Below are 57,671 nucleotides of genomic sequence, written 5' to 3' on the forward strand. Positions count from 1 at the left end.
GTGCTCACGACGACCGACGAGACATCGGCGATCACACCGAAGTCACCCATGCGAAACCCCCCTTGGCCCGACGCGTGCTGACCACTGACCGCGTATTCCGCAACGATGCAGACTCCCTGTGATCCGTCCGCGACTCGCCCGTCACATCGGCGTCACCCCTGCGTCCTCGCCGCGTGCCGTGACGCCGCTGGACACGGATCGACGACGTCGGGGTGACACCCGTGCGGGACACTCCGTCTCCCATGGAGACCCCTTCAACGCGGTCCGGCGTCCTCATACTCCGGGTGTGGGTGGAAGGCGGCAGGTCGGACGGCTTCCGCGCGCGCATCATCCAGATCGTCGACGGAGAACAGCAGCCCCCCGCGGCGACGGACCAGACCGTCGACGTCTTCCTGGCACTGCGGACCTGGCTCGATGAGCTGCTGGAACGGGACCGGTGACGTTTTCGCGACGTTCCGTTGTTTCTTCGTTGACGCCGTCCCGCTAATGCTCGACCCTGCGGACATGACTTGCCCGTAACATGGCTTCAAGAAGCCGACGAGCCGAACGAAGATCATCCGCCGACATCGGTACGGGGGCGTCGATGAACGGACAAGCACATCTTATTACTTTGAGGCTGCTCAAGGGCTTCACACTCGCGGTTGACCATACGCGCATTCCGGTTTGCTCCAGCACTCAACGGCTGCTTTCATTCCTGGCTTTGCAGGGGATGCCGCGGTCCCGAACCTACGTGGCAGGAATCCTCTGGCCGGACGTCACGGCGTCGCGCGCCAACGCGAACCTGAGATCATCTCTTTGGCGAGCGGCGCGTACCGGTCACCCCCTCGTCGACGCGACCGCGCGCGAGTTGGCCCTTTCCAAGCACATCACCGTTGACCTGCACGAAGCGGTGGCACGCGCGCACCGCCTGCTCGACAGCTCACGTCCGTGCGACGACATCCTCACCATGCAGACGCTGGCGGACCTGTCGGTGGACCTCCTGCCGGAATGGCCGGAAAATGACTGGATGCTGATCGAGCAGGAGCAATACCGTCAGCTCCGGCTTTACGCCTTGGAAGCGATGACCGAACGACTGACGTCAGCTCGACGCTATGGCGAAGCCGTCGCCGCGGGACTCGCCGCCGTACGTACCGAGCCCTTGCGGGAAAGTGCCCATCGTGTACTCGTGAAGGCACATTTGGCTGCCGGCAACAGGGGTGCGGCACTGCACCAATTCGAACAATGCCGCCGCATCCTGCGGGAAGAATTAGGGCTGGAACCCTCCACTTCGCTGCGAGACCTCGTGCCACTACGCGCCGAGCACAGCGAGCATTCACGGCTTCAGCCCTTCAGCACCTAGTCCCCACGGCTTCGCCGGCACCATCCCGTACTGGCGGACCGGGGCAACGGCCTCCTCCAGCACCTGTTCTCCCGCCTCGTACCGCACGAGCAGCTCGACGCCATCCACAACCCCACGCCTCATGAGGAGCGCCATGACCGCCTTCCACGCTGCCGTCATCCACCCTGACCAGTCCGTCACCTACTGCGGCGAGGTGAGCCAGGCACACGTGGATGAGGCGCTCGGCATCGCTGCCATCGAGACCACACCGTGCTCCGTCGTCCAGCACCCGCGCCGCCCCGGCTCGGTCTTCGTGCTGCGCGAGGACGGCGACCTCGACTGGTATGAGCCGGTGGACGCCGAGCCGTTCATCATCCGCGACCCGGACCCGGAGCCCCGTACCGGCGACGGCCACCCCCTCACCGATGACCTGCCCGTCGCCGGCGAGCCGGTGCACGGCCTCATCGGCACCAGATGGGTCCCCGGCGCGATCACGCTCGGCGACGGCGTCATCGGCGGGGCGATGGACACCCCCGGCAATCCGCCCCGGGTCGTGCACCACACCACCGAGTCCCCGGCCGGGGGCAGGTATCTGGAGGCCGTCGGGTCGTACCTGATCCGCGTGGCCTCCGAGCCGCAACTCATCTACTGCCCGGTGACCGACCGCATCGGCCAGTTCGGACCGCTGGACCAGAGCGCCCGGGCCCTGCGCAACGACGGCGCCCGGCGGACCAATCGCGAGGGCAGGGTCTGCATCCAGATCGAGGTCCTCGCCCACGCCGACAACCCCTGGACCACCGGCTGGGATCCGGCGAAGAAGCCGGGCTGGCAGAAGATCCTGGCCGCGGTCCGTTCCTGGGGCGTGCCGGACGTCTTCCCGGCCGGACGACCGGCGGTGTACCCGGGACCGGGCAAGACCCGCTCGCGGTCCGTCTGGGAGTTCCGGGGCGGCCACTTCGGGCATGTCGATGTCCCGGGCAACGACCACGGCGATCCGGGTGCGATCGACACCACCAAGGTGCTGTACCAGGCCGGCCCCACCAACCCGAAGCCGACCGAGCCGAAGGTCAGCGTCGCCCACCTGGTCGCTGCCGCGAAGAGGGACGTGCCGGCCCCGGACGGACACACCACCTACCCGACCGAGGTGCGCATCGTCGAGAACGCCCTCGTGGCCGAGGGTCTCCTCCAGCGCAGGTACGCCGATGGTTCTTTCGGCTCCAAGACGGTCTCCGCGTACGCGGCCTGGCAGCGCAGCAGGGCAGGCGGCTCCTACACCGGCGACGCCGCCGACGGCATACCCGGCATCGCCTCGCTGAAGCGCCTGGCCGCCCGGCACGGCTTCATCGCGACGGCCTGAGCAGGATCGGGGACTGGTGCGCCCCGCTGTCCGGAGAATGTGCGGCACGGGTGAACACCCGGCGCGCCGCCCGGTGGTGTGCCCGGCTCACCAGACCTCGCGGAGGCGGCCATGGCCGAAACCCCACACACGCCGACGGTGCCGACCGAATCCTCGGCGCGGCGAGGCAGGCGCGTTCTGTCGGGCCCTACGCGCGGTCCGGCCGTTCGCCGGGGGCCGCCCGGCGGGCGACCGTGACCAGTTCCGCCGCCGGGCCCACGAGGCGCCGCCCGGTCGGCCAGACCGCGCGCAGGTCGCGCGTGAGGTCGACACCCGTGACGTCGACGCCGATCAGCCGTCCCTCGGCGATGTCGCCGTGGACGGCCAGCTCGCTCAGGACGGACGGCCCGGTGCCGGCGATCACCGCGCCGCGCACGGCGGCCGTCGAGCCGAGCTCCACCAAGGGCCGGACGCGTTCACATCCGGCCAGGTGCAGGGCGCGGTCCAGGGTCTGCCGCGTGCCGGAACCGCTCTCCCGCAGCACCAGCGGCGCACGGGACAGCTCCCGCGCCGACAATGGCTCGCGTCGCCGCGCCCACGGGTGCCCGGGGTCGACCACGACGACGAGCCGGTCCTCGGCCACCTGCCGCGTGCACATCACGCGGGACAGGCGCGGCCCCTCGATGAACCCGATGTCGGCCTCGCCCGACTCGACCAGCTCGGGCACGTGCTCGCTGTTGGTCACCTGCAGCCCGATGTACAGCTCCGGCCGGCGAGCGCGCAGCTCGCTGATCCAGGCGGGCAGCAGGTACTCCGCGATGGTCAGACTCGCCGCGACGCGCAGTTCGGCCTCCCGCCGGTCGCGCAGCTTGTCGGCTCCGGTGAGCAGCTCGTCCAGCTCGTCCAGGACCCGCCTGGCATGTTGGACCACGACCTGCCCGGCCAGCGTCAGCCGGGAGCCGCGGCGGGTCCGGTCGACCAGCACCAGTCCCAGCCCGCGTTCCAGCGTGGACAGCCGGCGGCTGGCGGACGGCTGGGAGATCCGCAGCCGCTCGGCCGCCCGGCCCAGACTGCCCAGGTCGGCCACGAGAACCAGGAGCCGCAGCGACTCCAGGTCGGGCGTGCGCAAGGGGAGGGGAACGGTCCGGGGATCAGGAACGGAGGAGTCTGTCACACGCCCAGCGTATGAAAAACTCATACGCCTCGGCTATGACCTACTGCTCGATCAGGGGCTACAGAGCCAGCACGGCGCCGATCAGAGTGGTGATCATGAAGGACGCCAGCCCCTCCCCGTCTGGGACAGCCCGCCCACCGCGCCGTCCCACAGCCCGAAGGCCCGGCGCCTTGCTCGCCGCCCAAGCCCCCGGCTTCGCCGCCCGGCTGCCCGGGCTCGCCCTCGCCGTCGGCGTCGCCCTGGTCGCGACTGCGCTGGGCCGGCTGGTCCCCGTCGTCGGCGGGCCGGTGAGCGGCATCGTGCTCGGGGTGCTGGTGGCGGTCGCGGCGCGGCCTGGGGACCGGATGCGGCCGGGCATCGCCTTCGCAGGGCGCGGAGTTCTTCAGGCCGCGGTGGTGGTACTGGGCGCGCAACTGTCTCTGGGCCAGGTGCTGCGGGTCGGTGTCGGCTCGCTGCCAGTGATGATCGTGACCCTTGCGGTCTGCCTGGCGGCGGCGTACGGGATCGGACGCCGCCTGGGTGTCGTCCGTGACCTGCGCACCCTCATCGGTGTGGGCACCGGCATCTGCGGTGCCTCCGCGATCGCGGCGGTCACGCCGGTCATCGGCGCGGCCGAGGCGGAGGTGGCCTATGCCGTCTCCACGATCTTCGTCTTCAACGTCGCCGCGGTGCTGGCCTTCCCCGCCCTCGGGCATCTGCTGGGCATGGGTCAGCACGCCTTCGGACTGTTCGCCGGCACCGCGGTCAACGACATGTCGTCGGTCGTCGCCGCCGCCACGACCTACGGCGGCCCGGCAGCCGACTACGCGGTGGTGGTCAAGCTGGCCCGCACGCTGCTGATCATCCCGATCTGCCTGGGGCTCGCCGCCCTCGCCCGCCGCCGAGCGCGGACCGCCGACGCGGCGACCGCCGCCGGCGCCGCAGGTTCTGGGCAGGGCCTCCCCTGCGCGGTGCGCGTCGGCCGGCTGGTGCCGTGGTTCCTCGTCGGCTTCCTCCTCCTGGCGGCCTTGAACACCGCCGGCCTCCTCCCCTCCGCCGCCCACGGCCCGCTCAGCACGCTCGCCGTCTTCCTGATCACCGTCGCCCTGTCCGCGATCGGCCTGTCCACCGAACCCTCCAGGCTGCGCAGAACCGGCCCCGCACCCCTGCTCCTCGGAGGCTGCCTGTGGCTGGTGGTGTCCGCCACCAGCCTGGCCGTCCAGTTCCTGGCCCGGTACCTGTGACCGCCGCACGAGCGCGGCAGAGAGGGCCGCCCGGCCACCCGCGCGGGCCTGATCCCCGACGTTCGCGCCGGTCCCTGCCGGTGCTTCGTCGATCAGGTCACGAGCCACCCGCAAAAACTCGTCACCGGGTCGGCCACCTCAGCCCCGTGCGCTCAGCTCTTGCCACGCCACCCCCAGCGCGACGCCTTGCAGACGTCGCTGATGGCGCGCGGGGCGGTGTACCACGCGAACGAGCGTGGCGCCCGGCTGTCTTGAGGCACTCGCGCGCGGCCGGCTCTGAGCCGCTGCCGTCAGTCGGCCGGGCGTACGGCCAGGTTCAGCAGCACCAGCGCGCACAGGCTCGCGCCTGCGGCGACCGCCAACAGCACCGTGCGCACCGCGAGGTGCTCGAACAGCACGCCTGCCACCGCGTAGGCGATCGGGCTCGCCACGAAGACGGCGGCGCCGAACACCGGGAGTACGTGCGGGCGCAGGTGCTCCGGCGGGCGCAGCGTCAGGAGCGCCACGGCGGGCGCGGTCACGCCTGGCAGGAACATGCAGCCGGCCGCCACCGTCAGGGCCGCCGTGCCGGCCGGCTGGTTCCAGGGGAGGAACCAGAGCAGGACCGCCGCTCCAACGCCGCCCGCCGCCGCGAAGCGGGTCGGTGAGATGCGGCGGGCCAGCCGGGCGACGACCACGGTGCCCACCGCGGTGCCGCCGCCCCAGGCGGCCAGCAGCAGGCCCGCCACATGGGGGTCGGAGTCGTAGCGGCTTCTGGCCATGACCGGCAGTGCGAGCAGTACGACGGGCATGAGGGTGCCGTAGCCGAGCGCGGCGAGGGCCATCGTGCGCAGCACCCGGTCCTGGAAGAGGTAGCGGACTCCCTCAGCCATGCGGTTCGCCGACATCGGCTCCGGCGCCGCCTCGCGGCGCGGCAGCCCGGTCAGCAGCGCGGCCGACACCGCGAAGGAGGCGGCGTCGGCCCACAGCACGTTGAGCGCGCCGAACTGGCCGATCAGGAAGCCGGCGATCGCGGGGCCGACCAGCCGCGCCGACGAGGTCGCCGTCTCGAACAGGGCGTTGCCGGCGGTGACGACGCCCTCGTCCGAGCCGATGGCCTCGGTCAGCAGCATGCGCTGCGCGGAAAGGTAGGCCGCCGCGACGCAGCCGACGAGGGCCACGATCACCAGCAGCGCCCAGAACGGCAGCAGGCCCGCGCGGTACAGCACGGGCACGGCCGCCACCAGCACCGCGTCGACGACGTCTCCGACGATCGTGACGCGGCGGGCGCCCCACCGGGCCACCAGCAGCCCGGCGGGCATGGCCAGCAACGGCACCGGCAGGATCTGGATGACGAACACCAGCCCCATCCGTGCCGGTGAGCCGCTGGTCATCAGGACGAACCACGGCAACGCCAGCGTTGTCATCTGGGTGCCGACCGAGGAGACGAACTCCGCGGCGATGACCCTGCGGAACTGCCAGCTCCGCAGGGGCGAGCGTTGCGCTGTCGCCGTTGTCACCGGTGGGTCACCACGCCACCGGCAGCCGGTGCACGCCGTACACGGTCATGTTGGAGCGCATCGGGATCTCCTCCGGCTGCTCGGCCAGGCGCAGCTCCGGGAAGCGCCGGAGCAGCGCGGTGTAGCCGATGCGCAGCTCCAGGCGCGCCAGCTGCTGCCCGAGGCACTGGTGGATGCCGTGGCTGAAGGTGAGGTGGGAGAGCCCGCCCTGGGTGACGTCGAGCCGGTCCGGGTCGGTGAACTGCTTCGGGTCGCGGTTGGCGCTGGGGAGGTGGATCAGCACCGTCTCCCCCTTGGGCAGGGTCACCCCGCCGATCTCGACGTCCTCGGTGGCGGTGCGCTGCACGCCCACGTGCACGACGGTGAGGTAGCGCAGCAGTTCCTCGACCGCGCCCTCGACGAGCGACTCGTCCGCGCGCAGCAGGTCCATCTGGTCCGGGTTGCTCAGCAGCGCGTACGTGCCGAGCGAGAGCATGTTCGCCGTGGTCTCGTGCCCGGCGACGAGCAGCAGGAGAGTGGCGCCGATCGCCTCGGGGAGGCTGATGTCCTCGCCCTCCACCAGCACGCTCAGTACGTCGTCGGCCGGTTCGGCTTGCTTGCGCATGAGCAGCTGGCTGGTGAGGTCGACGAGGTCCATCAGGGCCGCCTGGGCCTCCTGCGGGTCGATGTCCAGGCGCAGCAGCTTCTCGGAGCCGGCCTCGAAGCGGTCCCGGTCGCTGAACGGCACCCCGAGCAGCTCACAGATCACCTGCGAGGACACCGGCACCGAGTAGTCCGCGACCAGGTCCGCGGGCTGTCCCTTGCGGAACATCGCCTCGGCGTACTGCTCGGTGATCTCCTCGATGCGCGGCGTCAGCGCCCGCATCCGGCGCAGCGTGAACTGGCCGGCCAGCCGCTTGCGGAACCGGGTGTGCTCCGGCGGGTCCATGTGCTCGAACAGGCCCGGGATCTCCGCCTCCATGTCCTGCGCACGGTCGGACGGGAACGCCAGGTGCTTGTTGGTCGCGGCCGAGCTGAACCGCTTGTCGGACAGGATGTCCCGGCCCAGCTGGTAGTCGGTGACGAGCCAGCCCTCGTACCCGTCGGGGAAGGTCATCCGGCCGATCGGGCCCTGCGCGCGCAGCACCTCCGGCGGGTCGAACGGCCGCTCCCGCAACGTCGGCAGCCCGTTGGTGATGGGACAGGTCTTCTCGGTCACTTCTTCCTCCATGCCGCCGTCGTTCTGGGCAACGGCTCCGGTGATGGGTCGGACAGGTCAGGTGGGCCGGGTACGGGGTCGCTCTCTACCGTCCGGCCTCCTCTTCGGCCGCCGCGTCGTGCTCGGCCCGCACGCGCTCGCGCAGCTGCGAGACCGTCAGGTCCGGGTGGAGCGCGACCAGTTCGAGCACCCGCGGCCACTGGCGCACCAGCGCGCCCATGACCGGCGGGGCGATGTAGTCCGGCGAGTACACCCACAGGCCGCGCAGCTCGCCCTCGACCTCGCGGGCCACCAGGTAGAGGTCGACATTGTGCGGCTCGATGGCGGTGATCAGCCCCGGCAGCGGGCTCTCGTCGCCGACCTGCACGTCCAGCGGCGCCACCTCCAGCCCGTGCAGGGCCGGCGAGTTGCTGGGCACGCCGAGCAGGTTGAGCATCACGCGCAGGGGCAGCTGGTTGCCGTCCCCGATGACGCCGTCGAGCACGAGCGCGCGCATCGGCACGTTCTGGTGCGAGTAGGCGTCGAGCTCGTTCTGCAGGACCCGCTGGACCAGCTCGCGGAAGGTCGGGTCGTCCGCCAGCCGCGAGCGGTTCAGGATGACGTTGATGAACGGGCCGACCATCGACTTGGTCTCCGGCCGTTCGCGGCCGGCCAGCGGGTGGCTCACCGCGATGTCCGTCGCGCCCGAGTAGCTGTGCAGCAGCACGTGGAACGCCGACATCAGCATCATGAACAGGGTCACGCCCTCGCGGCGGGCGGCCTCCTTCACGGCCGACATGACGTCCGCGCCGACGACGATGCTGTGGCTGTAGCCCTCGACGAAGTCGTCCAGCTGATGCGCCGGTGCCTCGAAGTCGAGCGTGTGCGCCGCGCCGTCCAGCTCCCCGCGCCAGTGCTCGATGTGCTCGTCGAGAGCGCCGCCGGCCAGCAGCGCCTGCTCCCAGGCCGCGTAGTCCAGGTGCTGGACCATCACGTCGGGCAGCTTCGGCCGGCGCGCCGCCTTGTGGGCCGCGTACAGCTCCGACAGCTCGTTGACGATCACGAGGAAGCCCCAGTGGTCCACCAGGATGTGGTGGGCCGTGAGGACCAGCGCGTGCTCCTGGTCGGAGAGCTGCATGAGCACGGCGCGGACCAGGTTGCCCTCCTCGATGCGCCACGGTCGCTCGGTCTGCGCGGTGAGCAGCTCACGCAGCTTCTCGCGCTGGGCCTGCCCCTGGTGTGCGCGCAGGTCGACCGTGTCGATGGGCCAGGTGGGCCTGCCGTCGGCGAACTGCAGGGTGGCGGAGCCCCGTCGGACGTAGCGGGTGCGCAGGATGTCGTGCCGCTGCACCAGGTCGTCCAGGCCGCGGCGCAGCGCGGCGACGTCGAGTTCGCCGCGCAGGCGCCATGCGGTGATGACGCCGTGGTGGGCGTGGTCGGGGCCCACCGGCTGGAGGAGGAACTCCAGCTGTCCGAAGGAGAGCCCGGCGCCGTCGCTGCGGTCGGCCTTGGGGATCGGCGCGTGCAGCAAGTCGGCGGCGCTGACGGCCGCGGTGTGCTCGTCGTCGTCGCGGACCAGCTCGACCGCGCCGTCCTCGACCGCGCGGGCGCACCGGGCGAGGGCGCGCAGCGCGTCGAACCAGGCCTGCGCGAGCTCGCGGACCTCGTCCTCGGCGAGCAGCGAGGGCGCCCAGCTCCAGTTGGCCACCAGCTGCGGGCCGTCCGGGCCGTCCTGGGTGACGGCGTTGACCTCCAGCGGGTACGGCAGCGGCCGGGCACCGGTGGTGCCCGGGGCGGTGTCGTCCCGCAGCGGCAGCCACGGCTTCTCCGCGTCGGTGACGGGCACCCGGCCGAGGTAGTTGAACAGCAGCTGCGGCGCGGGCAGTCCGGCCAGCAGCGGCCCGGTCTCCGGGTCGAGGTAGCGCAGCAGCCCGTAGCCGAGGCCGCGCTCCGGGATCGCCCGCAGCTGCTTGCCCGTGCGCGTGACCGCGGCGGCCAGCTCGCTGCCCGCCTCGGTCACCTCGTCCCAGGACAGCGTGGCGCAGTCGAGGCGGACGGGGTGGACGCTGGTGAACCAGCCCACCGTGCGGGACAGGTCGACGCCGTCGACCAGGTGCTCGTGCCGGCCGTGGCTCTCCACGTCCAGCACCACGCAGGCACCGTCCTCGCCGGACCGGCGGCGCCAGCGTCCGACGGCGAGCCCGAAGGCGGTCAGCAGTACGTCCTGGATGCCACTGCGGAACACCGCGGGCACCTGGCCGACGAGCGGCGTGGTGTCCTCGGCCGGCAGGGTCACCGACAGCCGTCCCTCGGCGCCGGTGACGTCGCGGTCCGCGTCCGGCTCCCCGGCCACCAGCGGTACGGCGTCGCGCAGGACGCCCTGCCACACCGGGAGTTCGGCGCGGTGCCGTTCGATGCCCTCGCCGGAGGCCAGCCGGGCCGCCCAGCCGCGCAGCGACGTCGCCACCGGTGCGAGGACCGGCTCGCGGCCCGCGGCCACCGCGTCCCACGCGGCGGCGAGGTCGGCCAGCAGGATGCGCCACGAGACACCGTCGACGGCGAAGTGGTGCACGGCGAGCAGCAGTCGGCCCGCGCACCCGGCCCCGGCGTCGAACCACACGGGCTGGAGCATCGCGCCCCGGGCCGGGTCGAGCCGGTGCTTGGCGGCGGCCGTCTCCTCGGCGATCAGCGCCCGTGCGTCCGCGTCGGCCTTCCCGCTGATGTCCACGCGGCGCAGGATCTCCGCGACCTGGACGGTGCCGGGCTCGTCCGCGTGCAGCGACCACTGCCCGTCGGGCCCGGTCTCCAGCCGCATGCGCAGTGCGTCGTGCCGGTCGACGACCGCCTGCAGCGCCGCGGTCAGCCGCTCCTCGTCCATGTCGGACGGCAGACCGACGGTCGCGGACAGGTCGAAGCCGACCATCGAGCCGCCCAGCTGCCGCTGCCGTTCCACGACGGGCAGCAGCGGGATCTCGCCGGTGCCGATGTCCTCGACGCGTTCCCCGGTGTGCTCGTCGGCCGGCCTCGCCACCTGGGCGAGGCCCTCCACCGTCTGGTGGGTGAACACGTCCCGGACGGTGAACACCAGCCCGGCCGTGCGGGCCCGGGCGACCAGCTGGGTGGCCTGGATGCTGTCGCCGCCCAGGTCGAAGAAGCCGGCCTCGGCGCCGACCTCGGGCATCCCGAGCACCTCGGCGAACACCTCGGAGAGGGTCTGCTCGGCCGGCGTCGCCGCCGCCCGGGACTCGGTGCCCGCGCCGAGGTCCGGCGCGGGCAGCGCGCGGCGGTCGATCTTGCCGTTGGCGGTCATCGGGAAGGCGTCGAGCACCAGCACCGCGACCGGCACCATGTACTGCGGCAGCCGCTCGGCCATGAACGAGCGCAGCCCGGCCGGGTCGGCGTGCGCGCCGTCGGCGAGCACCGCGTAGCCGACGAGGTCCTTGCCGCCGGAGGGCTTCTCCCGCACCACCACGGCGGCGTCCGCCACGGCCGGGTGCGCACCGAGCGTCTTCTTGATCTCGTCCGGTTCGATGCGGAAGCCGCGGATCTTGACCTGGTCGTCGGTCCGGCCGACGTACACGATCTGCCCGTCCGCATTCCAGCGGACCAGGTCACCGGTGCGGTACATCCGTTCGCCCGGCGCGCCGTAGGGGCAGGCGACGAAGCGCTGCGCGGTCAGGCCGGGCTGCCCGAGATAGCCGCGGGCCAGTCCCGAGCCGGCGAGGTACAGCTCGCCGGGGACGCCGGCCGGTACCGGCCGCAGCGACTCGTCGAGCACGTAGGCGCGGGTGTCGTCCATCGGCGAGCCGATCGGCACGGTGCCCTCGGCCACCTCGCGGGTGTCCTGGAGCACGGCGAACGTCGTCGTCTCCGTCGGCCCGTAGATGTTGTGGAACACGGTCTCGGGACACGCGGCCCGGGCCTTGGCGAAGATGTGGGGCGCGTGGGCCTCGCCGCCGGCCAAGACCTCGCGCAGCCCGGCCAGCGCGGTGGCGTCGCGCTCGACGAGCAGGTTGAACAGCGCGGTCGTGAAGAACGCGGCGGTGACGTCGTGTTCTCGGATGGTGCGCAGCAGCAGGTCCGGGTCGAGTTCGCCGGCCGGCGTGACGACCACCTCGCCGCCGGACAGCAGCGGCACCCACAGCTCGTAGGTGGAGGCGTCGAACGCCGACGGGGAGTGCATCAGTACGCGGGTGTGGTTGCCGCCGCGCCACTGGTGGTCGGCGGCGAGGCTCGCCACGTTCCGCTGGGTGATCGCCACGCCCTTCGGCCGCCCGGTGGAGCCGGAGGTGTACATGACGTAGGCCATCCGGTCCGGCCCGCCCGCGGGCGTGAGGGCGCCGGCCCCGTCCACCACAGCGTCCGCGGCGCACAGTTCGGCGGCCACGTCGAGCACGCGCACCCCGTCGACGTCGGGGTGTTCCAGCCCCTCGCCGTCCACGAGGAGCACGCTCGCCCCCGTGTCGGCCATGATCAGCCGCATGCGGGACTCGGGGTAGCGGGGGTCCAGCGGCACGTACAGGCCGCCGGCCTTGATCACGGCCAGGATCGCCACGGGCAGCCGCACGGAGCGCTCCATCAGCAGGCAGACCGCGTCCTCGCCGCCGTCGGCGCCGATCCCCAGCTCGCGCAGCCGCAGGGCGAACCGGTCCGTGGCGGCGTCGAGTTCGCCGTAGGTCAGCCGCTCGTCGCCGCAGCTGACGGCGACGGCGTCCGGGGTGCGGGCCGCCTGCTCCGTGAACAGCTCGGCCAGCCCGGCCGCGGGCACCTCGCTGTCCCTGCCGTTCCACTCCTCCAGCACGCGGTGCCGCTCGGCCGGGGTGAGCAGGTCGACGTCGCCGACCGGCCGGTCCGGGTCGGTGATCATCGCCAGCAGCACCTGGCGCAGCCTGCGCACCATCGTGCGCACCGTCTCCGGGTCGAAGACGTCGGCGTTGTACTCGATGCCGCCCTCGAGGCCGGCCGGCGTGCCGTCGCCCGCGAGGCGCTCGTGCAGCAGGAAGACCAGGTCCATCCGCGCCGTGCCGGTGCCCATCACCATCGGCGCCGTCTCGACGCCGGGCAGGTCCAGGGTCTCGTCGGTGACGGTCTGCCAGGACAGCATGACCTGGACGAGCGGGTGGTGGGACATCGACCGGGCGGGGCTCAGGCTGTCCACGAGGGCCTCGAACGGGATGTCGCGGTGCGCCAGCGCGTCGAGGGTGCGTTCGCGCACCGCGCCGAGCAGTTCCCGGAACGTCTGGCGGTCCGAGACCTGCGTGCGCAGGACGAGGGTGCCCGCGAAGAAGCCGATCAGGCTCTCGGTGGCCTGGTCGTCGCGTCCCGCGGTCGCCACGCCGATGGGGATGTCCGCACCGGCGCCGAGGCGGCTGAGCAGCACCGCCAGCGCCGCGTCGAGCACCATGAACATGCTGACGTCGCAGCCGCGCGCCAGACGGGCCAGTCCCTCGTGCAGGTCCGTGTCCCACCGGAAGGTGAGGGTGTCCCCCTCGTGCGAGGCTTCGGCCGGGTACGGCCGGTCGACCGGGAGGGCGATCCGCTCCGGCAGGCCGTCCAGCACGCCGCGCCAGTGGTCGAGTTGGCGCGACCACGTGCTTTCGGGGTCGTCCTGCGCGCCGAGGTACTGGCGCTGCCAGAGGGCGTAGTCGGCGTACTGCACGGGCAGCGGCGCCCATTCGGGTGCGTGGCCGGCGAGCCGCGCCCGGTAGGCGGTCGCCAGGTCGTGCCGCAGCGGGGCCAGCGACCAGCCGTCCGCGGCGATGTGGTGGACGACGACGGCCAGTACGTGCGTGTCGGCGCCGACCGTGAACAGCTCCGCGTGCAGCGGGATCTGCGTGGTCAGGTCGAACGAGTACCGGACCGCGGCGGCCACCGCCTCGTCCAGGCCGGCCTCGTCGACCTCGGTCACCGGCAGCGCGGGCCGCGCCTGCCCGGGGTCGAGGACGTGCTGGGAGGCCGTGCCCGTGTCCGGGAAGACGGTCCGCAGCGCCTCGTGGCGGGCGACGACGTCGGCGAGGGCGGCCCGCAGGCAGTCCACGTCCAGCGCGCCGGTCAGGCGCAGCACCACCGGGAGGTTGTAGGTGGGCGAGGGGCCTTCCATCTGGTGCAGGAACCACAGCCGCCGCTGGGCGAACGACAGCGGCAGCGGGTCGGGGCGGCTCATCCGGGTCAGCGCGGGCCGCGCCTCGCCGCCGCCCTGCCGCAGCAGCCCGGCGAGCTGGGCCACGGTCTGCTTCTCGAACAGGGCGCGCACCGGGACCTCGGCGCCGAGCGTGGCGCGGATCCTCGCCACCAGCCGGGTGGCGAGCAGCGAGTGCCCGCCGAGGGCGAAGAAGCTGTCGTCGATGCCCACCTTGGGCAGGTTCAGCACCTGGGCGAACAGGTCGCACAGGGCCGTCTCCTCGGCGTCGCGGGGTGCGACGTACGCCGTTGCCGCGCGGTTGTCCTGCCCCAGCTCGGGCGCGGGCAGCGCGCCTCGGTCGGTCTTGCCGCTCGGGGTGCGCGGCATCGCGTCGAGGAACACGAACGCGGCCGGGACCATGTAGTCGGGGAGCTTCTCGGCGAGCGCGGCCCGCAGCCGGCGGCGCAGCTCGTCGGGTGCACCGGCCGCCGGGTCCGTCACCACGTAGGCGACCAGCCGCCGGTCGCCCGGCTGGTCCTCGCGGACCACGACGACCGAGTCCAGCACCTGCTCCTGCCACATCAGGACGGACTCGATCTCGCCGAGCTCGATCCGGTAGCCGCGCAGCTTGACCTGGTGGTCGATCCTGCCGAGGTAGTCGACGGTGCCGTCCACCCGGCGCCGTACCAGGTCGCCGGTGCGGTAGAGGCGGTCGGCGAGGTCGGACTCGAAGGGGTTGGCGATGAACTGCTTCGCCGTCAGCTCCGGCCGGTTGAGGTAGCCGCGCGCCAGCCCGGCGCCGCCGATGCACAGTTCGCCGGGGACGCCCGGCGGCACCGGACGGCCCTCGGGGTCGAGGATGTGCACCTCGGTGTTGGCGATGGGCCGGCCGATGGTGATCGTGTCGTCCACGATCCGGGTGCCCAGCGAGTAGATCGTGGTCTCGCTCGGGCCGTACATGTTCCACAGGTCCACGCCCTTGGCCAGCAGGCGCCGCGCCAGGTCCGGGGGCAGCGCCTCGCCGCAGATCAGCCCGCGCAGCCCCGGGCTGCCCGGCCAGCCGGCGTCGAGCAGCATGCGCCACGTGGACGGGGTCGCCTGCATCATGGTCGCGCCGGTGGCGGCCATCTCCTCGGCCAGCAGCTTGCCGTCGGTGGCCACTTCGCGGGTGGCGAGCACCACGCGGGCGCCCTCGACCAGCGGCAGCAGCAGCTCCAGCGTCGCGATGTCGAAGGACAGCGTGGTGACCGCGAGCAGGCTGTCGCCGGCGTCGATGCCCGGCCACTGCTTCATGGCCCAGAAGAGGTTGCGCAGCGCGCGGTGCGGCAGCTGGACGCCCTTGGGACGCCCGGTGGAGCCGGACGTGTAGATCACGTAGGCGAGGTCCGGGCCCTCGACCGGCTCGCCGAGGGCCTCGGCGGACTCGGCGGCGAGCTCCTCGCGCAGCTCGTCCACGCACAGCGTCGTCGCCCCGGACTCCGGCAGGTCCGGCACCACCGAGCTCTGGGTGATCAGGACGGGCAGCCCGGAGTCCTCGATCATGAACGCCATGCGGTCCGCGGGCAGCTTGGGGTCGATGGGCACGTAGGCGCCGCCCGCCTTCAGCACGGCCAGTACCGCGACGACCATGTCGAGCGAGCGCTCGAGACAGACGCCGACGAAGACGTCGCGTCCGACGCCGAGGCTTTTCAGCTTGCGGGCCAACTGGTTCGCGCAGGCGTCGAGTTGGGCGTAGGTGAGCGTCTCCCCCTGGCAGTACACGGCCTCGGCGTCCGGCCGCAGCGTCGCCTGCTGCTCGATGCGCTGGTGGGTGAGCAGCTGGTCGGGCCACTCGGCGCGGGTGACCTCCCGCTCCTTGCGCTGTGCGCGCTCCTCGTCCCCGGTCAGCAGCGCGACGTCCAGGACCTGCTGCTCCGGGTCGGCGAGCAGGCTGTCCAGCAGCACCTTCAGGTGGCCGCCCATGCGGTCGATCGTGGCCGCGTCGAACAGCTCGGTGTTGTACTCGAACCAGCCGCTGAGCGCGTCGTCCTGCTCGAACACCTGGAGTTCGAGGTCGAAGCGCGCCGTGGAGCCGGCGACCTCCATCAGCTCGAAGCGCAGCCCGCCGACGTCGACCTGAGGGATCGGGATGTTCTGGAACACGAACGACACCTGGAAGACGGGCGAGCGCGACAGGTCCCGTTCCGGGGCCAGCTCCTCCACCAGCCGCTCGAACGGCACCTCCTGGTGGGCGAAGGCGTCGAGGGCCGCGCCGCGCACCCGGCCGAGCAGCTCGGTGAACGTCGGGTTGCCGGAGACGTCGCCCCGGATCGCGAGGGTGTTGACGAAGTAGCCGATGAGCCTCTCGACCTGGGACTGCCCGCGGTTGGCCACCGGGACGCCGACGACGATGTCCTCCTGCCTGCTGTACCGGTGCAGCAGGACGACGTAGGCGGCGAGCAGGGTCATGAACGGGGTGACGCCGGCGCTCCGGCTCAGCTCGCGCACCCTGTTCATCGCCTCGGCACAGAGGTGGAAGGGGCGCGAGCCGCCTGCCGTGCTCAGTACGGCGGGGCGCGGCCGGTCGGTGGGCAGTTCGAGGATCGGCGCGGCGCCTTCGAGGGTCTTCTTCCAGTGCTCCAGCTGGGTCGCGAAGCCCGAGCCCGCGAGCTTCTTGCGCTGCCAGGCCGCGTAGTCGGCGTACTGGACGGGCAGTTCGGGCAGCTCGGCCTCGGTGCCGGTGACGTAGCCGTGGTACAGGGCGGCCAGCTCACCGAAGAGCACCGAGGTCGACCACAGGTCGGCGACGATGTGGTGCATGGTGAGCAGCAGTACGTGCTCGTCGGCGGCCAGGCGCAGGAACTTCATCCGCATGAGCGGCCCGGTGCCCAGGTCGAAGGGGCGGGCGAACTCCTGGCGGGCCAGCTCCCTGATGCCCTCCTCGCCGTCGGGGCCACGCAGGTGCCGGCACTCCACGACGGTCGGTTCCAGCTCGCCAAAGGCGTGCACGACCTGCACGGGCTCGCCGTCGGTCTCGTCGAAGGTGGTGCGCAGGGACTCGTGCCTGCGGACGATCTCGGCGAGGCTGCGGCGCCAGAGCTCCACGTCGAGCGGGCCGTGCACGCGCACCGCCGCCGGGATGTTGTAGGCGGCGCTGCCCGGGTTGAGCTGGTCCAGGAACCACATGCGCTGCTGAGGGAACGACGCGGTGAACCGCCGCTCGCGCGCCGGTGGCCGGTCGCCGCCCTTGCGCCGCAACCGCTCCGCGAGCAGCGCGCGCTTCTGCTCCGGTGTGAGGCTGGTCAGGTCGATGTCGGTCATGCGCGGGGCTCCTGATCGTTGGTCGCGGCGGCGGACTCCGCCTCTCTTCTGAGCTGCTTTTCCGGGGTGGTTCTCGAGCGGTACGACCCGGGTGCGGGCCGGGTCAGCCGCCCATGCCGCCGTCGATCCGGAAGGTGCTGCCGGTGATGTATCCGGCGCGGTCGGACACCAGGAAGGAGACGAGGTCGGCGACCTCTTCCGGGCGGCCGAAGCGGCCGAGCGCGATGCGCTGGGCGAAGGTGTCCTGCAGGTCCCTGGGAAGGCTCAGCACCGGGTCGGTGGTGATGAACCCTGGTGCCACCACGTTGGCGCGGATCCCGTACCGGCCCACCTCGCGCGCCAGCGAGGTGGTGAAGCCGATGATCCCGGCCTTGGAGGCGACGTAGTTGGTCTGTCCGGCGTTGCCGTGGATGCCGGCGATCGAGGACAGGGTGACGATCGTGCCGCGGCGGCGTTCGACCATGCCGTCGATGACGGAACGGCACACGTGGTACACGCCGTCGAGGTTGGTGCGCAGCACGTCGTGCCAGTCCTCGTCCTCCATCGCGATGAGCGGGTTGTCCCGCAGCACCGCGGCCGAGGCGACCACCGCGTCGAGCGGGCCGAGCACGTCCTCGGCCTCCTCGACCAGCGTGTCCACGGCGCCCGGGTCGCTGACGTCGGCGCGGCGGAAGTACGTGCGGCGGCCGAGCCCGGTGATCTCCTTGTCCAGCTCCCGGGCGGCTTCGTCGGAGGAGGCGTAGCACATCGCGACGTCGAAGCCGTCCTCGGCCAGCCGCAGGACGATCGCCCGGCCGATGCCCCGGGAGCCGCCCGTGACGAGGGCCACCGGGGCCTGCGATCCGTTCATCAGTGCTCTCCCTCGGCGGCCAGCAGAGCGCGCAGCTGGGCTTCGACTTCGTCGTCGGACAGGTCTGACAGGTCTGACAGGTCTGACAGGTCCGACACGTCGTCGGCCGAGTCCGGGTCCGGGCCCAGGTCGTCGCGGGCGAGGAGCTCGATGGCGTCCTCGGGGTCCTGTCCGCCGGGTCCGGCGGTCAGCAGGGTGACGGTGTGCGCGACGGTGGGGTGGTCGAAGAACGCCCGCAGGTCCAGTTCGATGCCGAGCAGGCTCTTGATCCGGGTGCCGATCTGCACCGCGGCCAGCGAGTGGCCGCCGAGGGCGAAGAAGTCGTCGTCGACGCCGACCCGTTCCAGGCCGAGGATGTCGCACCAGATGCCGGCGACGGCCTGTTCCTGCTCGGTGCGCGGTGCGACGTAGGCGGTGGCCAGGTCGGGGCGCGGGTGGACGCCGCCGGGCGGGGCGAACTGCTCCATCTCCCGGGCGAGCAGCTCGGGCGTCAGGGAGCGGGCCAGGTCGCGCAGTTCGGCCACGTCGCGGTGGCAGACCAGGAGGTGACCGGGCAGGTCCGGGGCGGCCAGGATGCGGGCGAAGGCGTCCTGGCCCTGCTGCTCGCTGATGCCCTCGCCGAGGGTGGCCAGGATGCCGCCGACGGCGTCGGGCGTGTCCGCGCCGGCTTCGGCGGGCGCCGCGGCGGAGCGGGCGATCTGCTCGCGCAGACCGTGGAGGTCGTTGATCCGCTTGATCGTGAAGTCCGTGATCTCGACCAGCACCCGGCCCTCAGGGTCGAGGACCTCGAAGTCGCAGGTCATGGTCTCGCCCGTGGCGTCGGTGGACTCCTTGAGCCGCGCGTGGCAGTGGATCGTCGGCGTCAGGCCGTGGTGGACGCGCAGGCTGCGGTAGCTGAACGGCAGGTAGTACGTGTCCGTGGCGTAGACCCGGGCGGTACCGCCGACGGCGTCGAGCAGCGCGGGGTGCAGCAGGAAGTCGTCGAGGTCGGCTTCGTGCTCGGGGCCGAGCCCGAGGGTGGCGAACAGCCGGTTCGGGCCGACCTCGAGGCGCTGCATGCAGTCCCAGCGGGGGCCGAAGGAGAACTCGATCGGTCCGCCGCGCTGGAAACGGTCCAGCCGCAGGCCCTCCTGGATCGTCCCGGGAGTGTCCAGGACGCGGGTGACGCCGCAGTCGGCGGTGAGCGCGGCCAGGTCCCGCACCGTGTCGGGGCCGGGTTCGTGAAAGGCCACGGAACCCAGGGCGTGGTCGGTCCAGGCCGCCGCTCCGGCAGCGCCGCCGCGGCTGCGCACCGCGAACCGCCACTGTCCGTCGCGCTCCTCGACGGTGGTGAACACCTCGCGCCTCTGCCCGTCGGGTACGACGACCGGGGTGAGGTACTGCACGTCGCCGATCTCGATGGTGCGGCCGGCGGCCTGCTCGGCGACGGCGGCCCGCACCAGTTCCAGGTAGGCGGTGCCGGGCACGAGCCCGTGACCCATGATGCGGTGGTCGCCCACGATCCAGTGGTCCGCGGTGCTGAGCGTGGTCGAGTAGGTGCGCGAGTCGGGGCCGCCCTGCACCAGGCGCTGCAGCAGCGGGTGCCCGGTCAGGGAGCCGCCGGCGCCGGCGCCGAACCGGTCCGACAGCCCGGCCGCCATGCCGACCTCACGCCAGGTGTCCCAGCCCACGGCCGTGACCGCGGTGCCGCTCTCCTGCCGCTTCCACTGGGCGTACGCGTCCAGGAAGGCGTTGGCCGCGGCGTAGTCGCTCTGGCCGGGGCCGCCGAGCAGGGCGGTGACGGAGGAGCACAGCAGCAGGAAGTCCAGCCGGTCCTCGCGGCAGACGCGGTCCAGCACCAGGGTGCCGCGCGTCTTGGCGGCGAGTACGTCGTCGGCCTCGGCGCGGGACTTGGTGAGGATCATGCCCTGGGAGGGCCGGCCCGCGGCGTGCACGACGCCGTGCAGGGCGCCCGCCAGGTCGCGGACCCGCTGGGCGGCTTCGGCGGTCTGCGCCTCGTCGGTGACGTCGGCCTGCAGGACGACGACCCGGGCACCCAGCTCGGTCAGTTCGCGCAGCCGGCGGATGCGGACGCTGACCGGGTCCTGCTCGTCGTGCCCGTCGAGCCAGGCGTCCCAGGTGTCCTCGGCGGGGAACGCGGAGCGGCCGAGCAGGCCGAGCACGGGCCGGGCCACGGTGCGGGCGATGTGCTCGGCCATCGCCAGGCCGATGCCGCCCAGGCCGCCGGTGATCAGGTAACCGCCGCCGTCGCGCAGGCCGGTGCTGCCTTCGCCCTCCAGCGTCACCGCGTCGAAGTCGCGGCGCCACCAGTGCCGGCCGCGCAGCGCGAGTTCGGCTTCACCGGGGGGCGAGGTCAGTGCGGTGTGCACGGCCTGGACCAGGGCGTCGTCCGGGTCGTGGAAGTCGGCGCCGGTGAGGTCCAGGGTGCGGCAGGTGATGCCGGGGGTCTCCTGCGGGATCACCGTGCAGGCGCCCAGCACGGTGGCGTTCTCCGGCTGGAGCGGTTCGGTCCCGGTGACGGCGAACACGCCACGGCTCAGGACGTCGAGCGTCACCGGGCCCTCGGGGCGGGCGTCGGCGAGGGCCTGGGCGAGGGCGATCAGACTGTCGAAGCCGAGCCGCCGGGCGTCGTCCAGCCGCTGCTCGGTCGGCGGGCCGTCGACCGGGGCGGTCTGCGTGCCCCACAGGTGCACCAGGCGGAGTTGCCGGACTTCCCCGGCCTCCTGTACGGCCGGGGACCGCAGGACCGCGGCCAGGTGTTCGCGGTCGGCCGGGTCGGCGCTCCACCCGCCGTCGGTGTCGTCGCCCGGCGCGTCGCCTGCGGTGACCCGTACGACGCGCTCGCCGGCGGCCGTCAGCCGTGCGGCCAGGGCGCGCCCGAGCGGGAGTTCGGCCCCGAGCAGCACCCAGACGGCTCCGGTGGCGCCGCTGTCCTGCTGCGGCCTGAACGGCAGGCGCTTCCAGCCGGGGCTGGAGAACCAGTCGGCCGGGGAGGCCGCCGTGGGCGCCTTCGAGCGGTCCGTGGTCCGCCGGTCGGGCTCCACCCAGTAGCGCCGCCGCTGGAAGGCGTAGCCCGGCAGCCGCACCGTGCTGCGGTGCTCACCTTCGTGGAAGGCAGCCCAGTCCACGACGGCGCCCGCGCTCCACACAGCGCCCAGGTTCGCCAGCAGCAGGGTGCCCTCGTCGGTGCGGTCGCGGGGATGCGGCAGCGAGCCGGCGACGGTCCGGCCGGTGGTCCAGGAGCGGTGGGCGCGGACGAAGTTGGCCAGCGTCTGCCCGGGGCCGGCCTCCAGGGGCACCAGGGCCGGGTCGGCCAACAGGACGTCGAGGGCGTCGCGGAACCGGACCGGCTCCCGCAGCTGGATGCCCCAGTACTCGGGGCTGGTGGCCTGTTCGTCGGTGATCCAGGTCCCGGTGACGCTGGACAGGAACGGGATCTCCGGAGCCTTCAGGATGGCCCCCCGGACCTCGTCGGCGAAGGGCTCGACGGCTCCGGTCATGTCGGGCGAGTGGAAGGCGTGCGAGGTGTGCAGCCGGCGGCAGGCGACGGACGCGGCCTTCAGCCGTGCCTCCAGAGCGCCGATCGCCTGCTCGCTGCCGGAAACGACGGTGAGTGCGGTGGAGTTGACGGCCGCGACCGACAGTCCCTCCTCCAGCCACCCGGCTGTCTCGGCCTCGGGCAGGAAGACGCTGAGCATGGCGCCTTCCGGCATGGACTGCACCAGCCGGCCGCGGGCGGCGACCAGGCGCACCGCGTCCGGCAGGGAGAACACCCCGGCCAGCGTGGCGGCGACGAACTCGCCGATGCTGTGTCCCGCCATGGCCTGCGGAATCACGCCCCAGGAGGTCCACAGCCGGGCGAGGGCGTACTCGACGCAGAAGAGGGCCGGCTGGGCGAACTCGGTGCGGGTGAGCCGATCCGCAAACCGAGGAGCCTCGGCGTCGCCGTCGGCGGCGAAGACCAGGTCGCGCAGGTCCTGGCCCAGGTGCTCGGCGAACAGGTCGGCGCACCGGTCGAACTCGGCGGCGAACACCGCTTCATGGGCGTACAGTTCGCGGCCCATGCCCACGTACTGGGCGCCCTGACCGGGGAAGAGGAAGGCGACCGGAGCCCGCTCGGCGCTCGCCGGAGCGGGGGCGGCCTCGGCGAGCTCGCGCAGCGCCGCCACGGCGTCCTCGGGGCCGTCACAGACCACGGTGGCGCGGTGGTCGAAGGCGTGCCTGCGGCAGGCCAGTGTGTAGGCGACGTCGTCGAGGTCGAGGTCCGGGTGGCGTTCGAGGTGGTCGGCCAGGCGCCGCGCGTTGCCGGCCAGCGCCGGGGCCGTCTTCCCGGACAGCGCCAGCAGCCGCTGCGGACGGGCGGTACCCGGGTCGGCCGGGGCGGGGGCCGGTGCCTCCTCCAGGACGACGTGCACGTTGGTGCCGCCGATGCCGAAGGAGCTGACGCCGGCCCGCCGCGGCTCGTCCGTACGGGGCCAGGGGCGCAGCTCGGTGTTGACGTAGAACGGGCTGCCGTCCAAAGCGAGTTCGGGGTTGGGACGCTCGCAGTGCAGGGTCGGCGGGATGGCCTGGTGCTTCAGGGCGAGGGCGGCCTTGATCAGGCCGGTGACGCCGGCCGCGGCGTCCAGGTGGCCGACGTTGCTCTTCACCGAGCCGATCGCGCAGTAGCCCTGGTCGTCCTGGTTCTCGGTGCCGTCCCGGAACGCCCGGGTGAGGGCGGCGAGTTCGATGGGGTCGCCGAGCGGGGTGCCCGTGCCGTGGGTCTCGACGTAGCCGACGGCCGCCGGGTCCACGTCGGCCAGGGCCAGCGCCTCGGCGATGACCTCGGCCTGGCCGTCGACGCTGGGCGCGGTGTAACCGGCCTTCAGGGAACCGTCGTTGTTGACTGCGGTGGCCAGGATAACGGCGTCGACGCTGTCGCCGCCGTCCCGGGCGTCGGCGAGGCGGCGCAGCACCACCACGCCGACGCCGTTGCCGGCGACGGTTCCGGACGCCTCGGCGTCGAAGGCGCGGCAGTGCCCGTCCGGAGACAGGATGCCGCCGGGCTCGTACACGTAGCCGCCCCGCAGCGGCGCGGAGACCGCCACACCGCCGGCCACGGCGATGTCGCACTCGCCGCCCAGCAGGCTCTGGCAGGCCAGGTGGACCGCGGTGAGCGAGGTGGAGCAGGCGGTCTGGACGGTGACGCTGGGGCCCTTGAGGTCGAGCTTGTACGAGGTCCGGGTGGCCAGGAAGTCCTTGTCGCCGCTGAGCAGGACCTGGTACAGGCCGGCCGAGTCCAGGACCGGCTGGTTGTTCATCAGGTTGAACAGCAGGTACGAGTTGAAGCCGGCCCCGGCGAAGACGCCGATGCGGCCGTCGAAGCGGTGGGGATCGACGCCGGCCGACTCCAGGGCCTGCCAGGCCGATTCCAGGAAGACCCGGTGCTGCGGGTCGAGGATCTCCGCCTCGCGGGGGCTGTAGCCGAAGAAGCCCTCGTCGAACCGGTCGGCGTCCTCCAGGAAGCCCTTGGCGCGGACGTAGTCGTCCCGCTCCAGCAGGGCCGCCTCGACGCCGTCGGCGAGCAGTTCGCTGTCGGAGAAGGTGGTGATGCCCTCCCGGCCCTGTTCGAGGTTGGACCAGAACGTCTCGATGTCGGGGGCGCCCGGGAAGCGGCCGGCCATGCCGATGACGGCTATGCGGTCGAGGTCCCTGTCCCCGCCCCGCTCCAGGTTCTGTTCCTGGTCGTGGCCTGGCTCTGACACGGTGATCACCTGTCCTCGCGGGAAAGAGCCCGACGTTCGGCCGCCTGCTGCCGCCGGTTGCGGGACTGTCTGCGGTTCTCGGCGCGCTCGCGGGCGCCGTTCGGGGAGCCGGCCTCTGCCGCCTGTGCTCTGCCGAGGTACTCGGCCAGCGATCCGACCGTGGGGTGCTGGAAGAGTTCGACCATGGTCAGCTCGTGGCCGAGGGAGGCGGCGAGGACGGTGCGGAACTCGGCCATGAGCAGGGAGTGCCCGCCGAGGTCGAAGAAGTTGTCGTGGGTGCCCACGCGTTCCACGCCGAGCAGCTCGCGCCACATCCCGGCGAGGGCGTGCTCCGTCTTGTCGCGCGGCGCGACGAAGCGGGTCTCCAGGTCGGGCCGGGCCGACTCGGGCGCGGGCAGGGCCTTGCGGTCGGTCTTCCCGCTGGGGGTCAGCGGGAGGCGCTCCAGGACGGTGACGGAGGCCGGCACCATGTACTCGGGCAGCCGCTGCCGCAGCTGGGCGGCCAGGTCACCGGGGGCCGGCGCGGTGTCGCCGGTGCAGGTGACGTACGCCGCGAGCCGGACGTCGCCGGGTGCGTGCTCACGGGCGACCACCACGGCCTCGCGGACCGCCTCGTGCGTCGTCAGCACGGCTTCGATCTCGCCGAGTTCGATGCGCAGACCGCGCAGCTTGATCTGGTGGTCCAGGCGGCCGAGGAACTCCAGGGCGCCGTCGGCCCGGTGCCGCACCAGGTCGCCGGTGCGGTAGAGGCGTTCGCCGGGGACGAAGGGGTCGTCGATGAACCGCTCGGCGGTCAGGTCGGGCCGGTTCAGGTAGCCGCGGGCCAAGCCCCGCCCGCCGATGTGGAGTTCGCCGGGCACCCCGACGGGCACCGGGCGCAGCCGCCCGTCGAGCACGTACAGCCGGGTGTTGGCGATGGGGCGGCCGATGGGCACGGGCCGGCGGTCGGCGTCGTCGCGGCGGCAGTGCCAGGCGGTGACGTCGATGGCGGCCTCGGTGGGGCCGTAGAGGTTGTGCAGCTCGGCCTGGGAGCGGGCCAGGAACCGGTCGTGCAGGTCGCGGGTCAGCTCCTCGCCGCTGCAGATGACCCGCCGCAGGCTGGTGCACTTCTCCACCGGTTCGGTCAGGAAGACCTGGAGCATGGAGGGGACGAAGTGCAGGGTCGTGACGGCCTCGTCCTGGATGAGGCCGGCCAGGTAGCCGCTGTCGCGGTGACCGCCCGGGCGGGCGACGACGAGGGTGGCGCCGGTCATCAGCGGCCAGAAGAACTCCCACACCGAGACGTCGAAGGAGAACGGGGTCTTCTGCAGCACCCGGTCGGAGGCGTCCAGGCCGTAGGCGTCCTGCATCCACAGCAGCCGGTTGCGCAGGGCGGCATGGACGTTCATCACGCCCTTGGGCCTGCCGGTCGAGCCCGAGGTGAAGATGACGTAGGCCAGATCCTCGCCGTGCACGACGACTCCTGGGTCGTCGTCGGGTTCCTCGGCCAGTTCGGCGGCGAGGTCGTCGACGTCGAGCACGGAGCAGTTGAGCGGGGGCAGCCGGTCGGGCACCGAGCCGTGGGTGAGCACCACCGGCGGCCGGGCGTCCTCGACGATGTCCGCGAGGCGTGCGGCCGGCAGGTCGAGGTCCAGCGGGGTGTACGCGCCGCCGGCCTTGAGCACCGCCAGCAGGCTCACCACGAGGTCGAGGGAGCGTTCCATGGCCACGCCGACGACGACGCCCGGGCCGACGCCGTGGCGGCGCAGCCGGTGCGCGAGCCGGTTGGCGCGGCGGTTGAGGTCGTCGTAGGCCAGGGACTGGCCGGCGTACCGGACGGCTTCGGCGTCCGGGTGGCGGCGGGCCTGCTCCTCGACGCACTCGTGCACGAGGCCGGCCGTGCCCCAGTCGTGTTCCGTGGCGTTCCAGTCGCCGAGGACCAGCTGCCGCTCGGCGTCGTCGAGCAGCTCGAAGTCGTCCACCGGAGTGTCCGGACGGGCGGCGGCCTGTTCGGCCAGGCGGCAGAAGCGGGCGGCCAGGCGGACGACGGTGGCCTCGTCGAACAGGTCGCGGTCGTACTCGAACCAGCCGGTGAGTCCGCCGTCGGTGTCGAACGCCTGGAGTTCCAGGTCGAAGCGGGCGCCCTGGCTGTTGACCGGCAGCCGGCTCAGTTGTGCACCGCCGAGGGCCCGGGGCGGGACGGGCTCGCGGCCGTAGCTGAAGCTGATCTGGGCGAGCGGCGGCCGGCTGAGGTCGCGGGCCGGCTTCAGGCCGGACACCACGAGTTCGAAGGGCACGTCCTGGTGGGCGTAGGCGCCCATGCAGGCGTCCCGGACCCGGGCCAGGACGGTGGTGAACGACGGGTTGCCGCTCAAGTCGCCCCTGATCGCAAGTGTGTTGACGAAGTAACCGATCACCGGCTCGACTTCGGCGCGGTCCCGCTGGGCGATGGGCACGGCGACGACGATGTCGTCCTGACCGCTGTGGCGTTGCAGCAGGATCTGGAGCACGGCGAGCAGAGCCATGTACGGGGTGGCGCCGTGCCGGCCGGCCAGCGCGCCCAGCTCCCGCATCAGCGACGGGGGCAGCTCGACGGGCACGAAGTGGCCGTTGAAGCCCTGCACGGCCGGGCGGGGCCGGTCGGTGGGCAGGTCGAGCGCCGAGGGGGCGCCATCGAGGTGCGCTCGCCAGTACGCCAGGTCCTCGTCCCAGGCGCCCTCGGCCAGCTGGTGGTGCTGCCAGTCGGAGAAGTCGCCGTACTGGATCTCCAGCTCGGGCAGCGGCGAGGGCCGGCCGGCGGCGAACGCCTCATAGAGCTCGGACAGTTCGGACAGGAACACGGCAGTGGACCAGCGGTCGGAGATCAGGTGATGCATGGCGGTGACGAGCACCGACTCGTCGGGGCCGGTGCGCAGCAGCTGCACCCGCAGCAGCGGTCCGGTGGTGATGTCGAGGGGCTCGGCAAGTGCCTCGTCGATGCGGCGCTGCCGCTCGGCGGCGGTGAAGCCGTCGTCCCGCAGGTCGATCTCGGGGACGTCCACGGTCAGGTCGTGGTGCACGACCTGGACCGGGACGCCGTCCTCGACGCGGAAGGTGGTGCGCAGCGCCTCGTGGCGCCGCACGATCTCGGCGACGGCGGCCCGCAGCACGCCGGCGTCCAGCCGTCCGGTGACCCGGGCGGCGCCGGGCACGATGTAGCCGGGGTTGAGCGGCCGGAGCTGTTCGAGGAACCAGGTTCCGCGTTGCAGGACGGACAGGGGAAAGATGTCCTGCGTCGTTTCCCGCTCGGCCATCAGTGCTTCGAAGCGGGCCCGTTGCTCCGGGGACAGGGCGGCCAGCCGTGCCGCGAGGTCGTCGGTCACGGCTGGTCCCCTCCCTGGGCGGCCGGCGGTTCCTCGCCGGACGCGGGCTCGCCCAGCTGCGCCAGCACATCGGCGGCGACGCTGTCGTCAGTACGCCGTCGGCGCCGGCGGATCGGCGCGGATCGCGCGCCTGCGGCTCCCCGGGCAGGCGCGGTGCCTGGGACCGGGGCTGCCTCGTCCTCGGCGGAGAGCTGGGCGAGGATGGTTTCCGCGACGGTGCTGATGGTGGCGCCGCCGAGGAAGTCGGTGACCTGCAGGGTGACGTTCAGCCGGCTCTGGATGTCGTTGCGCAGTTCCACGGCCATCAGCGAGTCCAGGCCGAGGCCGGTCAGCGGCTCGTCCAGACCGGCGGAGGCGGACACCGAGCCGAGCACGCCCCTGACGCCGAGCACGAACTGGTCGGTGAGCTTGGGCAGCCGCTCCTCCTCGGGCAGGCTCAGCAGCTCCTCGGCCGTGGGGATCGGGCTCTGCCGGCGCCGGCCGCGACGCCGGGCCGGGGCCGCGGTCTCCTGGCTCGGCGCGGCGGGTACGGCCTCGTCGGTGCCGTCGGCGGCGACATCCACGTCAGCGGCGGCGGGCCCGGCGCCGTGCCACGCCCTGGGCGGCTGCCAGCACTCGGTGGGGTCGAAGGCGTAGGTGGGCAGTGCGGTCTTCGTCCGCGTGCAGTCGCGGTCGAAGCCGGCCCAGTCGATGGTGGCGCCGCGGGCGTACAGGGCCGCGACGGTCGGCAGCAGGACCTCCCAGTCGTCGGTCCCCGGGCGCAGGCTGGGCAGCAGCAGGTCGTCGTGGTCGGGCGGCAGGGCGTCGCTGACCAGGCCGAGCAGCGTGGGCGCCGGGCCGACCTCCAGGAAGGCGCGGTAGCCGAGGTCGTGCAGCGTCCGCACGCCGTCGGCGAACCGTACGGTCCCCCGGACGTGCCGGCACCAGTAGTCGGCCTCGGGCGCCCGGTCCCACGGCCACAGGTCGCCGGTCACGTTGGAGACCAGCGGGATCGTGGGGGCGGTGAAGGCGATCTTCCGCGCGGCCTTGCGCAGCGGGTCGAGCACCGGGTCCATGAGCGGTGAGTGGCCCGCGGAGGCGATGTGCAGCGCCTTGGTGGTGACACCGCGGGCGGCGAACGCGGCGCAGACCTCCTCCACCAGTTCCCGCTCCCCGGAGATGGTGGTGTTCTTCGGGCCGTTGACGGCGGCGATGGAGATCCGGTCGAGGTCGTCGGCGAGCCGGGCGGCCACCTCCGCCTCGGGGGCGAACACCGCGGCCATCGTGCCCGGCTTGGAGAACTCCTGGATGATGCGGGCCCGTTCGACGGTGAACGCCAGGGCGTCCTCCGGCGACATCGCGCCCGCGACGCAGGCGGCCACGCACTCGCCGAAGCTGTGGCCGAGGACGGCGGCCGGCTCCAGGCCCCAGGACCGCCACAGCTGCGCCATCGCGTACTCCACGGCGAAGGTGGCCGGCTGGGCGTAGGCGGTGTCGTTGATGCTGCGGTCCCCGGGGTCACTGGGGAACAGCACGGAAAGCAGGGGCCGTTCCAGCAGCGGCTGCAGGATCTCTGCACAGGTGTCCACGGCCCGGCGGAAGGTGGGCTGCGTCTGGTACAGGCGGGCCGTCATGCCCGGGCGCTGGGCGCCCTGGCCGGTGAAGAGGAAGGCGACCTCGGTGTTCTCGGCCTCGTCGTGGGCCAGGCCCGGGCCGGTGTCGCCGCGCAGGAACGCGTCCAGCCGGTCGGCCATCTCCTGGCGGGTGGCGCCCACGGCCGCGAGCCGGTGCCGGAAGTGCGAGCGGCCGGTGCCGGCGGAGTGGCACAGGTCGGCCAGCGAGGCGTCGTCCGCGGCGGTGAGCCGGTCCCGGTAGCGGCGCGCGAGGCCGGCCAGAGCGGTCTCGCTCCTGGCCGACAGGGTGAGGACCGAGGCGGGGCGGCGCGCCTCGGAGGCGGGCTCGGGCGCGGGCCGGGGAGCCGGCGGGGCCTGCTCCAGGATCAGGTGCGCGTTGGTGCCGCTGAGCCCGAAGCTGCTCACGGCCGCGAAGCGCGGTCCGTCCGGCGCGGGCCAGGGGGTGACCTGGGTGGGCACCTCGAAGGTGGTGCCCGTGAAGGAGATGTTCGGGTTCAGCCGGGTGAAGTGCAGGTTGGGCGGGATCTCGCCGTGCGCCAGGCACAGCGCGGCCTTGATCAGTCCGGCGGCGCCGGCCGCGGCCTCCAGGTGGCCGAGGTTGGTCTTGACGGCACCGAGGTACACGGGGTCGCCCTCCGGGCGCCCGTAGACGTCGGCGAGGGACTCGGCCTCGATCGGGTCGCCGAGCCGGGTGCCGGTGCCGTGCGTCTCGACGAGGCCGACCTGGTGCGCCTCGACGCCGCTCGCGGCGAGGGCGGCCCGGTACACCTCGCGCTGGGCCGCTCCGTTGGGGGCGGTGATGCCGGAGCTGCGGCCGTCCTGGTTGACCGCGCCGCCGCGGACCGTGGCGAGGACGCGGTCGCCGTCGCGCAGCGCGTCGGAGAGCCGCTTCAGGACGACGACTCCGCACCCTTCACCGCGCACGTAGCCGTCCGCGCTGTCGGAGAAGGACTTCGCGCGCCCCTGCTTGGACACGGAGCCGAACTGCGACTGGGAGATCAGCAGCACCGGGGACAGCACCACGTTGACGCCGCCGGCGAGCGCCAGGTCGGACTCCCCCGCCCGCAGGCTCTGGCACGCCTGGTGCACCGCCACCAGGGAGGAGGAACAGGCGGTGTCGACGGCGAGGTTGGGGCCGCGCAGGTCGAGGAGGTAGGCGATACGGCCGGGGATGAAGCTGAGGGCCGCGCCCGAACTGGTGTAGGCGCTGACGTCCTCGGCCTGGCGGATCTGCGCGGTGACGTAGTCCGAGGACGCCACGCCCATGAACACGCCGGTGCGGCTCCCGGCCAGGCCCGAGGGGGCCTGACCGGCGTTCTCCAGCGCTTCCCAGGCCACTTCCAGGGTCAGGCGCTGGTGCGGGTCCATGGCCAGCGCCTCGCGCCGGGAGATACCGAAGAACTCGTGGTCGAACTGGTCGATGCGGTCCAGGAATCCGCCGGAGCGGGTGTTGATCGTGCCGGGCTTGCCGGGCTCCTCGTCGTAGAAGGCGTCGTTGTCCCACCGGTCCGCGGGGATGTCCCGGATGGCGTCGACGCCGCTGGTGAGCAGCTGCCAGTAGGTGTCGGTGTCGGTGACACCGCCGGGGAAGCGGCAGCCGACGCCCACGATGGCGATCGGTTCGCTGCGGGCCCGCTCGTACTCCTCGACCTGGCGCTGCAGGCGCTCCATGGTCAGATAGGCGCGCTTGAGCGTGTCGGCCGACACACCCTGCTGTCCCTGTCCCGTCATGACTGACCTCCTTCGTCGAGCTGGTTCGTCTTGGCCAGCAGCAGGGCTTCGAGTTCGGCGGCCGACATCGTGTCGAGGTCCAAAGGCCCGTCGTCTGAGGCGGGTGTCGGCGTGGCGGACCGGGCGGCGGGTACGCGCGTGCGCTCGCGCGGCGGTTCGGGCGCGGCCTGGGCGGCCTCCAGCTGGATCTCCATGCGCTCGGCCAGGAAGGGCACCAGCTGGTCGATGGTGGGGAAGCGCCAGGTGACGGTGGAGGGCAGCGTCACACCGAGGGAGGACTCCAGACCCGTACGCAGTTCCAGCGAGAGCAGGGAGTCGAAGCCCATGGCGGTGAACGGGGCGCTGGTGTCGATCGCGGCCGGTTCGGTGCCGACGACGCGGGCCGCGGCGGCCCGGCAGTGGTCGAGCAGCACCGCCCTGCGGCGGCGACCGGGTTCGACCGCGAGCAGCCTGCGCCGTACGTCGTCCTGTCCCCGCGGGCCCGCCTGGGCTTCGCCGGAGCGGTCGGCCAGGGTGCGCAGCAGGCCGCCGCCGGTGTGGCCGCGCAGTTTGTCGCGGTCCAGCGGCAGGACGCAGACCTGGGCGGCGGAGCCGCGCAGCAGCAGGTCCAGGGTGGCGATGCCCTGTTCGGGGCTGATGCTCTCGACACCGCGGGCGGACAGGGCGCCGCCGCGGTCGGGCCGGGCCGCGAGGCCTATCTCGGACCATGGGCCCCAGTCGATGCTGAGCGCGGGCAGGCCGCGGGACCTGCGGTGGTGGGCGAGGGTGTCGACGAAGGCGCTCGCGGCGGCGTAGTTGCCCTGGCCGGGCGAGCCGAGCACCGCGGCGGCCGAGGAGTACAGGACGAAGAAGTCCAGTTCGCGCTCGGCGGTGGCGCAGTGCAGATGCCAGGCGGCGATCGACTTCGGGGCGGCGACGGCGCGGAACCGTTCCTGGTCGAGTCCGGTCAGCAACCCGTCGTCGAGGACGCCGGCGGCGTGCACGACACCGGCGAGCGGCGGCATCGTGGCGTCGATCCCGGCCAGGACCTCCTCGACGTCCTCGCGCCGGGACAGGTCCGCGCGGACGGTGCTGACCTCCGCCGAGACACGTAGCTGGGCCAGGGCCCGTTCGGCCGCGGGCGACGGGCCGCTGCGGCCGGCCAGCACCAGGTGCCGGGCACCCTGCGCGGCCAGGTAGTGGGCGGTCTCCAGGCCGAGGGCGCCCAGGCCGCCGGTGATCAGGTAGGTCGCGTCCGGCCGGATGGGGGCCTGTTGCGGGCCCCTGGCGATCGGTTCGTTCCGCTCGGGGCGCAGCACGAGCTTGCCGGTGTGCTGGGCCCTGGCCATCGTGGTGAAGGCGGAGGCGGCTTCGGCGTACGGGTGGACGCTCACCGGCAGCGCGGTGAACTCCCCGTGTTCGAAGCCCTGGTCGATGTCGTGGAAGAGTTCGCCGATCAGGTCGTCCTGCTCGCGGATGGTCCGCTCCAGGTCGACGGCGAAGAAGGCCCGGTTGTCCTTGAAGAAGCCGAGGCCGATGTGGCTGTCGTCGTGGATGTCCCGCTTGCCGATCTCCACGAACCGCCCGCCGGGTGCCAGCAGTTGCATGCTGCGGACCAGGGCCTCGCCGGTGGTGGAGTTGAGCACCACGTCGACGCCGCGTCCGTCGGTGGTCCGCATGACCTCGTCGGCGAAGTCGAGGGAGCGTGAGTCCATCACGTGCTCTACGCCGAGCCTGCGCAGCAGGTCGCGCTTCTCCTCGGTGCCGGCGGTGGCGAAGATCTGGGCTCCGCCCCGCCGCGCAACCTGCAGGGCGGCCAGGCCGACGCCGCCGGTCGCGGAGTGGATGAGCACCTTCTCGCCCTTGCGGAGGCGGGCGAGCTGCTCCAGGGCGTGGACGGCGGTGAGAAACGCGATCGGCACCGCGGCGGCCTCTTCGAAGGCCAGACCCTGCGGCAGCGGGGCGACGAGGCCGCTGCCGACGGTGGTGAAGGCTGCCATGCTGTTCGCGCCGACCGCCATCACCGCGTCCCCGACCTGGAACTGTGTCACCCCCTCCCCCACGGCGCTGATCCGGCCCGCGCATTCGGCACCGAGCGGCACGATCCCCTCGGCGCCCGGGTAGGCGTTCATGGCCTTGAGCACGTCGCTGAAGTTGAGGCCCGCCGCGCTCACCTCGATCTCCACCTGGCCGGGGCCGGGCGGGGTGCGGTGCCACACGGTGGACCGAAGGCTCGACAGCATGCCCGGACGCGCCGCCAGGAGGCGGTGGTTGCCGTCGCGGGAGGGGTCGAAGGGCCACCGCCGCGCCTGCCGGACGCCGGTGCCGCCGTCCCTCCAGGGCCGGAGCGCCGGGGTGCGGCGTACGCCGTCGCGCAGGGCGACCTGGTCGTCGCCGCCGGGGAGCAGCAGCTCGTCCACGATCCGGTCGGCCTCGTCGTCCGGGCGGGCCGGGTCGAGGTCGACGATCACCGGGCGCAGTTCACCGTGCTCCAGCCCGATGACCCGGGCCAGGCCCCACAGCGGCGCTTGGGCGACGGCGAACTGCTCGTCGTCGGCGGCCGGTTGGGCACCGCGCGTGAGCAGCACCAGGCGGGGCGCCGACTCCCGCTCGGCCGAGGCCAGTTCCTGGACCAGGCGGAGTACGGGGATACAGGCGGCGTCCTGTGCGGCGAGGAGTTGCTCGGGAGTGGCGTCCTCGGCGAGGCCGAGGTCGAGGGCCCGGGCGTCGACGATGCCGTCGATGCCGTCCTTTGAGCTGCCGTTCCCGTGCAGGGCGGACAGCAGGGCGGCGAGGTCGTCCGGGCTCTCGGGGTCGAGCTCGTAGCGGCCGGGTTCCGTTTCGCGGTACCCGGTGCCGGCGGTGACGGTCACGCAGGTACCGCCGCGGGAGGAGAGCGCGGCCTCCAGCCCGGCGCCGACGCCGCCGCGGTCGGCGAACAGAAGCCACCGGCCGGGCCGGGCCGCGGTGGCGGGCTCGGCCGGGGCCTCCTGCCAGCTGATCCCGTACAGGTCCCGGCTCGCCGGGTCGCCTGAGTCCGTACGGTTCACCCGGCGCAGGGCGACCCCCGTCAGCCGGCCTACGACAGCGTCCGACTCGTCGTACAGCACGACCGTGGCGTCGGTGATCTCGTCGGCGTCCGGCTGGGGTGCGGCGACCGAGGCGTGCGCCCACCGGGGCCTGGCGCGGTCGGTGAAGAGGGTGAAGTCCCCCACCCGCACCGGCAGGTAAGTCCCCTTCAGGGAGGGCTCGTTCGCACCGCCGAGCGCCGCGGCCAAGGCCTGCAGGGCGCTGTCCAGCACGGCCGGGTGGACGAGGTGGGCGCCGCGGTCGTCGGTGAGTTCCGCCTGGTCGCGCAGCCGGGCGAGCGCCTCGCCGGAGCCCCGCCACAGTTCCGCGACTCCCTGGAACGCCGGTCCGTACGACAGCCCCGAGCGGTGCAGCGCGGCGTAGTGGTCGCCGGCCTCGACGGTGTCGGCGCAGCGGGCGCGCAGCGCGGCCGGCGGTTCGGCGGCGGGCCGTGCGGCGGCGCGCCGGTAGGAGCCGCGGGCCGCCTCTGCCCACTCCTCGCCCTCACCGCCGCGGGTGAACACACGCAGCGAGCCGGTTTCGGAGGTCTCGGGCAGGAGGACCAGTTGGACGGTGTCGTCGTCGCAGCGCTCCGGTATCGCGGTCAGCCGGGTCAGGTGGAGGCCGGTCACGGCCGCGTCGGAGCCGAGGCGGGTGCGGGCCGCGGCGAGCGCGGCGTCCAGCACCAGGCTCGCCGGCAGCACCGCGCTGCCCGCTACCTGGTGGTCCTTGAGGTAGCCGAAGCCCTCCAGGTCCACGGGCGCGGACCAGTGGTCGGCGCGCGGTGCGACCGCGGAGCGCACGAAGGAGCGCAGCACGGGGTGGCCGTCCCACACCGTACGGCGGACGGCGGTGTCCGACCCGAACCAGCACCGGGTGCGCTGCCACGGGTAGGTCGGCAGGGCGGCCACGGGGCCGGTCGGGCCGTACACGCGGGTCCAGTCGACCTGGAAGCCGGTGCTGTAGAGGCGGCCGAGCCCGGCCAGCACGGCGGCCCGCCCGGACTCGTCGCGGCGCAGTGAGGAGACCGCGACCGTGTCGTCGTACGAGGACAATCGTTCGGTCATGGCGTCGGTGAGCATCGGGTGCGGCGAGAGCTCGACGAACACGTCGTGCCCGGACTCGGCGAGCGTGGTGATCGCACTGTCGAACAGCACCGGCCGGGTGAGGTTGTCGGCCCAGTACTCCGCGTCGAGCCGGTCGCCGGCGATCAGTTCGCCGGTGACCGTGGAGAGCATCGGGACGGCCGCGGCGCGCGGCGTCACCCCGGACAGCAGCCGCCACAGTTCGCCCGCCACGGGTTCCATCAGCGGGCAGTGGGAGGCGAACTCGACGGACTCCAGGAGCCGGCAGTAGACGCCCTCGGCCTCCAAGGTGCCGGCCAGCCCGGTCAGGGCGGCGGCCTCGCCGGACAGGACGGTGGAACCGGGACTGTTGCCCGCCGCCACCCATACCGGTCCCGGCTGACGCTCGGCGAGGAGCCGCTGCGCCTCGTCCAGCGAGAGGCCGACGACGGCCATGCGGCCCTTGCCTGCGGCCTCGTGCAGGACGGTGCCGCGGTGCAGCGCGACGACGAGCGCGTCCTCCAGGGACAGCGCGCCCGAGACGTGGGCCGCGGCGATCTCGCCGACGCTGTGCCCGACGACGGCGGCCGGTTCCACGCCCCAGGACCGCCACAGCGCGGCCAGGGCGACCTGGACGGCGACGAGCGCGGGCTGGCCGACCGCGGTGTCCAGCAGCCGGGACCGCTCGGGGTCGGCGGTGAGCTGGTCCAGCAGCGACCAGTCGGTGTGCCGGCGCAACAGCGCGTCGGCCCGCTCGACGGCGGCCCGGAACACGGGTTCGCCGTCGAGCAGGTCCGCGGCCACCGGCCACCAGCGCGGCCCCTGCCCGGAGAAGACGAACACCGGCCGGGGGCGCCGGCCCACGCGCCGGACGCCGGAGCTGAGCCCGGAGGCCTGCTCGCCGCGGCCGAAGGCGGCCAGGCCGATGCGCAGTTCGTCCGTGGTCGAGCCGGTCACGGCCAGCCGGTGCTCGTGGTGGGTGCGGCGCAGGGCGGCTGCCGAGGCGAGGACACCGGGGCTGAGGCCGGGTCCGGCATCCGTCAGGAGGGACTCGTAGCGGGCGGCCAGGTCGCGCAGCGCCTGCTCGGTGCGGGCCGACACGGGCAGCAGCACCGCACCCTCGGGCGCGGGCCGGGCGGCGGCGGGGGCGGGCGGTGCCGCTTCGAGCACCAGGTGGGCGTTGGTGCCGCCGAAGCCGAACGAGCTGACGCCCGCCAGGGCGGGGCCGTCGCCGTCGGGCCACGGCTGCAGGGCGTCCGCCACCCGCAGCGGCAGGTCGTCGAAGGGGATGTGCGGGTTGGGCTCCCGGTAGTGCAGGGTCGGCGGCACCGCGCGGTGGTGCAGGACGAGGGCGGTCTTGATCAGCCCGCCGATGCCGGCCGCGGACTCCATGTGCCCGAGGTTGGACTTCACCGAGCCGATCAGGCACGGCCGGGCCGGGTCGCGGCCCTCGCCGAGCACGGCGCCGAGGGCCTTGGCCTCGATCGGGTCGCCGAGCATGGTGCCGGTGCCGTGCGCCTCGACGTAGCGCACGTCCGCCGGGCGCACCCCTGCGCGGGCGTAGGCTGCGCGCAGGACGGCTTCCTGGGCCTGCGGGTTGGGGGCCATCAGGCCGTTGCTGGCGCCGTCGGAGTTGACCGCGCCGCCGCGGATCACCGCGTACACGCGGTCGCCGTCGGCCAGCGCCCGGCTGAGCGGCTTGAGGACGACGACGCCGGCGCCCTCGGACCGTACGTACCCGTCGGCACTCGCGTCGAAGGGCTTGCACCGCCCGTCGGCGGACATCACGCCCGCCTTGCTGAAGTTGATGGCCGGCGCCGGGGACAGCACCAGGTTCACCCCGCCCGCCAGCGCCAGATCACACTCGCCCTGAGCCAGACTCGCGGCAGCCTGGAGGACCGTGACCAGCGAGGAGGAGCACGCGGTGTCGACGGCCATGCTGGGACCGTGCAGGTCCAGCAGGTACGACAGCCGGTTCGCGGCGATGCTGAGGGCGCTGCCGGTGCCGGTGTAGGCGTCGATGGCGTCCAGGTCACGCAGTTGGCGCACGGCGTAGTCGAAGGTGGAGATGCCGACGAAGACGCCGGTCGAGGAACCGGCCAGCCGGTCGGCGGGCAGTCCCGCGTCCTCCAGCGCATCGAAGGCGACCTCGGCGAGCAGCCGCTGCTGCGGGTCCATGCGCGCGGCCTCCTGGCGCGCGATGCCGAAGAAGCCGGGGTCGAACTGGTCGACGCCGTCGAGGAAACCGCCCCAGCGGGCGTTGGTCCGGCCGGGGGCCTTGGGGTCCTCGGAGGCGAAGTCCTCGCTCTTCCACCGCTCGGCGGGCACCTCGGTGATCGCGTCGCGTCCCTCGCGCAGCAACTGCCAGAAGCTCTCCGGGCCGTCGGCTCCGCCGGGGAAGCGGCAGCCGATGCCGACGACGGCGACGGGCTCGGCCTCGCCCCGCGCGGGCGCGGCGGGCGCGGCGGGTGCGGCGGGTGCGGGCGGGATGGCCGCCGCAGTCCCGGTGGCAGCGGTGGCGGTGCCCGCGGTGCCGGTTGCGGGTTCGCCCGCCAGATGCCGGGCGAGCTTCTCCACGGTGGGGTGTTCCCACGCCGCGGTGGCGTTCACCGGGCGGCCGAGGCGGCGTTCGAGGTCACCGGCCAGCGTGACCATGTGCACCGACTGCAGGCCGTACGCGGCGAACGGCAGGGCGGGGTCGACGGCTTCGGGCCGGCTGCCGGTCGCTTCGGCCAGCGCTTCCTTCAGCCACCCCTCGATCTCGGCGGCGGTCGCCACGACGGGCGGCGCCAAGTCGGGTGCGTCCGTGGCGCGTTCACTCCCGGCGGACGCGGCGGGCGCGGCGGGAGTGGCGGGCGCGGCGCCGTCGCGGTCGTGGCGCCAGAGGGCCACCGCGTTCAGGCCGTCGTTCATGAAGCTGTCCAGGCAGGCGGAGCGCTGGAGTTTGCCGCTGGAGGTCTTCGGCACGGTGCCGGCCCGCACGAGGGCGACCGCGAAGGCCTGCAGGCCGTGTTCCCGGGCGAGTTCCGCACGGATCGCACCGATGATCCGGTGGTGTTCCGCGGGGTCCTTGCTGCCGCGGTACTCCTGGATGACGATCAGGCGTTCCTCACCGTCGATCTCGCGGGAGCCCGCCACTCCGCAGCCCTGCCGCAGGCCGCCGTCCACCGCCTCCACGGTGCGTTCGATGTCCTGCGGGTAGTGGTTGCGGCCCGCGATGATGACGACGTCCTTGCGCCGGCCGGTGACGTAGAGCTCCGGTCCGTCGGCGAAGCCGAGGTCGCCGGTGCGCAGGAAGGGCCCCTCACCGGTGTCGGCCAGGTGGGCCTGGAAGATCTCCTCGGTCTCCGGGATGCGGCGCCAGTACCCGTGGGCGATGCTCTGCCCGGCCACCCAGATCTCGCCGACGCGGCCGTCGGGCAGCTCGGTCAGGTTCTGCGGGTCCACGATCGCCACCCGCTGGTCGGACAGCGAGGTGCCGCAGCCCAGCAGCGTCCGGGACGGTTCGCCCGGCGCGGCGTCCTCGGCCGTGCCCGCCTCCAGTGCGTCCGGCGTCAGACGGCGCCAGACGTGGCCGACGTCCGGGTCGCCGGTCGAGACCATCAGGGTGCCCTCGGCCAGCCCGTAGGAGGGGGCGTGCGCGGTGGGCCGGAACCCGGAGCCGGCGAAGGTGGCGGTGAAGCGCTCCAGGGTCTGCAGCCGCACCGGTTCGGCGCCGTTCGCCGCGATCCGCCACCTGCTCAGGTCCAGCGTCTCGCGCTCCTGCGGTGTCACCTTGGCCACCGCGAGGTCGTAGGCGAAGTTGGGCGCGGCGCTCGCGGTCGCCCCGGTGTCGGAGATCGCCTTCAGCCAGCGGAAGGGCCGCTTGAGGAAGGAGTACGGCGCCATGAACGTGACGGGGAACCCCGCGTACGCCGGGGTGAGCAGGCTGAAGATCAGCCCCATGTCGTGGAAGGGCGGCAGCCAGCTCACCACGTGCTGGTCGGGGTCGTGGGCGAAGAACGTGCCGAACATCGCGTCGATGTTGTGCAGCAGGTTTCCGTGGCTGACCATCACGCCCTTGGGGCGGCTGGTGGAGCCGGAGGTGTACTGCAGGAAGGCGATGTCGTCCCGGCGGCTGCCCGGGGGGCGCCAGCCGTCGGCGGCTGCGGTGTCCAGGTCGTCCACCGCGCACCAGGCGATGTCCCGCAGCGCGGGCGCGTGTTCGTAGAAGGAGTCCGCCAGGGCGACGGTCGCCGCCGGGGCGAGGATCACGGCCGGCTCGGCGTCCTCGATGACGCCGACCAGGCGCGGCAGGGTCCGCTTGAGGAACGCCGGGTCCGGCGGATAGGCGGGTACGGCGATGATGCCGGCGTACAGACAGGCGAAGAAGGACACCATGTAGTCCAGCCCGGCCGGACACAGGATCAGCGCCCGCTCACCCGCGGGAAAGCGCTCCCGGAGCACCGCGGCGATGGTGCGCGCCCGCAGGTCGACCTCGGCGTCGGTCAGGCGCTGCGGCTCGCCCTCACCGTCCACGAGGAATCGGAAGGTCTGGTGCTGCGGGTGCGCACCGAAGGTCATCCGGAAATGATCAACAAGCGATTCGGAATCGCGGCCCGGCATCAGACCGTCCTCTCACACTGGGCACCTACGAGAAACTCCTCGTCGGCAGTTGCGGGAAGCCGTAAGAATCAGATCGTCAACTGCTTTCTCTGATCACCTTGACAGAAACTGAACAGTAGTCCGTACAGGAGGTCGACGAATTGGAAATCACCGAGGTGAAGGTCATTTCGAGCAAGATCCACCCCGTTCGGAGATCAGCATCCACGAGCACCCCCACTCCGTCAAGAAACGGCCACAGCAGCGCTGTTCACCCCTGCGGAGAGTTTCCTGGAAAGCCGCCTCGTGACAGGCGGCGGTTATCCGGCCGGCCGTCCTGCCACCCACGATCACCACGGAGTTGACCGCCCCGGGGTGCCCACCCCCACGACCGTGCGCCCGGTTGGGCCGACGAGGCGTCAAATGTCCATTCCGCCTCGCGCCGGCAGGCCGGAAGTCCGGGTGTTCAACTGACTGTTTTGGACACTTGAACACGCCACGATGTGCAACACCCATCGGCTCGCTGGACTCGTGCCCTCACGGAGTGCAGCATGAATGGCCCGCGAGCCCCGCAATCCGGATGCGCGATCCCGGGACGGACAGCACGGCGCACGATCGCATTACCACCGCGTTACCGCGTTCTCGCGTTCCCGCCCAATGGCGTTACTGCCCTCTCGCGTTTACCGACCTCTCGCGCTTTCGCATGTCCTCAGCACCGATCGAAAGAGGCACGAAACATGCAGAAGATCCTCGACGCGATCCTGGCCGGTGAGCCGAACGCCGTCGCGGCCCTTCCGTTGCCCGAGTTCTACCGGGGCATCACGCTGCACGCCGACGAGGTGGCGATGTTCGAAGGGCTCTCCGGAAAGGACAAGGACCCGCGCAAGTCCCTGCACCTCGACGAGGTGGCCGTGCCTCAGCCCGCCGCCGGCGAGGTGCTGATCGCGGTGATGGCCAGCGGGATCAACCACAACACCGTGTGGTCCTCGATCTTCGAGCCGCTGCCGACCTTCAACTTCCTGTCCCGGTACGGCAGGACGTCGCCGCAGGCGGCCCGGCACGACCTGCCGTACCACGTGCTCGGTTCCGACCTCGCCGGCGTCGTGCTGCGCTGCGGCGACGGCGTGACCGCCTGGCGTCCCGGCGACGAGGTGGTGGCGCACTGCCTGTCGGTGGAGCTGCACCATCCCGACGGGCACGCGGACACCATGCTCGACCCGGAGCAGCGGATCTGGGGGTTCGAGACCAACTTCGGCGGGCTGGCCGAGCTGGCGCTGGTCAAGGCGAACCAGGTGATGCCGAAGCCGGGCCACCTCACCTGGGAGGAGGCCGCGGCCTCCGGCCTGGTGAACTCCACCGCCTACCGGCAGCTCGTCTCGCCGGGCGGGGCGCGCCTCAAGCAGGGGGACACCGTGCTGATCTGGGGAGCGTCCGGCGGCCTCGGCTCGTACGCCACCCAGCTCGTCCTCAACGGCGGGGCGACGCCCGTGTGTGTGGTGTCCAGCCCGCAGAAGGCGGAGGCGTGCCGGCGGATGGGTGCGGAGCTGGTGATCGACCGGCACGCGGAGGGGTACCGCTTCTGGTCCGACGAGCACACCCAGGACGTACGCGAGTGGCGGCGTTTCGGGTCCCGGATCAGGGAACTGACCGGTGGTGAGGACCCGGACATCGTCTTCGAGCACCCGGGCCGGGAGACGTTCGGGGCCAGCGTGTACGTGGCGCGCCGCGGCGGCACCATCGTCAGCTGCGCGTCCACCACCGGCTTCGAGCACACCTACGACAACCGCTATCTGTGGATGAACCTCAAGCGGATCATCGGGACCCACTTCGCCAACTACCGGGAGGCGTGGGAGGCGAACCGGCTCATCGCCAAGGGACGCATCCACCCCACGCTCTCCCAGGTGGTACCGCTGGAGCAGACCGCGCAGGCCGTGTACGACGTGCACCACAACCGGCACCAGCGCAAGGTCGGTGTGCTGGGCCTCGCCCCCCGCGAGGGCCTTGGGGTGCGGGACCCGGAACTGCGGGCGAAGCACGAGGCCGCGATCAACCGGTTCCGCACCGGTCCCGTACCCGCGGCCGGTTGACGGGTGGGGGCGCCCTGTCCGGCGCCCCCACCGTTCATCGCGTCAGTCCTGCTCGACCGCGGTGACCAGGGATCTCGGCCGCAGGTCGGTCCAGGTGCGCTCGATGTACTCCAAGCATTCCTCGCGCCCCGCTTCTCCGTGCGCCACGCTCCATCCGGCCGGCACCGCGGCGAAAGCGGGCCAGAGGGAGTGCTGGCCCTCGGAGTTGGCGAGCACGAGACAGCGAGCCTGCTGATCGTCGAAGGGATTGGCCATCTGGGGTTCCTTTCCCGGCCGGTGCCGCTGATGTCACCAGCCGTGTTGCGTCATGAGTCGTAGGGGTGTTCCGGGCATGCCGGTGCGGCAGCCCGTGGGACGGTCTGTGAGATGGTGCCGAACGCTCAGGCTCCGGAGGAGAGTTGCCGTACCCGCTGCTGCCCGGCTCCGCCGTCCTCGGCCGGGCCTCTGCCCTCGACGTCGCGGGCGAACTGCAGCCACCAGGAGGCGCAGTCCCGGGCCATCCGCGCCACGTCGGCGGTCCGGTGGGCCGGGATGCCGTCGATGAGGACCTTCTGCTGCTCCGCGGTGAACAGGTGGGCGCGCAGCAGTTGCAGCAGCCTGCGGCCGATCTGCGACATGCGCAGCGAGGGGTCTCTGCGCATGCTGGAGAGCATGCTCTCCCAGACCAGCGGTGACAGCGGTGTCCCGGACGCGTCGGCCGGCCCGCCGGCCTCCTCGCCGGCGTCGGCCGTGCCGACGGCCAGCCGGAGTCTGGGCGTCACCGGGTCCTGTCCGAGCCGCATCCGCCGGCGCACGTCCCGTGCGGTGGCCACCGCGATCCCCGCCTTGCTCGCGATCTCCCGCAGCGAGGCGTCCGGGGTCTCCGCGATGACCCTGCTGGCCGCGAGGCGCCCGGCGGCCGAGTTGACGGGGCGTCTTCGGCCGTCCCGCCCGGTGCGCAGGGCGAGTTGGGGGGTGCCGCCGGCCCTGGCGCGAAGCGAGCCCACCACGCCCGGGGACAGGCCGGTGACAGCCGCGATTCTCCGGTCGGACCAGGCCGGATGACTCTCCACGATGCGCATCGCCGCGGCCACCCGATCCTGCCGGGACAGGGGCATGCCGTGCTCGGCGTTGAGTTTCACGGCGAGGACGAAGGCGTCCTGCTCGGTGCCCTCGACGAACCGGACCTCGATGAGGTCGTCACCGCGCAGCACGGCCGCCCGCAGCCGGTGCATGCCGTCGACGACCCGCATGGTGGGCCGGTGGACGACGATGGGCGGCAGGGCGGCCTCCGACTCGGCCAGTGTCCTGGCGTGCTCCTCGACCTCTCCCGCCAGCCGCGGGGAGTCGGCCGCCACTAAGGAGTTGACGGGGATTAACTGCGTCTGCCGGGAGATGACATGTTCGTCGATGGGCGACTGTGGCTCTTCACCGGCTGGTGAATCAGGCACGTGGCTCTTCCTCCGTAGCTCTTCAGTGGGCGGCGTCGTGGTGAGCGTCTCTGTGGTGATCCGGCAGGACTCCTTCTGCGCGGGTTCAGGCCGGCCGGTGTGCGGGGCGCACGGCCGACGGCGGTCCGCCGGAAAGCGGACAGGCGGACAGGCGGAAAAGGGGACGGGTGGAAAGGGCGGTGGCAGCCCGCAGGCGCGCGGCGTCGGGGTAACGCCGGTGGGGGGAGCGCGCGGGAATGCCGGCCCGCCTTGATGCGTGGCCGGGCGTGCGGCGGTGGAGCTGTGCCGATTCGGTCACAGCTCTGCCGGGCACCCTCCCGTGATCAGCTCACCAACAGGTGCGGTGCGCCCGGTACCCGGCACGGCGGGAGGGCGAGGCCGTCCTGGAGGCTCCAGCGGCGGACACCGGCGCCAGGCTCAATACCGCTGCCCCAGCGGTTACTGAGTCGTTTGTTTCGTCCGCCCTCATGCATGGAGTCCTCCTCGAAGGACCGGCAACAATAGAACGTTCTTACGGCTTAATATCGGCCGTTCCCGACACGAGTGTCAAGGAGTGGAGCAGTAGCAGGGAACCTCGATCTACGCGCGTTCTTCTTGGCCTGCGAACGCGAACAGACTGTCTCCTGCACAGGTTTCCGGCCAGCCACGCTCGGGTGGCCTGATCAGGGCGACCTGTCCAACAACGTGCTACTGACCTCGCCGGAACTTCCGGATGTCGCCAACGGTGCGCGCATGGCGAGAAGTTGACAGTTGTTCAGGGTGCCGGGGCGGCGAGGGTATGTCCGCTTCAGCGACGACGCCGACAGAGCCGGGCCGGCCGCGAATTACCCGACGCGACGCCTGTTGGTCACCGAACACTTGCAGCCCTTGACTGGCCCCGCCCTATTCTTGCAAGGTCAGGTCGTCATTTTAGACGGATCCAAAACCCGTATAGACCATTTGTGCGCAGTCTTTTCCCGTGCCCGCGAGACCTGGAGCGACGACGAGCATGCGCATCGAGGCCGACCCCGATGTATGCGTCAGTTCGGGCATGTGCGCGCTGTCCGCGCCCGACCTGTTCGATCAGTCCGATGACGACGGCACCGTTGTGGTGCTCCGGTCCGACCCGCCGGCCGAGCGTGTCACGGCCGTCCGGGGTGTGGTGGGGCGCTGTCCCTCCCGCGCCCTGAAGCTGGTGGAAACCGGCACCGGCGGCTGAGCGGGCTCACCGCACCGCCGTGCAACCGACCCCGCCGACGTGACCGCCGGTGCCGAGCTGTGAAGGAGAAGTGAAGTGAAGAACCCTTGGTTCGGCAGCTGGGTGCCTCAGGGACACGCCGCTTACCGGCTGTTCTGTCTCCCCTACGCCGGCGGCAGCGCGGCTGCGTACCGCGAGTGGCACGCGCACGCGCCCGAGCACATCCAGATATGCCCCCTGGAGCTGCCCGGCCGCGGTGGCCGCTTCGGCGAGGCCCCGATCAGCAGACTGCGCCCGCTGGTGGACGGGCTGGCCGACGCCGTCGAGCCGTTCCTCGACCGGCCGTTCGCGGTCTTCGGCCACAGCATGGGCAGTCTGCTCGCCTTCGAACTGACGCGGGCCCTGCTCCGGCGCGGCAGGCCGCTGCCCGCCCACCTGTTCGTGTCCGGCCGCTCCGCGCCCGACACGCCCTCCGGCCGGCCGCCGATCCACGACGCGCCGGACGAGGACGTGATGGAGCAGCTGCGCACCCTCGGCGGCACCCCCCAGGCGATTCTGGACGACGCCGAGTTGATGGAGCTGATGCTGCCCACACTGCGCGCCGACTTCTCGGTGCTGGAGAACTACGAGTACCTGGACGGCCCCGCGCTGCCGGTGCCCCTGACGGTGTTCGGCGGCACGGCCGACGCCCTGGTCAACCCGGCCCGGCTGCACGGCTGGCGCCGGCAGTCGTCCAGTGGATCCCGGCTGCGGATGCTGCCCGGCGGCCACTTCTTCGTCCACACCGCGACGCGCACGATCATGGAGGAGATCGCCCGCACCCTGCCGGCGCCGCAGCCGGCCGGTACCCCGGTGGCCTCACTGAACTGAGGCCGGCGCGGGGAGCCTCACACGGGAGGCGGCGGGGCCTGGACGCCGGGGCGGAACTTCGGGATGCGGACCGTGATCTTCGTGCCGGCTCCGACGCCCGTCTCGATGACGAGGCCGTGCTCGTCGCCGTAGACCTGGCGCAGTCTGCGGTCGACGTTGCTCAGGCCGATGCCGGTGGCGGGGCCGGCCGTGCCGCGCAGGATCGCGCGGAGGCGTTCCGGTTCCATGCCGATGCCGTTGTCCTCGACGACGACCCGGGCCTCGGTGCCCTCGTCCTCCGCGACGATCGTGATGCGGCCGCGGTCGACGGACTCCTCCAGGCCGTGCTTGAGCGCGTTCTCCACGAGGGGTTGCAGGCACAGGAACGGCAGCGTGACGGGCAGGACTTCCGGGGCGATCCGGAGCGTCACTTCAAGGCGGCTGCCGAAGCGGGCGCGGGCGAGTTCCAGGTACTGCTCGATGGAGCGCAGCTCCTCCGCGAGGGTGGTGAAGTCACCGTCGCGACGGAAGGAGTAGCGGGTGAAGTCGGCGAATTCCAGAAGGAGTTCACGGGCCCTCTCCGGGTCGGTGCGTACGTAGGAGGCGATGCTCGCGAGGGAGTTGTAGATGAAGTGCGGGGAGATCTGGGCGCGCAGGGCCCGGACCTCCGCCTCGATCGCGTTCGAGCGGGCCCGGTCGAGGTCGGCGAGTTCGAGCTGCACGGACACCCAGCGCCCCACCTCCTCGGCGGCCCGGACGAGGACGGCGGACTCCCGCTCGCCGAACGCGGCCAGCGCGCCACCGGCCCGGCCGTCGACCCGCAGCGGCACCAGGACCGCCCAGCGGACGGGGCAGGTGTCCCGGACGCAGGGCAGCGGGAAGGTCTGCGTACGGCCGGTGCGCATGGCGAGGGCGAGAGGTGCCGCCAACCGTTCGCGATGGTGGTCGCCCGTGCCGTCCCAGGCCAGCACGGAGTCCTGGTCGGCGAGGGCGAGCGCGAGCGTGCCGAGCAGCGGGCGCAGCCGGCGTACGGCCTTGCGGGCGGTGTCCGGAGTGAGGCCGGCGCGCAGCGCGGGGGCGGCGAGCGAGGCCGTGTGCAGGGTGTGGAAGGTGGCGCGTTCGACGGGGGTGCCGGGGCCGGCCGCGTCCTCGTGCTGCCGTCGGGCGGCGGCGCGCGCGAGGGCGGCGCCCAGCGCGAACAGGGCGAGCCCGGCCAGGGCGAGGAGGGCGACCCCGAGGGCACTCATGGGCGGCGCCGTCCGGCCGGTTCCACCGCGCCATGGAGGGGCGTCGGGGCCGGTTCGGGCAGGTGCAGCCGGGCCATCGTGGTGCCGGTGCCGGGTGGGACGCGGTGGCGGGTGGCCAGGGAGGTCAGGACCATGGCCGTGAAGCCCACGGGGACCGACCAGACCGCGGGCCAGGCCAGCAGGGTGTGCAGCCAGCCGGAGCGGACGACGCCCGCGATGGTGACGGTCACCGCGGTGAGCGCCGAGCCGCCGCCGAGGAGCAGTCCGGCGATCGCGCCCGGCGGGGTCAGGCCGCGCCACCAGATCCCGAGGACGAGCAGCGGGCAGAACGAGGAGGCGGACACCGCGAAGGCCAGGCCGACGGCGTCGGCCACCGGCAGGTCGCCGACGACGGCGCCCGCGGCGGTTGGCACCGCGATCGCCGGCAGGGTCGCGAGCCGGAAGTGCCGGATGCCGAGGGTCGGCAGCACGTCCTGGGCGAGGACGCCGGCGACGGACATGGTGAGTCCGGAGACGGTGGACAGGAACGCCGCGAACGCGCCGCCCGCGACCAGCGCGCCCAGCAGGTTGCCGCCCGCCCCGCCGAGCAGCCGCTGCGGCAGGACGAGGACCGCGGCGTCGGTGTCTCCGGTGAGCAGCAGGTCGGGGGCGTAGAGCCGGCCGAGGACACCGTAGACGGGAACCAGCAGGTAGAACGCGCCGAGCAGGCCCAGCACGCTGACCGTGGTGCGGCGGGCGGCGCGGCCGTCGGGGTTGGTGTAGAAGCGGACGACGACATGCGGCAGGCCCATGGTGCCGAGGAAGGTGGCGAGGATCAGCCCGTAGGTGGCGTACAGGCTGTGCTGTTCGCGGCTCGCCGACAGCGGCCTGGCCCAGCTCGACGCGCGGTCGTCGGCGCCGGCCGGCCGGGGCACTTGGGCGCCGGCCGGGAAGCGCAGGGTGGTGTCGGCGCCGGCCTGGTGGGTGCCCTCGGTGAGCGTGAGGGCAACGCCCTTGCGGGAACGGCCGTCGACGGTGCCGTTCGCGGTGACACGGACCGGTTCGCGGACGGTGAAGGTCAGCGGCCGGTCGGCGCGCACCTCGGTGGAACGCGTAAAGACGGGCCGTTCGTCCCAGGCGGGCGTCGGCACGTGGTCGGAGCGCCAGGCGAGCAGCAGGAACACCGCGGGCACCAGCAGCGCGGTGAGCTTCAGCCAGTACTGGAAGGCTTGCACGAAGGTGATGCTGCGCATCCCGCCCGCGGCCACCGCCCCGGTCACGACGGCGGCGACGATCAGCCCGCCGAGCCAGCCGGGCGCACCGGTCAGCAGCCGCAACGTCAGCCCGGCGCCGCGCAGTTGGGGCAACAGATAGAGCCAGCCGACCCCGACGACCAGCACGCTCGCGATCCGCCGCACGGTGCGGGACTCCAGCCGGGCCTCGGCGAAGTCCGGGAGGGTGTAAGCGCCGGAGCGGCGCAGGGGGGCGGCGACGAAGGCCAGCAGGACGAGGAATCCTGCGGTGTAGCCGATGGGGAACCACAGCATGTCGACGCCCTGGGCGAGGACGAGTCCGGCGACGCCGAGGAAGGAGGCCGCGGACAGGTACTCGCCGCTGACCGCACAGGCGTTGAGCCGGGGCGGGACGCTGCGCGAGGCGACGTAGAAGTCGGAGGTGGTACGGGAGATCCGCAGGCCGAGCGCTCCGAGGAGCACCGTGGCGAGGACCACGGCCGACGCGCCGGCGACTCCGTACGTCTGGTTCAACGGGGGGTCACGTCACCCTCGTTGCGCTCGGCACGGCGGACGTACCAGACCCCTATGCCGAGCAGGGCCGGATACGGCACCACGCCCAGCACGAGCCAGACGGCGAACGGCACGCCGGGCCGGGGCAGGACGCGCAAGGCCACGGGGAGCAGGCCCAGCACGGCCGTGAGCAGGGCCGTCGTGGTGAACGCGGCGCGCAACTGACGGCGTATCAGCATGCGTACGGCGGTGTCGTCGTCCGTGGCCACGGGGCGGATGGTCGCCGTGCGGCCGGCCGGTGCGGTGCGCGGCTCTCCGGTGACCGACTCTCTCCGGGGGACGGATTCCGCACCCATGACGCACTCCCCCACGCCGCGGTGATCACCTTGTTGCGGCGAGTGTACGCAGCACCGCATCGGTGAGATAGACGTCGGACGCGCTCAACCCGCCGGGCTTGCCGCCCCTTTGGCGCGGCTGGCGAGCAGATCCCGCAGTTCCCGGGCGTTGCGCCGGCTCACGGCGAGGACGCGGTCGCCGATCCGCACGCTCAGGTTGCCGCCGTCCAGGCGCAGTTCCTCGATGCGGCCGAGGGCCACGAGGTGGCTGCGGTGGATCCGGACGAACCCGCGGGAGCGCCACTGCTCCTCCAGCGTGGACAGCGGGATGCGCACCAGGTGGCTGCCGTGCGGAGTGTGCAGGCGCGCGTAGTCGCCGTGCGCCTCCACGCAGGTGATGTCGGCGATCGGCACGAACCGCCTCACGCCGCCCAGTTCCACGGGCACTTGGTCGCCGCAAGCGTGCACCAGGTCCTGCTCCGGCGGCCTGGGCACCCCCGCCCGGGCCCGTTCGGCGACGCGTCGTACGGCCTCCGCGAAGCGCTCCTTGCGCAAGGGTTTGAGCAGGTAGTCCACGGCCTTGAGGTCGAACGCGCGGACCGCGTGGTCCTCATGGGCGGTGACGAAGACAACGAGCGGCGGGGTGGCGAACCCGCCCAGCAGGCCCGCCAGTTCGAGGCCGTTCAGGCCGGGCATGCTGATGTCGAGGAAGACGACGTCGATGGCCGCCGTGCCGTGCAAGCCCTGCTGCATCGCGTGGCCCAGCAGGCGCAACGCGTCGGTGGCCGTCAGGGCGGGCACCACCCTGCCGACCCGCGGGTCCTCCTCCAGGAGGTACACCAGCTCCGCGAGGGCGGGCTCCTCGTCGTCCACCGCCAGCACCCGCAACAAGGCGCGCCCGTCGTGCATCTTCGCGTTCCCTCCTCCGGCACCCTCCCCTTCCCCCGAACCCGACCGGGCCAATCGGCCCGGGCCGGGCAGGGGCGGTGTCGCTACGGGTAGCGGACGAGATTCGCCACGTTGGTCGTGGAGTTGGACGGTCCTCCCGTGCCGTTGACGACATGGCTGATGGTGCCGGTACCGCCGAGGGAGACGGTGACCATGCTGGTGAAGCGGACGTTCTGATTGTTCGGTGCTTCGATGGCGTGGGCGGCGGTGACGCTCGGGTCGACGTTGAAGTAGCAGTAGCTGCCGAGGCCGTACGCCTGGTGGCTGGTGACCGAGTCGGCGACCTTGTACGCGGCGTAGCCCTGGGTGGAGCCGTTCATCCAGGCGGCCTGGTTCGGCGGGTCGTAGGGCATCTCGTTCTGGAAGAAGTAGGTGCGCCCGCCGTTGCCGTTCCAGACGACCTGGTACTTCTGGAAGTGTTCCACGAACAGGCCGTACATGGTCACGTCGTCGCCGTTGACGACGAGACCCGTGTCGGCGGTGTTGCTGGTCCAGCCGACGCCGCTGCCGTGGTCGGCGCGCCAGATCCACATGTGGTCCCCGATGACGTCGGAGCTGTTGACGACGAGGCCGGTGGTGGCCTTGCCGACGCCCGCGCCGCCGATGCGGAAGTAGACGTCGTGCAGGGAGGTCGGGTCTGCCGCATGGGAGGTGGTGGAGCCGGCCGGCCCGACCTCGACGAGGGACTTCGAGCTGGTGGTGCCGGCGTCGAAGAGCAGGCCCGCGATCTTGACGCCGTCGACGTCGGCGACGGACATGGCGGTGATGCCGTTGTCCGGGACGAAGGTGGCGAGGCCGAGACCCAGGACGACGGTGTCGGGGCGGTTCACCTTCAGGGTCTGGTCGAGGTGGTAGACGCCGGGGGTGACCAGCAGGTTCTGGCCCGCGGCGAGGGCGGCGTTGATCTGGGCCGCGGTGGCGCCGGGCTTGACGACGTAGAACTGGCTCAGCGGGAGCGAGGCTCCGGCCGGGCTGCCACTCGCCCAGCTGGTGGCCGAGGAGTTGGTGCGGGGCGCGGGCACGAACACCTGGTAGCTGCCGGATCCGTCGACGTACAGGAACGGCTTCTCGCGGCTGACCGGGCTCTGCGTGACCGTCGTGTACGGCGGGTTGGGGAAGCTGGTGGCGGGCACGCCCCGGCTGCCGACGAACACCATGTTCCAGTTGGACCCGGTCCAGCTGCCCAGCTGGGAGTTGCGGGTCAGCCACTGCTGCTGGGTGCCGGAGTTGACCTGGCCGTTGACCAAGCTGTCGGCGAGATAGCCGCCGCTGGACCAGCCGCCGTCGTCCAGGGCGAGGTTGCCGCGCAGATGCATGCGACGGTACGGCGCGGCCTGCGAGACGGCCCAACGGTCGCTGCCGCCGGTCGGGTTGACCGACAGGTTCTCGGCGCCGCGCCAGAAGTTCTGTGTCGCGTTGCCCCCGAACCAGTCGGCCTCCGCGTGCACGGCGCCGTTGACCGAGACCGCGTCCGGGGTGAGGCCGAGGCCCAGCACCTGGGTGTAGAAACCGACGTTGACGTCCGCGTCGTAGGCGCCGGGCTTGAACAGGACGGCGTAGCGCTGGGATCCGAACTGGTTGGACTCCTGCTGCTTGAAGAGGGAGTCCAGTCTGCTCTGGATGGCCGTGGAGGACATCGACGGGTCGAAGACGACCACGTTCGGCCCGAGGTCCGGGTTGCTCGTGGACTGGGTCACGGGGACCACCTGGAAGCGCTGGGCGGCCGTGCCGTTGCAGGTGTACTGCACGAACTGCACGCTGTCGGCGGTCGAGGCGCCGGGGTCGTCCAGGCACTTTCCGCTGCCCCGGCTGACGAAGTGGTAGGCGCCGCCGCCCTCGTCGACCGGCAGCCACTGCTGGTTGGCGCCGCTGCCGTAACTCCACAGCTGGATGGGCGCGTTGTCGGCGGTGGAGACGTCGGTGACGTCCACGACCTGACCGGTGTTGTTGGCGGTGTTGATGCGGACGTAGCCGTCGCCGGTCGCGGTGAAGCTCCACTGCTGGGCGGTCGTGCCGTTGCAGGCGTACTGCTGCACGACGGTGCCGTTGGCGGTGCCGGCCGCCTTGGCGTCCAGGCACTTGCCGCTCGCGGCGTTGAGGAGGGTGGCGAAGCCGCTGGGCAGCGCGGTGGCCGCCGCGTGCGTGGGGCCCGCGGCCAGCAGGGACGTGGCGGCAACGGCCAGAAGGGTGGCGGCCGTTGATCTGCGGCGCCAGGGGAGGCGTAGCACGGGTTCTCCTTGCGGGGAGGGTGGGGGGGTCAGCCGGTGTAGCCGGCGAAGACGCGGGTGTAGTCCCAGGCGTTCTGGGCGACGCCGGAGCAGCTGTCGGCCGGGCCGCCGGTGCAGGGGCGGTCGCGGTTGGCGGACCAGAAGGTGAGCCGGGCGAGGTGGTGCTGCTGGGCGTAGGCGAGGATGGTCCGGAAGTCGTTCACCGTGACCGTCTCGTTCTGGTCGGTGATGCCGTTCATGGACGAGATGCCCATGTCCCGGTAGGCCTGGTCGTCGCTGTAGTGATAGGCGTTCTTCAGCGCGTTCTTGAGACCCTCGGCGGCCTGCGTGGTGAGGTTGCCCATGTTCTGTCCGGCGCCGCCGAAGTCGAACGGCATGATGGCCCAGGCGTCCACGGTCAGCCCGGAGCCCGCGGCCCGGTTGATCAGGCTGGTGTCGGGTCCGCTCTGTCCGGTGCCGATGGTGATGTACACCTTCAGGCCGGGGTTGTCGGCCTTCACGGTCTTCAGCGCGTCGACGGTCCGCTGCTGGACGGTGGCGTTGCTGTAGGCGTCGGCCTCGATGTCGATGTCGATCGCCTTCAGACCGTAGGCGTTGATCACCTTCTGGTAGGCGGCGGCGAGTTCACCCGCGCCGGAGCAGGAGCTCTCCAGCTTGTTGCCGCTGTAGCCGCCGAAGGACGGGATCACGTCACCGCCGCCTGCCCGCACGGTGTTGACGGTCTGCTGGTCGACCCCGCCGGTGAGCGGGCGGCTGCCGTCCCACTGGGGGTTGCAGTAGCCGTTGCTGAGCACGAAGGCGAGCGTGAACCACTTGACGCCGGTGGCGCTGGTGATCGTGCTCGGGTTCGGCGGGCTGCCCCAGCCGTTGTACAGGTACGGTGCCACGGCCATCGGCGCGGAGGGGGTGCCGCCGCCCGCGGCGGGCGCGGTCCACTTCTGGTTGGCCGCGCCGGTGCAGCTCCAGATCTGGGCGCGGGCGCCGTTGGCGGGGTTGTTGTCGGTGACGTCCAGGCACTTGTCCGCCTGCGGGTTGACGATGTCGTGGGCGGCCGTGACGGTCCACTTCTGGTTGGCGCCGCCGGTACAGGTCCACAGCTGCGCCTTGGCTCCGTCGGCGGTGGAATCGCCGGTCACGTCGAGGCACTTGCCGAGTGCGCGGATGGTGCCGTCGGTGCCGACCGTCCACTGCTGGGCGACGGTGCCGTTGCAGTCGTAGAGCTGTACGGGCGTGCCGTCGGCGGAGTTGGCCCCGGCGACGTCGAGGCACTTGCCGGCCAGCCCGGTGATGGCGCCGGTGGCGGCCTGCGCCAAAGAGGCGGTGAGCAGGCCGGCCGAGAGGGTCAGCACGGCGAGGGACAGGGCTGCGGGGAGGGATCTGCCCATGGGAAGCGGTGGCCTTTCGCGTGGGGGGCGGCGAAGTCGCGTTCAACACCCGGGATGGAGCCGGGAGTTGAGCGCGACTTCGCAGGCTTTGTTTAAGGCGTGAAGCTAAAGGTACAGACCAGTTCGGGTCAAGAGGTGTGGCATCAACTCGCCCCGTACAAAAGGAAGTGCCGGGGAAACTGTGTTTCCCCGGCACCGGGCAGCGGCACGGCAGGAGCAGTCCCGCCCTGCCCCTCTCGGAAGGACCTCAGAAGACCCTCAGACCGCCGTCACCTCGTCCCCCCGCTGGGCGAACTGGGTGCGGTACAGCTCCGCGTACCGCCCGTCGGCCGCCAGCAGCTCCTCATGCGTTCCCCGTTCCACGATCCGGCCGGCCTCCACCACCAGGATCTGGTCGGCGGCGCGGACGGTGGACAGGCGGTGGGCGATCACCAGGGCCGTGCGGCCCTCCAGGGCCTCCGTGAGCGCCTCCTGCACGGCCGCTTCCGAGGTGTTGTCCAGGTGGGCGGTGGCCTCGTCCAGGATCACCACGCGCTGGCGGGCCAGCAGCAGCCGGGCGATCGTCATGCGCTGGCGCTCGCCGCCGGAGAGCCGGTAGCCGCGCTCACCGACCACCGTGTCCAGGCCGTCGGGCAGGGTGTCCACGACCTCGGCGAGGCGGGCGCGGCCCAGGGCGTCCCACAACTCCTCGTCCGTCGCGTCCGGGCGGGCGAGCAGCAGGTTGGCGCGGACCGTGTCGTGGAAAAGGTGGCCGTCCTGCGTGACCATGCCGAGGGTGGCCCGCAGGGAGGCGGCGGTGAGGTCGCGTACGTCGGCCCCGCCGATGCGGACGGCGCCGGCGTCGACGTCGTACAGGCGCGGCAGGAGCTGGGCGATCGTGGACTTTCCGGCGCCGGAGGAGCCGACGAGGGCGACGGTCTGGCCGGGCTCGGCACGGAAGGAGACACCGTGCAGGACCTCGCTGCCGCCGCGGGTGTCGAGGGCGGCGACCTCCTCCAGGGAGGCGAGAGAGACCTGGTCGGCGGAGGGGTAGGAGAAGCGGACGTCCGCGAACTCGACGGCGACCGGGCCCTCGGGGACCTCGCCGGCGTCCGGCTTCTCCTCGATGAGCGGCTTCAGGTCCAGCACCTCGAAGACCCGCTCGAAGCTGACCAGGGCGGACATGACCTCCACCCGGGCGCCGGCGAGGGCGGTGAGCGGCGCGTACAGCCTGGTCAGCAGCAAGGCGAGGGCCACGACGGCGCCCGGCTCCAGGGTGTCGCGCAGCGCGAACCAGCCGCCGAGCCCGTAGACGAGGGCCAGCGCGAGCGACGAGACCAGGGTGAGCGAGGTGATGAACACCGACTGGGCGGTCGCGGTACGGACGCCGATGTCACGGACGCGGCGGGCGCGGGCCGCGAACTCCGCCGACTCCTCCTCCGGGCGGCCGAACAGCTTGACCAGGGTGGCGCCGGGCGCCGAGAAGCGCTCGGTCATCCGGGTGCCCATGGCTGCGTTCAGCGCCGCCGCCTCCCGCTGCATCCGAGCCATCCGGCTGCCCATGCGCCGGGCGGGCAGCACGAACAGCGGCAGCAGCACCAGCGCGAGCAACGTGATCTGCCAGGACAGGGTGAGCATCACGGCGAGGGTGAGCAGCAGCGTGACCAGGTTGCTCACGACACCGGAAAGTGTGTTGGCGAAGGCCCGCTGGGCGCCGATCACGTCGTTGTTGAGACGACTGACCAGCGCTCCCGTACGAGTACGTGTGAAGAACGCGACGGGCATGCGCTGCACATGATCGAACACAGCCGTTCTGAGGTCGAGGATGAGACCCTCCCCGAGCGTCGACGACAGGCGCCGGCCGAGGATGCCGAGCCCCGCCTCCGCGAGGGCGACGAGCGCGATGAGCAGGGAGAGCCGGACGACCTTGCCGGAGTCGTGCCCCGCCACGATCGCGTCGACGACGCGGCCGGCCAGCACGGGGGTCGCGACGGCCAGCAGGGCGGTCACCACCCCGAGCAGGACGAAGCGGATGATTCCGGCGCGGTGCGGGCGGGCGAAGGCGGCGATGCGGCGCAGCGTGGCGCGGGCGAAGGGGCGGCGCTCCTGCTGCGCGTTCATCACGCTGTGCAGTTGCATCCATGCGGTGGTCTCCATGCTCATGGAAGAGAACGTACGACCTCAAGCTTCGTTGAGGTCAATGCCGGCTCCATTTCGTTGCGACCGGCGTCCGCTTCGTTCCGACCGGCGTCCGCTTCATCCCGACCGGCGTCCGCCCACCCGAAGGCCCCGATGCTTCCCTCCGCTCATCCGCTGCCCGTCCGTAAGCCGCCGTCCGCGATTCAGCCACCCGCCGTTGACGCGGCGCGGAAAACCTCTCCCGGTGTGACAGCCGTCCCCGCTCCCCCGCTCCCCCCGCTCCGCCCAGGACGCTTTCCCCGACGCGTCCCCTTCCGCCAGGTCCTGTGCCTGGTCCCGCTCGTACTCGTCGCCTTCGCGGCCTCACGGAACCGCTCGGTGCTCGCCGAGGGCTTCGGCCAGCTGCGCACCGCCTCCTGGCCGTGGCTGCTCGCGGCGGCCGGTGCGACCTGTCTGACCTGGGTCGCCGCCGCGTTCTCCCGGCAGGGCGCGGTGCTCCAGCCGCTGCCGAAGGGCCGGCTGCTGGCCACCCAGTTCGCCGCCGGCGCCGCCAACCATCTGCTGCCGACCGGGCTCGGCGCGAGCGCGGTCAACCTGCGCTTCATGAGCGTGTGCGGGGTCCCCCTCGCCCGCTCCTCGGCCGCTCTCGCCCTGTTCCTGCTGGCCGAGTGCGTGGGCCGGCTCGGTCTGCTGGCCGCGCTGCTGATCGCGTTCCCCGACGCGCTGCAGCTCGGCCCCCTGCTGCCCGCCGGCTCGGCGCTCCCGCTGCTGCTCGGCGTGATCGGCCTGCTCCTGGTCGCGGTCGCCGCCGTGACCCTCGTACGACGGCTGCGCACGCGCGTGATCACGTTCGCGCGGGACGCCCTCGGCGAGGCACGGTCGGTGCACACCCGCCCGGCCCGCGCCCTCGCCCTGTGGGGCGGCTCGCTGGCCTTCCCGGCGCTGCAGGCCGCCGGTCTCACCGCGGTGGGCCAGGCGCTGGACCTGCCGGTGCCGCCCGCGCACATGGCGCTGGCGTACCTCGCGGCGACGGTCGCGGTGGCCCTGGTGCCCACCCCGGGCGGGCTGGGTTCCGTGGAGGCGGCGCTGATCGTGGCGCTGATCGCGGTGGGCGGCCCGGCCGCGGTGGCCACCGCGGTGGTGCTGGCGTACCGGGTCATCACCGTGTGGGTGCCGCTGGTGCCGGGAGCGTTGACGTTGGGGGCACTGGTGCGGATGAAGGTCATCTGAGGCACAGTGGCCCTCCGAGCGGCAGCTCGCGAAGCCCTGCAAGCCTGAGATGCCTGATCGGCCCGAGAAGCCCGATCAGCGAGAGAAGGAGGACCTTCCCGTGCCGGTCCGCGTCGAACGCAAGGAACACGTCACCACGGTCATCCTCTCCCGCCCCGGGGTCCGCAACGCGGTGGACGGCCCCACCGCCGCCGAACTCGCCGCTGTCTTCCGTGCGTTCGAGGCCGACGACGACGCCCGGGTGGCCGTGCTGTGGGGCGAGGGCGGCACGTTCTGCGCGGGCGCGGACCTGAAGGCGATCGGCACCGAGCGCGGCAACCGGGTCGCCGAGGACGGGGACGGCGCGATGGGCCCGACCCGGATGCGGCTGTCCAAGCCGGTCGTCGCGGCCGTCGCGGGCCACGCGGTCGCGGGCGGCCTCGAACTCGCCCTGTGGTGCGATCTCAGGGTCGCCGAGGAGGACGCCGTGTTCGGGGTCTTCTGCCGCCGCTGGGGCGTGCCGCTCATCGACGGCGGCACGGTACGGCTGCCCCGGCTGATCGGCACGAGCCGGGCCCTGGACATGATCCTGACCGGCCGCCCGGTACCGGCCCGCGAGGCGTACGAGATGGGGCTCGCCAACCGTGTCGTCCCCACCGGGCACGCGCGCGCCGAGGCGGAGGCGCTGGCCGCGCAGATCGCCCGCTTCCCGCAGGCCTGCCTGCGCTCCGACCGGGCGTCGGTGCTGGAGCAGGACGGGCTCACCGAGGAAGCCGCCATGCGCGGCGAGCTCCGGCACGGCATGGGGGTGTTGGCGCAGAGCGCGCAGGGCGCGGCGCGTTTCGCGGCGGGGGCCGGGCGGCACGGGTCGTTCGCGGAGCTGTGACCGCGGGTGCGGGCCCGCCCGGGCTCAGCCGACCGTGACCCGCACCTCCCCGCCCTTCGGGTCGACCCGGTCGGTCCAGCGGGCGGAGAGGAGCAGCGGGCGGTTCGGCAGGACCGTGCCGAGGCTCGGACGCTCGCGGTGCAGGAGGCGGCCGTCCTGGGTGATGTACAGGACCGGACGGTTCAGCGGGACGGCCGTGCGCAGGGTGTAGCGGGCGGCGCGGTCGGCTGGAGCAATGCGGTTGGGGGCGATCCAGCGCAGAGGCGCGGTCACGGCGAGGGGAACGCCGGGGTCCGGCCACGGGGCGCCCGCAAGGAACTCCAGCACGGCACGCGCCGCCCGGGCCCCCTCGTCGGCCGCCGTGCCCGCCCGCTCCACCGCGTGCAGCAGGCTGCCGGCGGCGAAGACGCCCGCGCGTGAGGTGTGCAGGGCGCCGTCGACGGCGGGGCCGCGCGTGCCGGAATCCAGGGTGAGTCCGCCGCGGCGGGCGAGTTCGTGGTCGGGGACGAAGTCGCCGGTGAACACGACGGTGTCACAGCGGAGTACGGCGGTGCGGCCGTCGCCACGGCGTACCCGGACCCCCGACAGGCGCCCCTGTCCCAGGAGTTCGGTGACCGTGGTGCTCGTCAGCAGCGGGACACGGTCGCGCAGCCGGGCCGACTGGACGCGGGTGAAGCTGCTTTGTGCGCGCGGGTGTCCGGTGACCAGGGCGACGACGTCGGCCCCGGCCGCGCGGACGGTGTCGGCAGCCGCGTAGGAGACATCCTCCGCCCCGACCACGACCGCCCGGGTGCCGATCCGCTGCCCGAACAGGTGGACCGCCTGCTGGAGTTCACCCGTCGTGTACACCCCGGCGGGCCGCGTACCGGGCACCAGCCGGGCGGAGCAAGTGCGTTCGCGGGCGCCGGTGGCCAGTACGACCGCCCGC

The 57,671-nt window shown here is 72.6% G+C and carries 29 protein-coding genes (2 of these 29 running past the window's edge); 9 read left to right on the forward strand and 20 right to left on the reverse strand.

Annotated elements, in window-relative coordinates:
• On the reverse strand, positions 1 to 50 hold the beginning of the coding sequence (locus ACWD3E_RS26550) for a DUF4255 domain-containing protein (protein WP_451390066.1). The gene continues 529 nt to the left of window position 1, outside the view; the window shows 50 of its 579 coding nt (coding positions 1-50); it begins with the start codon at positions 48 to 50; its stop codon lies off the left edge, out of view.
• Positions 51 to 242: 192 nt separating this feature from the next.
• On the opposite strand from ACWD3E_RS26550, the gene ACWD3E_RS26555 reads away from it, so the two are divergent.
• The 3 genes from ACWD3E_RS26555 (at position 243) to ACWD3E_RS26565 (ending at position 2,675) form a co-directional block, all read left to right on the forward strand.
• Entirely contained in the window at positions 243 to 440 is a 198-nt protein-coding gene (locus tag ACWD3E_RS26555; RefSeq protein ID WP_451390067.1) for a hypothetical protein, read from the forward strand.
• A 170-nt stretch (positions 441 to 610) separates the two neighbouring features.
• Positions 611 to 1,339 carry an AfsR/SARP family transcriptional regulator gene (locus tag ACWD3E_RS26560; protein WP_451390068.1) on the forward strand — a complete coding sequence of 243 codons (729 nt, stop codon included), beginning with the start codon at positions 611 to 613 and terminating at the stop codon, positions 1,337 to 1,339.
• Positions 1,340 to 1,472: 133 nt separating this feature from the next.
• The gene (locus ACWD3E_RS26565; RefSeq protein WP_451390069.1) at positions 1,473 to 2,675 is read left to right on the forward strand and encodes a peptidoglycan-binding protein LysM; all 1,203 of its coding nucleotides are present in this window, start codon (positions 1,473 to 1,475) and stop codon (positions 2,673 to 2,675) included.
• 187 nt (positions 2,676 to 2,862) lie between these two features.
• Here ACWD3E_RS26565 and ACWD3E_RS26570 read toward each other — a convergent pair whose 3' ends face one another.
• Positions 2,863 to 3,852, reverse strand: coding sequence for a LysR substrate-binding domain-containing protein (locus ACWD3E_RS26570; protein WP_451390070.1), 990 nt, complete (start codon positions 3,850 to 3,852; stop codon positions 2,863 to 2,865).
• Positions 3,853 to 3,998: 146 nt separating this feature from the next.
• Between ACWD3E_RS26570 and ACWD3E_RS26575 the strand changes: the two genes are divergently transcribed.
• Positions 3,999 to 5,051 (forward strand): YeiH family protein, encoded by a 1,053-nt coding sequence (locus ACWD3E_RS26575; protein ID WP_451390071.1) that lies wholly within the window; start codon positions 3,999 to 4,001, stop codon positions 5,049 to 5,051.
• Positions 5,052 to 5,341: 290 nt separating this feature from the next.
• On the opposite strand, the gene ACWD3E_RS26580 is transcribed toward ACWD3E_RS26575, so the two are convergent.
• The 8 genes from ACWD3E_RS26580 to ACWD3E_RS26615 form a co-directional block, all read right to left on the reverse strand.
• Positions 5,342 to 6,550 (reverse strand): MFS transporter, encoded by a 1,209-nt coding sequence (locus ACWD3E_RS26580; protein ID WP_451390072.1) that lies wholly within the window; start codon positions 6,548 to 6,550, stop codon positions 5,342 to 5,344.
• Positions 6,551 to 6,557: 7 nt separating this feature from the next.
• A complete protein-coding gene (locus ACWD3E_RS26585; protein WP_451390073.1) occupies positions 6,558 to 7,748 on the reverse strand; it encodes a cytochrome P450 in 1,191 nt (396 codons plus the stop codon).
• A gap of 85 nt (positions 7,749 to 7,833) precedes the next feature.
• The gene (locus ACWD3E_RS26590) at positions 7,834 to 17,148 is read right to left on the reverse strand and encodes an amino acid adenylation domain-containing protein (RefSeq protein ID WP_451390074.1); all 9,315 of its coding nucleotides are present in this window, start codon (positions 17,146 to 17,148) and stop codon (positions 7,834 to 7,836) included.
• Between the two features lie 103 nt (positions 17,149 to 17,251).
• Positions 17,252 to 17,998, reverse strand: a complete 747-nt coding sequence (locus tag ACWD3E_RS26595) for a beta-ketoacyl-ACP reductase (protein WP_451390075.1) — start codon at positions 17,996 to 17,998, stop codon at positions 17,252 to 17,254.
• On the reverse strand, positions 17,998 to 23,742 hold the full coding sequence (locus ACWD3E_RS26600; protein WP_451390076.1) for an SDR family NAD(P)-dependent oxidoreductase: 5,745 nt from the start codon (positions 23,740 to 23,742) through the stop codon (positions 17,998 to 18,000). The genes ACWD3E_RS26595 and ACWD3E_RS26600 overlap by 1 nt, the downstream gene beginning before the upstream one ends.
• Before the next feature lie 5 nt (positions 23,743 to 23,747).
• The gene (locus ACWD3E_RS26605; protein ID WP_451390077.1) at positions 23,748 to 27,083 is read right to left on the reverse strand and encodes an amino acid adenylation domain-containing protein; all 3,336 of its coding nucleotides are present in this window, start codon (positions 27,081 to 27,083) and stop codon (positions 23,748 to 23,750) included.
• Positions 27,080 to 30,427: a type I polyketide synthase gene (locus ACWD3E_RS26610; protein ID WP_451390078.1), complete on the reverse strand. Its 3,348-nt coding sequence runs from the start codon at positions 30,425 to 30,427 to the stop codon at positions 27,080 to 27,082. Before ACWD3E_RS26610 ends, ACWD3E_RS26605 begins: the two co-directional genes overlap by 4 nt.
• Positions 30,424 to 39,102, reverse strand: coding sequence for an SDR family NAD(P)-dependent oxidoreductase (locus ACWD3E_RS26615; RefSeq protein WP_451390079.1), 8,679 nt, complete (start codon positions 39,100 to 39,102; stop codon positions 30,424 to 30,426). The genes ACWD3E_RS26610 and ACWD3E_RS26615 overlap by 4 nt, the downstream gene beginning before the upstream one ends.
• Positions 39,103 to 39,857: 755 nt before the next feature.
• Between ACWD3E_RS26615 and ccrA the strand changes: the two genes are divergently transcribed.
• The gene (gene ccrA, locus ACWD3E_RS26620; RefSeq protein ID WP_451390080.1) at positions 39,858 to 41,207 is read left to right on the forward strand and encodes a crotonyl-CoA carboxylase/reductase; all 1,350 of its coding nucleotides are present in this window, start codon (positions 39,858 to 39,860) and stop codon (positions 41,205 to 41,207) included.
• Between the two features lie 42 nt (positions 41,208 to 41,249).
• On the opposite strand, the gene ACWD3E_RS26625 is transcribed toward ccrA, so the two are convergent.
• Both ACWD3E_RS26625 and ACWD3E_RS26630 read right to left on the reverse strand, forming a co-directional pair.
• Entirely contained in the window at positions 41,250 to 41,462 is a 213-nt protein-coding gene (locus ACWD3E_RS26625; RefSeq protein WP_451390081.1) for an MbtH family protein, read from the reverse strand.
• A gap of 125 nt (positions 41,463 to 41,587) precedes the next feature.
• Positions 41,588 to 42,637, reverse strand: a complete 1,050-nt coding sequence (locus ACWD3E_RS26630; protein ID WP_451390082.1) for a ParB/RepB/Spo0J family partition protein — start codon at positions 42,635 to 42,637, stop codon at positions 41,588 to 41,590.
• A 988-nt stretch (positions 42,638 to 43,625) separates the two neighbouring features.
• Here ACWD3E_RS26630 and ACWD3E_RS26635 point away from each other — a divergent pair.
• Both ACWD3E_RS26635 and ACWD3E_RS26640 read left to right on the forward strand, forming a co-directional pair.
• Positions 43,626 to 43,835 (forward strand): ferredoxin, encoded by a 210-nt coding sequence (locus tag ACWD3E_RS26635; protein WP_451390083.1) that lies wholly within the window; start codon positions 43,626 to 43,628, stop codon positions 43,833 to 43,835.
• A 75-nt stretch (positions 43,836 to 43,910) separates the two neighbouring features.
• On the forward strand, positions 43,911 to 44,684 hold the full coding sequence (locus tag ACWD3E_RS26640; protein ID WP_451390084.1) for a thioesterase II family protein: 774 nt from the start codon (positions 43,911 to 43,913) through the stop codon (positions 44,682 to 44,684).
• 17 nt (positions 44,685 to 44,701) lie between these two features.
• Here ACWD3E_RS26640 and ACWD3E_RS26645 read toward each other — a convergent pair whose 3' ends face one another.
• The 7 genes from ACWD3E_RS26645 to ACWD3E_RS26675 all read right to left on the reverse strand — a co-directional run bounded on the left by ACWD3E_RS26645 (position 44,702) and on the right by ACWD3E_RS26675 (position 54,666).
• A complete protein-coding gene (locus tag ACWD3E_RS26645) occupies positions 44,702 to 45,910 on the reverse strand; it encodes a sensor histidine kinase (RefSeq protein WP_451390085.1) in 1,209 nt (402 codons plus the stop codon).
• Positions 45,907 to 47,655 carry a sodium/solute symporter gene (locus ACWD3E_RS26650; RefSeq protein WP_451390086.1) on the reverse strand — a complete coding sequence of 583 codons (1,749 nt, stop codon included), beginning with the start codon at positions 47,653 to 47,655 and terminating at the stop codon, positions 45,907 to 45,909. The genes ACWD3E_RS26645 and ACWD3E_RS26650 overlap by 4 nt, the downstream gene beginning before the upstream one ends.
• Positions 47,652 to 47,990 (reverse strand): hypothetical protein, encoded by a 339-nt coding sequence (locus ACWD3E_RS26655; protein ID WP_451390087.1) that lies wholly within the window; start codon positions 47,988 to 47,990, stop codon positions 47,652 to 47,654. The genes ACWD3E_RS26650 and ACWD3E_RS26655 overlap by 4 nt, the downstream gene beginning before the upstream one ends.
• Before the next feature lie 84 nt (positions 47,991 to 48,074).
• Positions 48,075 to 48,860 (reverse strand): LytR/AlgR family response regulator transcription factor, encoded by a 786-nt coding sequence (locus ACWD3E_RS26660; RefSeq protein ID WP_451390148.1) that lies wholly within the window; start codon positions 48,858 to 48,860, stop codon positions 48,075 to 48,077.
• A gap of 101 nt (positions 48,861 to 48,961) precedes the next feature.
• Positions 48,962 to 51,145 carry an RICIN domain-containing protein gene (locus ACWD3E_RS26665; RefSeq protein WP_451390088.1) on the reverse strand — a complete coding sequence of 728 codons (2,184 nt, stop codon included), beginning with the start codon at positions 51,143 to 51,145 and terminating at the stop codon, positions 48,962 to 48,964.
• Positions 51,146 to 51,174: 29 nt separating this feature from the next.
• Positions 51,175 to 52,530: a ricin-type beta-trefoil lectin domain protein gene (locus tag ACWD3E_RS26670; RefSeq protein WP_451390089.1), complete on the reverse strand. Its 1,356-nt coding sequence runs from the start codon at positions 52,528 to 52,530 to the stop codon at positions 51,175 to 51,177.
• 258 nt (positions 52,531 to 52,788) lie between these two features.
• A complete protein-coding gene (locus tag ACWD3E_RS26675; RefSeq protein ID WP_451390149.1) occupies positions 52,789 to 54,666 on the reverse strand; it encodes an ABC transporter ATP-binding protein in 1,878 nt (625 codons plus the stop codon).
• A 228-nt stretch (positions 54,667 to 54,894) separates the two neighbouring features.
• Here ACWD3E_RS26675 and ACWD3E_RS26680 point away from each other — a divergent pair, with 228 nt between their 5' ends.
• Both ACWD3E_RS26680 and ACWD3E_RS26685 read left to right on the forward strand, forming a co-directional pair.
• Positions 54,895 to 55,878, forward strand: coding sequence for a lysylphosphatidylglycerol synthase transmembrane domain-containing protein (locus ACWD3E_RS26680; RefSeq protein WP_451390090.1), 984 nt, complete (start codon positions 54,895 to 54,897; stop codon positions 55,876 to 55,878).
• A gap of 100 nt (positions 55,879 to 55,978) precedes the next feature.
• Positions 55,979 to 56,743: a crotonase/enoyl-CoA hydratase family protein gene (locus ACWD3E_RS26685; RefSeq protein ID WP_451390091.1), complete on the forward strand. Its 765-nt coding sequence runs from the start codon at positions 55,979 to 55,981 to the stop codon at positions 56,741 to 56,743.
• 24 nt (positions 56,744 to 56,767) lie between these two features.
• Here ACWD3E_RS26685 and ACWD3E_RS26690 read toward each other — a convergent pair whose 3' ends face one another.
• Positions 56,768 to 57,671: the 3' portion of an NAD(P)/FAD-dependent oxidoreductase gene (locus ACWD3E_RS26690; RefSeq protein WP_451390092.1), read on the reverse strand. The gene runs 332 nt beyond the window's last position; 904 of the gene's 1,236 nt are visible here — the last part of the coding sequence; its start codon lies beyond the right edge, outside the window — the gene reads right to left on this strand; it ends in the stop codon at positions 56,768 to 56,770.

It is taken from the genome of Streptomyces sp. NPDC002676, from assembly GCF_053592455.1.

Coding starts and splice junctions, on each gene's coding strand:
- ACWD3E_RS26555 (WP_451390067.1), top strand. CDS start 243: ATGGAGACCCCTTCAACGCGGTCCGGCGTCCTCATACTCCGGGTGTGG.
- ACWD3E_RS26565 (WP_451390069.1), top strand. CDS start 1,473: ATGACCGCCTTCCACGCTGCCGTCATCCACCCTGACCAGTCCGTCACC.
- ACWD3E_RS26570 (WP_451390070.1), bottom strand. CDS start 3,852: ATGAGTTTTTCATACGCTGGGCGTGTGACAGACTCCTCCGTTCCTGAT.
- ACWD3E_RS26590 (WP_451390074.1), bottom strand. CDS start 17,148: ATGACCGACATCGACCTGACCAGCCTCACACCGGAGCAGAAGCGCGCG.
- ACWD3E_RS26595 (WP_451390075.1), bottom strand. CDS start 17,998: ATGAACGGATCGCAGGCCCCGGTGGCCCTCGTCACGGGCGGCTCCCGG.
- ACWD3E_RS26610 (WP_451390078.1), bottom strand. CDS start 30,427: ATGACGGGACAGGGACAGCAGGGTGTGTCGGCCGACACGCTCAAGCGC.
- ACWD3E_RS26615 (WP_451390079.1), bottom strand. CDS start 39,102: ATGACCTTCGGTGCGCACCCGCAGCACCAGACCTTCCGATTCCTCGTG.
- ccrA (WP_451390080.1), top strand. CDS start 39,858: ATGCAGAAGATCCTCGACGCGATCCTGGCCGGTGAGCCGAACGCCGTC.
- ACWD3E_RS26625 (WP_451390081.1), bottom strand. CDS start 41,462: ATGGCCAATCCCTTCGACGATCAGCAGGCTCGCTGTCTCGTGCTCGCC.
- ACWD3E_RS26635 (WP_451390083.1), top strand. CDS start 43,626: ATGCGCATCGAGGCCGACCCCGATGTATGCGTCAGTTCGGGCATGTGC.
- ACWD3E_RS26645 (WP_451390085.1), bottom strand. CDS start 45,910: ATGAGTGCCCTCGGGGTCGCCCTCCTCGCCCTGGCCGGGCTCGCCCTG.
- ACWD3E_RS26655 (WP_451390087.1), bottom strand. CDS start 47,990: ATGGGTGCGGAATCCGTCCCCCGGAGAGAGTCGGTCACCGGAGAGCCG.
- ACWD3E_RS26670 (WP_451390089.1), bottom strand. CDS start 52,530: ATGGGCAGATCCCTCCCCGCAGCCCTGTCCCTCGCCGTGCTGACCCTC.
- ACWD3E_RS26675 (WP_451390149.1), bottom strand. CDS start 54,666: ATGGAGACCACCGCATGGATGCAACTGCACAGCGTGATGAACGCGCAG.